General features: G+C 59.8%; 53 protein-coding genes and 2 pseudogenes (2 of these 55 only partly in view). 1 reads left to right on the top strand and 54 read right to left on the bottom strand.

All coding sequences use genetic code 11. The features are described from left to right. Positions 1-356 carry the 3' portion of a DUF6124 family protein gene (locus AACY11_RS15205; protein ID WP_339495114.1) on the top strand. Its footprint begins 4 nt before the window's first position, so 356 of the gene's 360 nt are visible here — the last part of the coding sequence; its start codon lies beyond the left edge, outside the window; it ends in the stop codon at positions 354-356. 166 nt (positions 357-522) lie between these two features. On the opposite strand, the gene AACY11_RS15200 is transcribed toward AACY11_RS15205, so the two are convergent. From AACY11_RS15200 to AACY11_RS14940, 54 genes and pseudogenes are all read right to left on the bottom strand, one after another. After that, positions 523-759 (bottom strand): hypothetical protein, encoded by a 237-nt coding sequence (locus AACY11_RS15200; RefSeq protein WP_242209458.1) that lies wholly within the window; start codon positions 757-759, stop codon positions 523-525. 140 nt (positions 760-899) lie between these two features. Further along, a complete protein-coding gene (flhB, locus tag AACY11_RS15195; RefSeq protein WP_339495112.1) occupies positions 900-2,039 on the bottom strand; it encodes a flagellar biosynthesis protein FlhB in 1,140 nt (379 codons plus the stop codon). 3 nt (positions 2,040-2,042) lie between these two features. After that, complete coding sequence (fliR, locus tag AACY11_RS15190) at positions 2,043-2,828, bottom strand: flagellar biosynthetic protein FliR (protein ID WP_122593412.1); 786 nt, start codon at positions 2,826-2,828, stop codon at positions 2,043-2,045. A 3-nt stretch (positions 2,829-2,831) separates the two neighbouring features. Next, positions 2,832-3,101, bottom strand: coding sequence for a flagellar biosynthesis protein FliQ (gene fliQ, locus AACY11_RS15185; protein WP_339432599.1), 270 nt, complete (start codon positions 3,099-3,101; stop codon positions 2,832-2,834). Further along, positions 3,098-3,856, bottom strand: coding sequence for a flagellar type III secretion system pore protein FliP (gene fliP, locus AACY11_RS15180; RefSeq protein ID WP_339432600.1), 759 nt, complete (start codon positions 3,854-3,856; stop codon positions 3,098-3,100). Before fliP ends, fliQ begins: the two co-directional genes overlap by 4 nt. After that, the gene (gene fliO / locus AACY11_RS15175) at positions 3,856-4,308 is read right to left on the bottom strand and encodes a flagellar biosynthetic protein FliO (RefSeq protein ID WP_339465204.1); all 453 of its coding nucleotides are present in this window, start codon (positions 4,306-4,308) and stop codon (positions 3,856-3,858) included. Before fliO ends, fliP begins: the two co-directional genes overlap by 1 nt. Then, positions 4,309-4,764: a flagellar motor switch protein FliN gene (gene fliN / locus AACY11_RS15170; RefSeq protein ID WP_401138226.1), complete on the bottom strand. Its 456-nt coding sequence runs from the start codon at positions 4,762-4,764 to the stop codon at positions 4,309-4,311. A 56-nt stretch (positions 4,765-4,820) separates the two neighbouring features. Further along, positions 4,821-5,789 (bottom strand): flagellar motor switch protein FliM, encoded by a 969-nt coding sequence (gene fliM / locus AACY11_RS15165; protein ID WP_003222890.1) that lies wholly within the window; start codon positions 5,787-5,789, stop codon positions 4,821-4,823. 9 nt (positions 5,790-5,798) lie between these two features. Further along, a complete protein-coding gene (gene fliL, locus AACY11_RS15160) occupies positions 5,799-6,302 on the bottom strand; it encodes a flagellar basal body-associated protein FliL (protein WP_221731974.1) in 504 nt (167 codons plus the stop codon). Between the two features lie 211 nt (positions 6,303-6,513). Beyond that, entirely contained in the window at positions 6,514-7,872 is a 1,359-nt protein-coding gene (locus AACY11_RS15155; RefSeq protein ID WP_339495111.1) for a flagellar hook-length control protein FliK, read from the bottom strand. Positions 7,873-7,978: 106 nt separating this feature from the next. Next, positions 7,979-8,326 carry an Hpt domain-containing protein gene (locus AACY11_RS15150; RefSeq protein ID WP_339432603.1) on the bottom strand — a complete coding sequence of 116 codons (348 nt, stop codon included), beginning with the start codon at positions 8,324-8,326 and terminating at the stop codon, positions 7,979-7,981. A 31-nt stretch (positions 8,327-8,357) separates the two neighbouring features. Next, positions 8,358-10,061 (bottom strand): ATP-binding SpoIIE family protein phosphatase, encoded by a 1,704-nt coding sequence (locus AACY11_RS15145; RefSeq protein ID WP_339495110.1) that lies wholly within the window; start codon positions 10,059-10,061, stop codon positions 8,358-8,360. 5 nt (positions 10,062-10,066) lie between these two features. After that, a complete protein-coding gene (locus AACY11_RS15140) occupies positions 10,067-10,372 on the bottom strand; it encodes an STAS domain-containing protein (RefSeq protein ID WP_221731977.1) in 306 nt (101 codons plus the stop codon). A 110-nt stretch (positions 10,373-10,482) separates the two neighbouring features. After that, a complete protein-coding gene (gene fliJ / locus AACY11_RS15135; RefSeq protein ID WP_339432606.1) occupies positions 10,483-10,932 on the bottom strand; it encodes a flagellar export protein FliJ in 450 nt (149 codons plus the stop codon). Positions 10,933-10,938: 6 nt separating this feature from the next. Further along, a complete protein-coding gene (gene fliI, locus AACY11_RS15130; protein WP_339432607.1) occupies positions 10,939-12,297 on the bottom strand; it encodes a flagellar protein export ATPase FliI in 1,359 nt (452 codons plus the stop codon). After that, positions 12,287-13,090, bottom strand: a complete 804-nt coding sequence (gene fliH, locus AACY11_RS15125) for a flagellar assembly protein FliH (RefSeq protein WP_339495109.1) — start codon at positions 13,088-13,090, stop codon at positions 12,287-12,289. Before fliH ends, fliI begins: the two co-directional genes overlap by 11 nt. Positions 13,091-13,094: 4 nt before the next feature. Continuing rightward, positions 13,095-14,114: a flagellar motor switch protein FliG gene (gene fliG / locus AACY11_RS15120; protein WP_007920042.1), complete on the bottom strand. Its 1,020-nt coding sequence runs from the start codon at positions 14,112-14,114 to the stop codon at positions 13,095-13,097. After that, complete coding sequence (gene fliF / locus AACY11_RS15115; protein WP_339432609.1) at positions 14,107-15,894, bottom strand: flagellar basal-body MS-ring/collar protein FliF; 1,788 nt, start codon at positions 15,892-15,894, stop codon at positions 14,107-14,109. The genes fliG and fliF overlap by 8 nt, the downstream gene beginning before the upstream one ends. A gap of 15 nt (positions 15,895-15,909) precedes the next feature. Continuing rightward, positions 15,910-16,239, bottom strand: a complete 330-nt coding sequence (gene fliE / locus AACY11_RS15110) for a flagellar hook-basal body complex protein FliE (RefSeq protein ID WP_221731982.1) — start codon at positions 16,237-16,239, stop codon at positions 15,910-15,912. A gap of 128 nt (positions 16,240-16,367) precedes the next feature. Further along, entirely contained in the window at positions 16,368-17,759 is a 1,392-nt protein-coding gene (locus AACY11_RS15105; protein WP_339432670.1) for a sigma-54-dependent transcriptional regulator, read from the bottom strand. Positions 17,760-17,764: 5 nt separating this feature from the next. Continuing rightward, positions 17,765-18,958, bottom strand: coding sequence for a sensor histidine kinase (locus tag AACY11_RS15100; RefSeq protein ID WP_339432671.1), 1,194 nt, complete (start codon positions 18,956-18,958; stop codon positions 17,765-17,767). A gap of 128 nt (positions 18,959-19,086) precedes the next feature. Further along, a complete protein-coding gene (locus tag AACY11_RS15095; protein WP_221731983.1) occupies positions 19,087-20,562 on the bottom strand; it encodes a sigma-54 dependent transcriptional regulator in 1,476 nt (491 codons plus the stop codon). 172 nt (positions 20,563-20,734) lie between these two features. Further along, a complete protein-coding gene (locus tag AACY11_RS15090) occupies positions 20,735-21,031 on the bottom strand; it encodes a flagellar protein FliT (protein WP_339432610.1) in 297 nt (98 codons plus the stop codon). An 11-nt stretch (positions 21,032-21,042) separates the two neighbouring features. Continuing rightward, the gene (gene fliS / locus AACY11_RS15085) at positions 21,043-21,441 is read right to left on the bottom strand and encodes a flagellar export chaperone FliS (protein ID WP_141128979.1); all 399 of its coding nucleotides are present in this window, start codon (positions 21,439-21,441) and stop codon (positions 21,043-21,045) included. A 129-nt stretch (positions 21,442-21,570) separates the two neighbouring features. Continuing rightward, positions 21,571-23,019 (bottom strand): flagellar filament capping protein FliD, encoded by a 1,449-nt coding sequence (gene fliD / locus AACY11_RS15080; protein ID WP_339432611.1) that lies wholly within the window; start codon positions 23,017-23,019, stop codon positions 21,571-21,573. Positions 23,020-23,101: 82 nt separating this feature from the next. After that, positions 23,102-23,458 carry a flagellar protein FlaG gene (locus tag AACY11_RS15075; protein ID WP_339432612.1) on the bottom strand — a complete coding sequence of 119 codons (357 nt, stop codon included), beginning with the start codon at positions 23,456-23,458 and terminating at the stop codon, positions 23,102-23,104. Positions 23,459-23,531: 73 nt separating this feature from the next. After that, positions 23,532-24,392, bottom strand: a complete 861-nt coding sequence (locus AACY11_RS15070) for a flagellin domain-containing protein (protein WP_339432613.1) — start codon at positions 24,390-24,392, stop codon at positions 23,532-23,534. A 242-nt stretch (positions 24,393-24,634) separates the two neighbouring features. Beyond that, a complete protein-coding gene (locus AACY11_RS15065; protein WP_339432614.1) occupies positions 24,635-24,901 on the bottom strand; it encodes a hypothetical protein in 267 nt (88 codons plus the stop codon). Then, entirely contained in the window at positions 24,898-26,187 is a 1,290-nt protein-coding gene (locus tag AACY11_RS15060) for a motility associated factor glycosyltransferase family protein (protein WP_339432615.1), read from the bottom strand. The genes AACY11_RS15065 and AACY11_RS15060 overlap by 4 nt, the downstream gene beginning before the upstream one ends. 87 nt (positions 26,188-26,274) lie before the next feature. Beyond that, positions 26,275-27,201: a ketoacyl-ACP synthase III gene (locus tag AACY11_RS15055; RefSeq protein ID WP_339495108.1), complete on the bottom strand. Its 927-nt coding sequence runs from the start codon at positions 27,199-27,201 to the stop codon at positions 26,275-26,277. A 226-nt stretch (positions 27,202-27,427) separates the two neighbouring features. Further along, a complete protein-coding gene (gene pseI, locus AACY11_RS15050; RefSeq protein WP_339465200.1) occupies positions 27,428-28,480 on the bottom strand; it encodes a pseudaminic acid synthase in 1,053 nt (350 codons plus the stop codon). Continuing rightward, positions 28,473-29,978, bottom strand: coding sequence for a UDP-2,4-diacetamido-2,4,6-trideoxy-beta-L-altropyranose hydrolase (gene pseG, locus AACY11_RS15045; protein ID WP_339465199.1), 1,506 nt, complete (start codon positions 29,976-29,978; stop codon positions 28,473-28,475). The genes pseI and pseG overlap by 8 nt, the downstream gene beginning before the upstream one ends. After that, on the bottom strand, positions 29,975-30,670 hold the full coding sequence (gene pseF, locus AACY11_RS15040; protein WP_339432619.1) for a pseudaminic acid cytidylyltransferase: 696 nt from the start codon (positions 30,668-30,670) through the stop codon (positions 29,975-29,977). Before pseF ends, pseG begins: the two co-directional genes overlap by 4 nt. Continuing rightward, positions 30,667-31,287 (bottom strand): pseudaminic acid biosynthesis-associated methylase, encoded by a 621-nt coding sequence (locus AACY11_RS15035; RefSeq protein ID WP_339432620.1) that lies wholly within the window; start codon positions 31,285-31,287, stop codon positions 30,667-30,669. Before AACY11_RS15035 ends, pseF begins: the two co-directional genes overlap by 4 nt. A 31-nt stretch (positions 31,288-31,318) precedes the next feature. Beyond that, positions 31,319-32,476 carry a UDP-4-amino-4,6-dideoxy-N-acetyl-beta-L-altrosamine transaminase gene (pseC, locus tag AACY11_RS15030; protein ID WP_339432621.1) on the bottom strand — a complete coding sequence of 386 codons (1,158 nt, stop codon included), beginning with the start codon at positions 32,474-32,476 and terminating at the stop codon, positions 31,319-31,321. Beyond that, positions 32,473-33,474 carry a UDP-N-acetylglucosamine 4,6-dehydratase (inverting) gene (pseB, locus tag AACY11_RS15025; RefSeq protein WP_339432622.1) on the bottom strand — a complete coding sequence of 334 codons (1,002 nt, stop codon included), beginning with the start codon at positions 33,472-33,474 and terminating at the stop codon, positions 32,473-32,475. Before pseB ends, pseC begins: the two co-directional genes overlap by 4 nt. 30 nt (positions 33,475-33,504) lie before the next feature. Then, positions 33,505-36,420 carry a TIGR00180 family glycosyltransferase gene (locus AACY11_RS15020; protein ID WP_339465197.1) on the bottom strand — a complete coding sequence of 972 codons (2,916 nt, stop codon included), beginning with the start codon at positions 36,418-36,420 and terminating at the stop codon, positions 33,505-33,507. 55 nt (positions 36,421-36,475) lie between these two features. Then, positions 36,476-37,213 (bottom strand): cephalosporin hydroxylase family protein, encoded by a 738-nt coding sequence (locus tag AACY11_RS15015; protein WP_339432624.1) that lies wholly within the window; start codon positions 37,211-37,213, stop codon positions 36,476-36,478. Between the two features lie 17 nt (positions 37,214-37,230). Then, positions 37,231-38,301: a class I SAM-dependent methyltransferase gene (locus AACY11_RS15010; RefSeq protein WP_339465196.1), complete on the bottom strand. Its 1,071-nt coding sequence runs from the start codon at positions 38,299-38,301 to the stop codon at positions 37,231-37,233. After that, positions 38,298-39,149: an NAD-dependent epimerase/dehydratase family protein gene (locus AACY11_RS15005; protein WP_339495107.1), complete on the bottom strand. Its 852-nt coding sequence runs from the start codon at positions 39,147-39,149 to the stop codon at positions 38,298-38,300. The genes AACY11_RS15010 and AACY11_RS15005 overlap by 4 nt, the downstream gene beginning before the upstream one ends. Beyond that, positions 39,146-40,372, bottom strand: coding sequence for a class I SAM-dependent methyltransferase (locus AACY11_RS15000; protein ID WP_339495106.1), 1,227 nt, complete (start codon positions 40,370-40,372; stop codon positions 39,146-39,148). Before AACY11_RS15000 ends, AACY11_RS15005 begins: the two co-directional genes overlap by 4 nt. After that, positions 40,369-40,929 (bottom strand): dTDP-4-dehydrorhamnose 3,5-epimerase, encoded by a 561-nt coding sequence (gene rfbC, locus AACY11_RS14995; RefSeq protein WP_339465193.1) that lies wholly within the window; start codon positions 40,927-40,929, stop codon positions 40,369-40,371. The genes AACY11_RS15000 and rfbC overlap by 4 nt, the downstream gene beginning before the upstream one ends. Then, positions 40,926-42,008 carry a CDP-glucose 4,6-dehydratase gene (gene rfbG / locus AACY11_RS14990; RefSeq protein WP_339432629.1) on the bottom strand — a complete coding sequence of 361 codons (1,083 nt, stop codon included), beginning with the start codon at positions 42,006-42,008 and terminating at the stop codon, positions 40,926-40,928. The genes rfbC and rfbG overlap by 4 nt, the downstream gene beginning before the upstream one ends. Continuing rightward, a complete protein-coding gene (gene rfbF, locus AACY11_RS14985) occupies positions 41,990-42,763 on the bottom strand; it encodes a glucose-1-phosphate cytidylyltransferase (RefSeq protein ID WP_339432630.1) in 774 nt (257 codons plus the stop codon). Before rfbF ends, rfbG begins: the two co-directional genes overlap by 19 nt. Before the next feature lie 249 nt (positions 42,764-43,012). Continuing rightward, complete coding sequence (locus tag AACY11_RS14980) at positions 43,013-45,001, bottom strand: calcium-binding protein (protein WP_339495104.1); 1,989 nt, start codon at positions 44,999-45,001, stop codon at positions 43,013-43,015. 235 nt (positions 45,002-45,236) lie between these two features. Beyond that, a pseudogene (locus AACY11_RS28425) lies at positions 45,237-47,087 on the bottom strand (glycosyltransferase); the annotation flags it as partial. Between the two features lie 1,221 nt (positions 47,088-48,308). Continuing rightward, positions 48,309-48,830: pseudogene (locus tag AACY11_RS28420) on the bottom strand (glycosyltransferase family 2 protein); the annotation flags it as partial. Positions 48,831-48,937: 107 nt separating this feature from the next. Then, complete coding sequence (locus AACY11_RS14970) at positions 48,938-50,506, bottom strand: flagellar hook-associated protein 3 (protein WP_339495102.1); 1,569 nt, start codon at positions 50,504-50,506, stop codon at positions 48,938-48,940. A gap of 13 nt (positions 50,507-50,519) precedes the next feature. Then, the gene (flgK, locus tag AACY11_RS14965) at positions 50,520-52,565 is read right to left on the bottom strand and encodes a flagellar hook-associated protein FlgK (RefSeq protein ID WP_339432634.1); all 2,046 of its coding nucleotides are present in this window, start codon (positions 52,563-52,565) and stop codon (positions 50,520-50,522) included. 24 nt (positions 52,566-52,589) lie between these two features. Next, the gene (flgJ, locus tag AACY11_RS14960) at positions 52,590-53,885 is read right to left on the bottom strand and encodes a flagellar assembly peptidoglycan hydrolase FlgJ (RefSeq protein ID WP_339495100.1); all 1,296 of its coding nucleotides are present in this window, start codon (positions 53,883-53,885) and stop codon (positions 52,590-52,592) included. A gap of 11 nt (positions 53,886-53,896) precedes the next feature. Continuing rightward, the gene (locus AACY11_RS14955) at positions 53,897-54,985 is read right to left on the bottom strand and encodes a flagellar basal body P-ring protein FlgI (RefSeq protein ID WP_221732045.1); all 1,089 of its coding nucleotides are present in this window, start codon (positions 54,983-54,985) and stop codon (positions 53,897-53,899) included. A 27-nt stretch (positions 54,986-55,012) separates the two neighbouring features. Further along, a complete protein-coding gene (gene flgH / locus AACY11_RS14950; RefSeq protein ID WP_339432636.1) occupies positions 55,013-55,708 on the bottom strand; it encodes a flagellar basal body L-ring protein FlgH in 696 nt (231 codons plus the stop codon). A 52-nt stretch (positions 55,709-55,760) separates the two neighbouring features. Next, a complete protein-coding gene (gene flgG / locus AACY11_RS14945) occupies positions 55,761-56,546 on the bottom strand; it encodes a flagellar basal-body rod protein FlgG (RefSeq protein WP_187677348.1) in 786 nt (261 codons plus the stop codon). Between the two features lie 45 nt (positions 56,547-56,591). Further along, positions 56,592-57,274: the 3' portion of a flagellar basal body rod protein FlgF gene (locus tag AACY11_RS14940; RefSeq protein ID WP_339495099.1), read on the bottom strand. Its footprint extends 58 nt past the window's final position; only the last 683 of its 741 coding nucleotides appear in the window; its start codon lies beyond the right edge, outside the window; the stop codon is at positions 56,592-56,594.

The raw sequence follows: 57,274 nt of genomic DNA, 5'->3' as shown, positions 1-57,274 counted from the left end.
TCAAACCAACACCCAACCCACCCGAAATCGATCTCGCCTCCCCCTACGAATCCCTCGATTCAAAAAAGCTCAACGACGCCGCCGAACGCGCGCTCGATCACTACCTCTGCCCACCCGGCTCCACGCCGCCGCCACGTAAAACCCGCCGGATGTACGCGGTCACTGCGGACTTCAAAAACGAGGAACTACTGGCCGATGCCAGCGAAACCCTCGCATCCGCCAGAACCATCGCCCATGACTTCGCCCATCTCGTACCGGCGTCGCAACGCAGGACGCTGCTGGGTATTGCGCAACTGATCATGCTGGGAGAGCTGGCGGTGAATCGGGTTATGGATAATCTGGAGTTGCCGCAGTAGCGACACGCGATGATCGTTCCCACGCTCCTGCGTGGGAATGCCTCAACGGACGCTCCGCGTTCGGCTTTGGAAGTGACGCGGAGCGTCTCGGGCTGCGTTCCCACGCAGAGCGTGGGAACGATCATAAAAAACCGCCGCCCCGTTCAGCGGCTTTGCAATCGATCGCTCAATACCGAAGGATCTTCACTTTTCCATTTTTGCTTTTGGGCAATTCGAACTCGACCTCGCCGCCCACTTTGACGTTCGCCTGTTGGGCATCGGCCAATCGAATGCTGAATCGGTATTCTTTGGCCGTCAGAAAAAAACCCGTGGCCTCAGCAAAGGAAATACATCGTCCCGAGGGCTTCGGCGTGATGGTGCCCCTTCCGGTTTTTTCGTCATAACTGCTGAAAATACCTTTCATTGTCGTGCTCCCTTGCACTCGCTCGCGTGACCGCGTCAGGTTCGCGGCGCCACCTTGCATCAAACTGCAAAATAGCGGCGAGCGCACCTGTCAGAGTTGACAGTAAAGGGGAGTCTCAGACCAATGGCGGCACAGCAACGTCAGGAATCGCGGCGCAGATCCGGCGGAATCGGCAGGTCGTCCTTGAGCGGATCCGGACGCTTGCCCTTGCCCGCGCGGTACTGGCGGATCTGGTAGACGTAGGCCAGGACTTGGGCCACCGCCAGATACAGCCCACCGGGGATTTCCTGATCGAGTTCGGTGGAGTAGTAGATCGAACGCGCCAGCCCCGGCGATTCGAGGAGCATGACGTTGTTGGCCACGGCGATTTCGCGAATCTTCAGTGCGAGGAAGTCGCTGCCCTTGGCTAACAGTATCGGCGCGCCGCCCTTTTCGGAGTCGTATTTGAGCGCGACGGCGTAGTGGGTCGGGTTGGTGATGACCACGTCGGCGTCGGGAATTGCCGCCATCATCCGCCGCTGGGACATTTCGCGCTGGGTCTGGCGAATGCGCTGCTTGACCTCCGGCCGCCCCTCCTGATCCTTGTGCTCGTCGCGCACTTCCTGCTTGGTCATCAGCAGTTTCTTGTGGGCTTCCCAGAGCTGCACCGGCACGTCGACGGCGGCGATGATGATCAGGCCACAGGCCAGCCACAACGCACTCCAGCCGACCAGCGTGACGCTGTGAATGATGGCCATTTCAAGCGGCTCGTGGGCGATCCGCAAAAAGTCGTCGACGTCCGCCGACAACACCGCCAACGCCACGCCCAAGGTAATCAGAAACTTGGCCAGCGCCTTGAGCAGTTCGACCACCGCCTTGAACGAAAACATCCGCTTCAGGCCCGACGCCGGGTTCATCCGACTGAACTTGGGCGCCATGGAGCCCGCCGCAAACAGCCAGCCCCCGAGGGAAATCGGCCCGATCAGCGCCGCCAGCAGCAGGGTGATCATGATCGGCTGGATCGCCAACAGCGCCATCTGGCCCGACTGCAACAGAAACGCGCCCATGGAGCCCTGATCCATGATTACCTCACGGGACAGCGTGAAGTTCAGGCGCATCAGCTCCATCAAGTCTTCAGCCAACATGCCGCCGAACACCAGCAGCGCGCCGGCACCGGCCATCATCACGGCAAGGGTGTTGAGTTCTTTGGAACGAGCGATCTCACCCTTCTCGCGGGAGTCCTTTTTACGTTTTTCCGTGGGGTCTTCTGTTTTGTCCTGACCACTTTCGCTCTCCGCCATGACTCAGCGCGCCCGTGCCAGTTCGCGTAACAACTGCAAGGCCTCGGTGGCCAGCGGTTGATACTGATTGAGAATATCCGCCAGACCAACCCAGACGATGAACAGCCCGAGCACCAGAGTCAGCGGGAAACCGATGGAGAAAATGTTCAATTGCGGCGCGGCACGGGTCATCACGCCAAACGCGATGTTGACCACCAGCAGCGCAGTGACCGCCGGCAATACCAGCAATAATGCAGCCCCCAGCACCCAGCCGAGTTTGCCGGCCAGCTCCCAGTACTGCGCGGTCATCAAACCGCCGCCGACGGGCAGCGTGGTGAAGCTTTCGGTGAGGACTTCGAACACTACCAGATGGCCGTTCATCGACAGGAACAACAGGGTCACGAGCATGGTAAAGAACTGCCCGATCACCGCCACCGAGACGCCGTTGGCCGGGTCGACCATCGAGGCGAAGCCCATACCCATCTGTATCGCGACGATCTGTCCGGCCACGGCAAACGCCTGAAAGAACAACTGCAGGGAAAACCCCAGAACGGCGCCGACCAGGATCTGCTCGGCAATCAGCAGCAAACCGCTGAGATCCAATGGGCTGACCGCCGGCATCGGCGGCAGGCTCGGCGCAATGCACACGGTGATGGCCACGGCGAAATACAAGCGTATCCGGCGCGACACCAGGGTCGTGCCGAACACTGGCATCACCATGAGCATTGAGGCGACGCGAAACAGCGGCAACATGAACGAGGCCACCCAGGTACTGATCTGGGTATCGGTCAGCTGAAGCAGCGATTGCATGGCTTAGCCGATGACCATCGGTATGTTTTTGTACAACTGGATGATGTATTCCATGAACGTCTGCACGATCCAGGGGCCTGCGACGATCAGGGTCACCAGCATCACCAGCAGACGCGGCAGGAAGCTCAGGGTCTGTTCGTTGATCTGGGTCGCGGCCTGGAACATCGCCACCATCAAACCGACCAACAGGCTCGGCACCACCAGAATCGCAACCATCAATGTAGTCAGCCACAGTGCTTCACGAAAGATATCGACGGCGACTTCTGGCGTCATGGCGAGACACCTCCGAAACTGCTGGCCAGGGTGCCGATGATCAGCGCCCAGCCATCGACCAGCACGAACAGCATGATCTTGAACGGCAGCGAAATGATCAGCGGCGAAAGCATCATCATACCCATCGCCATCAGCACACTGGCCACGACCAGGTCGATGATCAGGAACGGGATGAAGATCATGAAACCGATCTGGAACGCGGTTTTAAGCTCCGAAGTGACAAACGCCGGTACCAGAATCGTCAGCGGCGCCTGATCAGGCGTGGCGATGTCGGTACGTTTGGACAGACGCATGAACAGCTCAAGGTCGCTGGAACGAGTCTGCGCGAGCATGAAGTCCTTGATCGGCACCTGCGCCTTTTCCACCGCTTGCTGAGCGGTGAGTTTTTCCGCCAGATACGGCTGCAAGGCATCGTTGTTCACCCGGTCGAACACTGGCGCCATGATGAACATCGTCAAAAACAGCGCCATACCTGTGAGGATCTGGTTCGACGGTGTCTGTTGCAGGCCAAGGGCCTGACGCAGAATCGAGAAGACGATGATGATCCGGGTGAAACTGGTCATCAGGATGACCGCCGCCGGGATAAAGCTCAGCGCGGTCATGATCAGCAGAATCTGCAGACTGACCGAATACTCCTGCGCGCCGTCGGCGTTGGTGCCCAGCGTGATTGCCGGGATCGACAACGGATCGGCGGCGAACGCCAGTGGCGCGGCCAGCAACAGGGCCAGCGTCAAGACGATGCGTAGCGCACCCATTACTTCGTATCCTTCTGATCCTTGCCGAGAATCTTCAGCAGATGCTGAGCAAATTCAGGGGTCGCTTTTTCACGGGTCGCAGGCACTTCGACCGGTTCCTTGAGCACATGCAGCGCGGTGATGGTGCCGGGGCTGAGCCCAAGCAAAATCTGCTCGTTGCCGACCTGCACCAGCAGCAAGCGGTCACGCGGACCGAGTGCGCGTGAACCGATCAGTTCGATCACTTGCCCCTTGCCGGCAGGTCCGGCCTGCTGGACCCGGCGCAACAGCCAGGCAAGGAAGAAGATCACGCCCAGCACCAGCAACAGGCCAAACACCAGTTGCGTCAACTGCCCGGCCACGCCGCTGTTGACCATTGGCGCGGTGGCGGCAGGCACCGTGGTGGCTGTCGACGGTTCGGCGGCCAGCACGCTCAGCGGCAATGCCAGCAAAGCCCAGAGAAACCGTTTCACTCAGCGCAGCTTCTTGATGCGTTCGCTTGGGCTGATCACGTCGGTCAGGCGGATGCCGAACTTCTCGTTGACCACGACCACTTCACCGTGAGCGATCAGGGTGCCGTTGACCAGCACATCCAGCGGCTCACCCGCCAGACGATCGAGCTCGATCACTGACCCCTGGTTCAGTTGCAGCAGATTGCGAATGTTGATGTCGGTACTGCCCACTTCCATCGAGATGGACACCGGGATATCCAGGATCACGTCCAGGTTCGGACCGTCCAGTGTGACCGGGTCGTTATTCTTCGGCACGCTGCCAAACTCTTCCATCGTCAGACGGTCGGAGCTCGATGCGCCGGCATCAGCGGCCAGCAAGGCGTCGATGTCAGCCTGGCCGTCGCCAGTCTCTTCCAGGGCAGCAGCCCATTCATCGGCCAGTGCCTGATCGTCCTGGGCGTTCATATCGTCGTTCATCATTTGTCCTCGGCGGGCAAAAATTCAGCTAAATGTGTGGGGGTGAGAGCGCCGCTTCAGCGACGCTCGATGGGCTCGATTACCTGCAACGCGAGGTTGCCTTTGTGCGAACCCATCTTGACCTTGAAGGCTGGCACGCCGTTGGCGCGCATGATCATGTCTTCCGGCATTTCAACCGGGATCACATCGCCCGGCTGCATGTGCAGGATGTCGCGCAGCTTCAACTGACGGCGAGCAACGGTGGCGCCGATCGGTACGTCGACATCGAGCACGTCCTGGCGCAGGGCGTTGACCCAGCGTTCGTCCTGATCGTCGAGATCGGACTGGAAACCGGCGTCGAGCATTTCGCGCACCGGCTCGATCATCGAGTACGGCATGGTCACGTGCAGATCGCCGCCACCGCCATCGAGTTCGATGTGGAACGTGGAGACCACAATCGCTTCGCTCGGGCCGACGATGTTGGCCATGGCCGGGTTCACTTCCGAGTTGATGTACTCGAAATTGACTTCCATGATCGCCTGCCAGGCTTCTTTCAGATCGACGAACGCCTGCTCCAGCACCATGCGCACCACGCGCAGTTCGGTCGGGGTGAACTCACGCCCTTCGATCTTGGCGTGACGGCCGTCGCCGCCGAAGAAGTTGTCCACCAGTTTGAACACCAGTTTGGCGTCGAGGATGAACAGCGCGGTGCCGCGTAAAGGTTTGATCTTGACCAGGTTGAGACTGGTCGGCACGTACAGCGAGTGCACGTATTCGCCGAACTTCATCACCTGCACGCCACCGACGGCAACGTCCGCCGAGCGGCGCAGCATGTTGAACATGCTGATACGTGTGTAGCGGGCAAAACGCTCGTTGATCATTTCCAGGGTCGGCATACGCCCGCGGACGATGCGATCCTGACTGGTCAGGTCGTAGCTTTTGACACTGCCGGGTTCGGCAGCGTTATCGGTCTGTACCAGACCATCGTCGACGCCATGCAACAACGCGTCGATTTCATCCTGGGACAGCAGATCCTGCACGGCCATGTCGTGTTCCTACTGCAGTACGAAATTAGTGAAAAGCAACTGTTCGATCACCACTTTGCCCAGCTCTTTCTGCGCCACTTCCTGGACGCTGGCTGTGGCCTTCTGGCGCAACATCTCTTGCCCGACCGGGGTCGCCAGAGTGGCAAAATCCTGACCGGAGAAGAGCATCACCAGGTTATTGCGGATCACCGGCATGTGCACTTTGAGCGCTTCCAGATCGGCCTGATTACGCGCCAGCATGGTGATACTCACCTGCATGTAGCGCTGACGGCCGTTCTGGTTGTAGTTGGCGACGAATGCCGGCGCCATCGGCTCGAAAATCGCCGGTTGCTTACCAACCGGAACAGTCTCGGCCGCCTCGGCAGATTTGCTCTGGGCACTGTGCATGAAGAACCAGGTCGCCCCCACAGACGCGCCGATGGCCAGCAGCAATGCCAGCACGATCACAATGATCAGCTTGAGTTTGCCTTTGGTTGCAGGGTCTTTTACTGCTGCTGTTTCGCTCTTCGCCATGCCAATAATCCGTCACTATTCGGGTTTTCACAGTCGCACGGCAAGGCAAGAGCAAGTGTTATGCCAGAAGTGTCGGAGCAAATTGGGAGAACACACAAAACCAATGTGGGAGCGGGCTTGCTCGCGAATGCAGTGTGTCAGCCAACATTAATGTTGAATGTCATTGCGCATTCGCGAGCAAGCCCGCTCCCACAGAGGGTACTGGGTTGTGTCAGGCGTAGTAGTCGACGGCGCTGGAGCCAATCACGCTGGTGGTCTGCGCGGCAGCTTCGGCCACGCTGACAGGCGCCAATTCTTCATCCGCCGAGTCCAGTCGACCACCGGCAGCACTGGTGCGACCGCTTTGGCCCTGCTGCGCCTGATCCTGACCTTGCTGCCCCTGCCAGCCACGGTTCTGGTCAGACACATTGACGTCGACCTGCCCCATACCTTGCTGGGCGAACATCTCGCGCAGACGATGCATCTGCCCGTCCAGCGCCTCACGCACACTCGGGTGTGCACTCATGAACGTCACCTGAGTCTGCTGGTCCGGAACCATATTGACCCGGATATCCAGACGCCCCAGTTCAGCCGGCTGCAACTGAATATCCGCCGCCTTCAGATTGGCGCTCGACAGATACATGACGCGGTTGACCACTTCTTCAGTCCAGCCGCTTTGATGCATGGCGATTGGCTGACTGACCGGCACGACGTTGGCGGTCTTAGGCGTGGCTGCCTGGGTCAGTGCCGCCAGACGGTTGGCGAAGTCGTCGACCCGAGTGTCACTGGTGGCGGATTTGAGGTCTTTGAGCCCGTCGTCGATCAGGCCGCTGAAAGCCTTCTCCCCACCCTGACTGGTACTGTCCTTGTCGGCCTGCACATCGAGCATGCTGGCCATGCCCGCGGCGAAGTTCTGCGCCGAGGTCAATTCACCGTCGGCCTGAGCCTGTGCGGGCGCAGCTTTGGGTTGCGCCTGACTGGCAGAGGAAATGTGTCCGCCCTGCTCCATCGCCATGCGCACCACCGGGAGCGAGTCGAGGGGATCGGCTGCCGGGTCGAAATCACTGTCGGCGGTGGCCGAAGGGTCCTTGACCGCACTGGGCTGCAAGGCTACTGCCGGGGTATCGGTTTTGGTGGAAGGTGTCGCTTCGACAACCGGGGCCGGCCCCACAGGAGCCGTGACGACCGGTTGCACGCTTTCTGCCAGTGCCGGATCGACCGGTGTAGCGTCCGCCACTGGGGCCTGAGCGGTGTCCGGGCTGTCGTCGCTGTTGTTTGTCTTGTCGTCGGCTGCCGGTGTTTTGTCGGCAGGCAAGTCATTGCCGCTATCGGCAACCGTCGGTTGTGCGGCGGCAGCCGAATCCTTGCCAACGTCCGTTTTACCGCTGTTGTCAGCAACCTTGTCACGCGCCGGTTTAATCGCCATGTCGGGGGTTGCGGCAGATTTTCTCGGGCCTTGATCGGCAAACACTTCAGCGAAGCTTGAGGCCTTGCCCCCGGCGTCCAGGGCCATTGCCGACGACTTGGCAGAGGCAGCTTGAGCCTTCGCCTGAGCGGCGCTCTGAAGAAGAATGTTGGGGGTCGCAGGCATAAAACGGTCTCCGCTGCACTGGGATCGTAGGTACAGTTGACCGAGATATCTGCAAGTGCCGGGCCAGTTTTGTCCGGCGCCGAAGAAAAGCGCCGGACGGTGGGAGTCAGTGAGTCAGCGCTTGCTGTCGCTCTTTTTCGTAGACAGCGCTTATAAACTCAAACTCGCCAATGATATCGGCGATCAGTTGGGCAATTTGCGTCGCACTCTTGTCCTTGGCTTCGGCTTCCAGTTCACGACACAGTTCAGCCAATCGAATGGCTCCCATGTTACTGGCACTGCCCTTGAAACTATGGGCAACGTCCGACAGCGCTTTGGCGTCGACGGTGACTTGAAGATCGTCCAGACGCAGCCTGGAGTCGGCCAGAAAGGTATCCAGCAGTTCCGGGTAACCTTCCTCCATGACTTCGCGCAGGACGCTCAGCGTTTCGTGATCCACATGTTCGTCAGTCACTTGCTCACTCCTTGATCAAGAATTGCGCGGATTATGCACCAACCCCCCAGGAAAATTCCACGCGGGCACTACGGCCCTGGTCCGACCAGCTCGCGTTGCGCCCCAATTGGCGGATCAAGCTGACACCACGCCCCGACAGACGGACATCTTCGATTGGCCGATCCATCACCCGGGCAACATCAAACCCCTTGCCACTGTCTTCAACCCGAATGACCAGACAGCCACCTGAACCTTGCGGCTGCACCTGTAGATGTACGCGGACATAACCGTCCTGCAATGCTTCCAGACGCGCATTGCGCTGTTCATAGTAGCGGGCGAATCCGGCAGCATCGCGTTTGAGACTGGAATCCAGCCCCAACACTCCGTGCTCCAGTGCATTGGAATACAACTCGGCGAGCACGCTGTACAACGCGCCGCTTTGCGCTCGCAACCCATGCACTTCGAGCAGCAACTGCAACAGGTATGGCAATGGATTGAAACGCTTGAGCGTAGCGCCGCGAAACTCGAAGCTCACCGACCAGTCCAGCGGGCACGACTGGCCGCTGTCCGAATACATCGGCTGCGAAGGATTGGCCTGCACTGGCTCCAGCAGGCTGATCTCGACCATGCTCACGTCATCACGCGCCTCACCACGAAAATCGCACAGCGCCCGCTCGATATCCTCGAACAACCGATCAGGCTCGCGATTGGCAGCAAACACCTGCTGCAAACGCTCGACACCGAACAGTTGATCATGGGCATTGCTGGTGTCGATCACCCCGTCGGACAACAGGAAAACCCGATCACCGACAGCCATCGGATAGACTTGCGTACTGTCATCGAACGCTTGCGGACTCAGAACGCCCAGCGGCAGATGCTGCGCGGCCAACGGAATACGCTCGCCGCTGGCAATCCGGTGCAGATAGCCGTCAGGCATGCCGCCGTTCCAGACCTCCACCGAACGCCTCTGGAAACTCAGGCACAGCAGCGTTGCGCAGCAAAACATGTCCACCGGCAAAATACGCTTGAGCTTGGCATTCATCTCTCGCAGGGTTTCGGCCAGGCCGTAGCCCTTGGCCGTCATGCCGTAAAACACTTCGGCCAACGGCATGGCACCCACCGCGGCCGGCAAACCGTGGCCGGTAAAATCGCCTAACAGCAAATACATGTCGCCCGCGGGGGTGTGCGCCGCCAGCAGCAGGTCACCATTGAACAGCGCATAGGGCGATTGCAAATAGCGGATATTCGGCGCACTCAGACAACCGGAATGCGCGACCTTATCAAACACCGCTTTGGCGACACGTTGCTCGTTGAGCAAATAATGGTGATGTTTGGCAATCAGGTCACGCTGTTGCAGCACAGTGGCCTGCAAACGGCGCAACCGATCCATCGCCTTGATTTTGGCGGCGAGGATGACCTGGTTGTAGGGCTTCGCCAGAAAGTCGTCACCCCCAGCCTCAAGGCAACGCGCCAGGGCTTCACTTTCGATCAGCGACGTGAGGAAGATGATCGGCACCAGGGTTTCCCCTGCCAGCGCCTTGATCTGTCGCGCGGCCTCGAAACCGTCCATCACCGGCATCATCGCGTCCATCAGGACAAGACTGGGTTGCTGACGGCGGAAAATATCGACGGCTTCGGCACCGTTGGCCGCCGTGAGCACTTCATGGCCCTGACGACGAACGATGGTCGACAGCAGCAACCGGTCAGCGGCGCTGTCTTCGGCGATCAGGATCGTCAGCGGCTCTTGCGCCTGCATGGTCGTCAACTGATGTCGAAGAGCTTGTCAAAATTGGAGATGGCGAAGATCTTGCGCACATCGCAACTACTGTTAACCACCCGCACATCCGAGTGATCGCCGCCCGCGTGATCACGCAGCAGGAGCAGCATGCCTAGTGCAGAGCTGTCGAGATAGGTGGCGTCTTTGAGGTCGACCACAATGGACTCAGGCTTAGGGCTGAGCGTCTCATAAGAATCGCGAAAATCCTTATGACGATCGAAATCGAACCGCCCCTTAATCCAGATCGTCAGTTTTTGACCATCAGGAGATACTTCTCTAACGACTGACATTGACTGGCTTCCTTGTCATTGCGAACGTGTACAAGGTTTAGCACTTGGCATGCGCAGGAGCAAGGCGCAATACACGATCAAATACATGTACGAGCTTGAGGTACTTATTTTTAGTAAGGATCATGTCGGGGTAGACGTTGGGACAACTCGTCGAGCAACTTCTGCTCGCGTTTGTCTTCAAGGCGCTGCGCCTCCTCGCGATAGCGCTGCACCAGTTTGCGCAGGCCTTCAACTTTGGCGAAGGCCTGCTGCCAAGCCTCACGCGCCTTGTCCAAATTATTCTGATGCCAGACCAGGCTCTGGCGCTGCTGATCAACGGCGGTGTCGAGTTGCGCCAGAAACCCCTGAAACCCTAGCAGCCATTGCCCGCTAACACCGGTGCTGCCGCGCACAATCCATTGCTGCGAGTAATCCAGGCGAAAGGCATGCAGGTCGGCGAGCTTGCTTTCGGCTACCTTCACTTGCCCCTGGAAATAGCCCAAACGCTGCACGGCGGTTTTCTCGGCTTGCTCGGCCATGTCCACTACCGGCGCCAGGCGCGCTGCTCGGCTGACAGCCATGGCCGGTTATCCGCCCGCCGCTGGCGCGAAGAGGGTTTCAAGATAGGCTTGGCTCTCCCCCATGTTGATGCTGTCGTTCAGCCCCTGACGCTGATACCTGACCAATTGTGGTTGCAGGGAAATCGCCAGATCGGTCTCGCGGTCACCACCTGCAACATAAGCGCCGACGCTGATCAGATCGCGACTCTGCTGATAACGCGACCATAGCTGTTTGAAATACTGCGCGCGCTGCATGTGTTCCGACGACACCACCGCTGGCATTACCCGACTGATCGACGCTTCGATATCGATGGCCGGGTAGTGTCCTTCCTCGGCCAGGCGCCGGGACAGCACGATGTGGCCGTCAAGTACGCCTCGGGCCGAGTCGGCAATCGGGTCCTGCTGGTCATCGCCTTCGGACAACACGGTATAGAACGCGGTAATCGATCCCCCGCCCTTCTCCGCATTACCGGCGCGCTCCACCAACTTGGGCAACTTGGCAAACACCGACGGCGGATACCCCTTGGTCGCGGGCGGCTCGCCGATGGCCAGGGCGATTTCCCGCTGGGCCTGGGCAAAACGGGTCAACGAATCCATCAGCAACAGAACGTTCTTGCCCTTGTCGCGAAAATACTCGGCGATCCGCGTGCAGTACATGGCTGCGCGCAGACGCATCAACGGCGCATCGTCCGCTGGCGAGGCCACCACCACCGAACGCTTGAGGCCTTCTTCACCGAGAATGTGCTCGATGAACTCCTTGACTTCACGACCCCGCTCACCGATCAGACCCACGACGATAATGTCGGCCTCAGTGAAGCGAGTCATCATGCCCAGCAATACGGATTTACCGACACCGGTACCGGCGAACAGGCCCAGTCGCTGCCCCCGACCGACCGTCAACAAACCGTTGATGCAACGAATGCCCACATCCAGTGGAACACTGATCGGGTCACGGTTGAGCGGGTTGATCGTCGGGCCGTCCATCGGCACCCAGTCTTCGGCTTTCATGCCGCCCTTGCCGTCCAGCGCGCGACCGGCGCCGTCGAGCACACGACCGAGCATGCTCATGCCCATCGGCAAGCGACCGGTATCGGCCAGCGGTACCACACGGGCGCCCGGGGCGATACCGGCGACGCTGCCGACCGGCATCAAAAAGACTTTGCTACCGGAGAAGCCCATGACTTCCGCTTCAACCTGCGAAGGGTGATAGCTGTCGTCGTTGATCACCAGGCAGCGCGTGCCCATGGCTGCGCGCAGGCCTTCGGCTTCCAGCGTGAGGCCGACCATCCGCAGCAGGCGACCTTCGAGAATGGGCGCACCGGCCATTTCAGTGGCCTCGGCATAAGTGCTCAGGCGCTTGGCGAAACTGGTGCGTTCAAGGCGCATCGGTGGCGTCCGCGAGCGACTCGTCTGGGGCCGCCACCGGTTTGGCGTCCTCAGGGATATCCAGACTCAAGTCCGGCGCGGCCGGGTGCAGAGCCTGTTCGTGCAACTGATCGAACAGCTTGTCCATGACCTGAGTGACGCGGGTTTCAATGCTCGCGTCGATTCGGCTTTGCTCGGTTTCAACGCGGCACCCACCCGGCATCAAGGATTCGTCCTCGACGATGCGCCAGGTTTCCTCATGACGCTCGCGCAGGGCTTTGGCCTGTTCGAAGTCCTGAGGGTTGATGTACAAGCGCACATTATCGACGCCCAGCGGCAGCAGCTTGAGGGCGTCGCGCATGACGTGTTCGATCTGGCTCGAGTCGATGGCCAACTCGCGCTTGATCACCTGTTTGGTGATGTGCTGTACGAGGTCGACCAACGACTTTTCGATCTGCGTGTCTTGTTCGGCGATGGGCTCGAACAGATGCCCCATCAATTGCTCAAGGCTGACAAGTTTAGCCTCCAAGGCCACTTCGGCCTCTTGACGCACCTTGAGCGTGGCACTGTGAAAACCCTCTTTTTCGCCGATGGCGAAACCCTCGTTGTAGGCCTCCTGACGGATGCTTTCGAGTTCTTCCAGGGTCAGTGGCTGGACTTCTTCCAGCGGCACTTCTTCCATTTCCGGCGGTTCGAGCTCCGGCTCCGGCTCGGGTTCCGGTTTCGGCGGATCGAAACTGGGCAGTGCCCAGGACTCGAAACTGCGAACATCCCGGGCACGGATCAGATCCGTCACATCGTCATGCTTGTCCATGGGCTTAGATCATTTCCTCGCCGCCCTTGCCACCGAGCACAATCTCGCCGGCTTCGGCCATTCGACGGGCAATGGTGAGGATTTCTTTCTGTGCCGTTTCCACGTCGCTGACACGCACCGGGCCTTTGGCCTCGAGGTCGTCGCGCAACAGTTCGGCCGCACGTTTGGACATGTTCTTGAAGATCTTCTCTTTGACGCCTTCGTCCGAACCCTTGAGGGCCAGCACCAGCACGTCGGAAGACACTTCGCGCAGCAGCGCCTGAATGCCGCGGTCGTCGACATCGGCCAGGTTGTTGAACACGAACATGAGGTCTTCGATCTGACCGGACAGGTCTTCGTCGACTTCGCGGATCGAGTCCATGAGCTGCCCTTCGATCGAGCTGTCGAGGAAGTTCATGATGTCCGCCGCACGCTTGATGCCACCCAGGGTGGTGCGCGAGGCGTTCGAGTTGCCGGAGAACTGCTTCTCGAGAATCTGGTTCAGTTCTTTCAGTGCCGCTGGCTGCACGGTGTTCAACGACGAGACGCGCAGGATGATGTCCAGACGCACCTTGTGATCGAAGTTGCCGAGCACCTCACCGGCCTGATCCGGATCGAGGTACGCGACCACGATGGCCTGGATCTGCGGGTGCTCGTAACGAATGACGTCGGCAACGGCACGCGGCTCCATCCATTTCAGGCTGTCCAGGCCGCTGGTGTTGCCACCGAGCAGGATGCGGTCGATCAGGCCGTTGGCCTTGTCTTCACCCAGGGCCTGGGTGAGCATTTTGCGCACATAGTCGTCGGAACCGACGCCCAGGCTGGTCTGGTCGCCGACGATGTCGACGAACTCGCTCATGACCTGCTCGACCTGCTCGCGATGGACGTTACCCATCTGCGCCATGGCCACACCCACACGCTGAACCTCTTTGGGCCCCATGTGGCGCAGCACTTGCGCAGCATCGGTCGAGCCAAGGGACAGCAGCAGAATCGCGGCTTTGTCGACCTTGTTCAGTTTGACGGTAGCGGCTCGGTTATCACTCATCTGCGTTAATCCACTCTTTCACGACCTGAGCCACGCGACCCGGGTCTTCAGCCACCAGACTCTTGATTGCATTTAGCTGCGCGTCATAACCCTCGCTCGGGCTCGGCAACAGAATGCTCTGCGGACCACCGAGGCTTACGCGGTCGTTGGAAAGTTCGCCGTCCAGGCCGCCCATGCCACCGAGTTCCACGTCGCTGCCCAAACCGGCCAGCTCCTTGCCTTTGCCGCCGCCGGTGATGTTGTTGAGCACCGGACGCAGCACACCAAACACCAGCACCAGGATGAACAACACACCCAGCACCTGTTTGACGATGTCCCAGAACCATGGCTGGGAGTAGAACGGAATATCGGCAATCACTTCGCCGCGCTCGGCGGAGAACGGCATGTTGATCACGCTGACGCTGTCGCCACGGCTGGCGTCGAAACCGACGGCGTCCTGCACCAGACGGGTGAAGCGCGCCAATTCATCGGCGCTCCACGGCGCGCGGGTGATTTCCCCGTTGGCCGCATTGACCTTGACCTGATCGTCGACCACCACCGACACCGACAGCCGATTCAGGCGACCCTGCTGCTGCTTGGTGTGGCTGATGGAGCGATCGAGTTCGAAGTTCTTGGTGGATTGTTGACGCTTGTCAGCCGGGTACGGCGCGAGCATCGGCTGGCCGGTGGCCGGGTCCATGATCTGCTGACCGTTGGCATCAACCAATGGTTGACCTGGCTGGATCATGCCAGCCGCAGTGGCAGCACCACCGGTGGTTTGCGGCGCCGAAGCTGGCGACGGCGGCTGGTTGCTCAGCGCCCCTGGCACACCTTGCGGGCCGTTGCTGGCGGTACGCTGCTCGTTGACCGACTGCTCGCTGCGCAACGCCGGTTGATCCGGGTTGAACTGTTCGGCAGTGGATTCGACGGCGTTGAAATCGATATCGGCCGAGACTTCGGCCTTGTAGCGGTCGTTGCCCAGTACCGGTTGCAGAATGTTGTGCACGCGCTGGGTGAGCATGCTTTCCATGCGGCGGCTGTAATCGAACTGCTTGCCGGCCATGGTCATTTCGGAGTTTTCCGCCTGATCAGAGAGCAGGTTGCCCTTCTGGTCAACGACAGTGATCTGCGATTTGCTCAGCTCGGGAACGGAAGTCGCCACCAGGTTGATGATCGCCACCACCTGACCTGGCTCCAGCGAACGACCGGAGTACAGTTCAACCAGAACCGAGGCACTCGGCTTGCGCTCATCACGCACGAACACCGAACTCTTCGGAATCGCCAGGTGCACACGAGCACCCTTGACGTTGTTCAGGCTGGAAATGGTGCGCGCCAGTTCACCTTCCAGGCCACGACGATAACGGGTCGCTTCCATGAACTGGCTGGTGCCCAGCCCCTGTTCCTTGTCGAGGATCTCGAAACCGATATTGCCGTCGCTGGGAGTGACACCAGCGGCAGCGAGTTTCATCCGCGCACGGGACAGGTCATCGGCCTTGACCAGCAAGGCGCCGGAATTCGGCTCGACGGTATAAGGGATGTCGGCGGAGGCCAGGGTGTCCATGACCTGTTTGGCGTCCATGCCGGCAAGGCTGCCGTACAACGGACGGTAATCCGGCTGCTGCGACCACAACACCACGGCAAAGCCAATCGCCACACTCGCAGCCAGGCCGACCAACAGGCCTACCTGACGCAGCATGGTCATCTCGGAGAGGTTTTCCAGGAAGGACAGACCGAACAGCGGCGGTTTGCCGTCTATCGGGGTGGCCTTGGCCGGAACATTATCGGCGACTGCTTCTGCCATGACTCAATCTCGTCCTTAAACCGGCATCTGCATGATGTCTTGATATGCCTGAACCAGTTTGTTGCGTACCTGGGTCAGAGCCTGGAACGACACGCTGGCTTTTTGCGAAGCGATCATCACGTCCGTCAGATCGACGCCGCTTTTACCGATTTCAAAAGCGTTAGCCAACTGATTCGACGCCTGCTGGGTATCGCTGACTTTGTTGATCGCCTGACCGAGCATGTCGGAAAAGCTGCTGCCAGCCAGTTCAGGGACAGCGGCTGTCGATTTCGGCGCAGACATGGCATCCATTTTCATGGCCTTCATGTCCATCATCAACCGATTAAATTCAATACCTTGGCTCATGGTCTACTCTCTTTGGCGGCCCGCAATTTTTTGACACTCACTCGGCGGGTACACAGGTGTTAGCAACAAGGGTGCCAGCTCAGGGGCAGCCTTTTGAGAAAAGCGTTTTCAAAGCGTTGCGGTTCAGATCAAGTGGCGAACAGATAGCCTTCGACATCCATCCCCGCATCGCGCATTTGCGCCAGCTTGTAACGCAAGGTGCGCGGACTGATGCCGAGTTTTTCCGCCGCTTCCTTGCGTCGCCCACGCTCAGTGCGCAGGGTATCGATGATCATCTGAAACTCCCGGCGACGCAGGTCATCGCCCAAGGCGCCGGCCGAATCCGCGTCGATTTCAACTTCACGAATCATTTGTGGCGCTGGCGCTGCCACCGGCAAAGCGGCGAACGTCACGGCACCGGCCAGGCAGAAATCCTGCGGTTGAATCAAACCGCCCTGCTGCAAAATAAGTGCACGCTGAATGGCGTTATCCAGTTCACGCACGTTGCCCGGCCATGGATATCCGGTCAGGCATGCTTGCGCCTCGGGCGAGAGTTTCGCCGCGGCATGCTTCATTTTATTGACGTGCTTGGCCAGCAACCGCTCAGCCAGCGGCAAGATATCGGCAGTGCGCTCGCGAAGTGGACGCCAGGCCAGGGGGAAAACCGACAGGCGGTAGAAAAGATCCTCACGGAATCGCCCCGCCGCCACCTCACCTGCCAGATCGCGGTTAGTGGTGGCCACCACCCGGATATCCAGGCTGATCGGCTTGCGCGCACCGACTCGCTCGACTTCGCGCTCTTGCAGCACACGCAACAGCTTGGCCTGCAGACCGAGGGGCATCTCGGAGATTTCGTCGAGCAGGATCGTGCCGCCGTCGGCCTGTTCGAATTTGCCAGCCTGCGCCGCAATTGCCCCCGTGAATGAGCCCTTCTCGTGACCGAACAACGTTGCTTCAAGCATGTTGTCGGGAATCGCGGCGCAATTGATCGCAATAAACGGTTGATTGGCGCGGTGGGATTGCTGATGAATGTAGCGTGCCAGCACCTCTTTGCCAGTGCCGGACTCGCCGGAGATCAACACGGTTGAATCGCTGCGCGCGACCCGCGCGGCCAATTCGAGCAACTGCGCGCTGGCCGGTTCGACAGCAATCGGGCCTTCGACGTCGCCGGTAACGAGGCTGCCCAGCGCATGGCGCGACACCAGATCGAGTAACGCTTTAGGCTCAAACGGCTTGACCAGATAATCAGCGGCGCCTTGGCGCATCGCATCGACGGCACGCTCCACGGCGCCATGCGCCGTCATCAGCAACACCGGCAATTGCGGCTGGCGGGCGCGCAGCAGCGAAAGCAATTGATGACCGTCCATGCCTGGCATGTTGACGTCACTGACCACCAGACTGAACGCTTCGCGCGCCACCGCCGTCAACGCCTCTTCAGCACTGCCGACTGCGTGGTAATCATGACCGGCCAACAGCAGTGTATCGGCCAGCGCCTCACGCAACGAACGGTCATCCTCGACCAGCAGAACCTTGATACCCATGATGCTCACTCAGCTCCCTGTACAGCGGAAAACAGCGGCAGGATCACCTGCGCGCACGTGCCGCGCCCGACACGCGAACGCAGCTGCAATTCTCCCTGATGCGCCCGGGCCACAGCCTTGACCACGGTCAGACCGAGGCCTGTGCCGGTGACTTTGGTGGTAAAAAACGGTTCACCGAGGCGCTCCAGCACCGACGGCTCGATCCCGCTGCCGCTGTCGCTGATGCACAACCGCAGCGTGTTGTCGCGGGTGTAGCAATGCACTTTCAAGCGCACAACGGCGGCGCTGGCCTGAATCGCGTTTTCGATCAGATTCAAAAGGGCCCCGACCAGCGTGTCGCGATTGCACAGCAACTCGCCGACATGACTGTCGCACTGCCAGCGAATGGGCAAATCCTGCACATGGGTCAACGCGGCCGCTTGCAACGATTGCATCAAGGCATTGGGCGTAAGGCGATCAGTCAGCGGCAATTCACCACGAGCGAACACCAGCATGTCGCGCACCTGATGCTCCAGCTCATGCAGACGCTCTTTCAGGCGCCCGGCAAAACGCTGCTGGGTGGCGACCGGCAGCTCCTGCTCGGTCAAATGACTGGCATAGAGCAATGCAGCCGACAGCGGCGTGCGGATCTGGTGAGCCAGCGAGGCCACCATGCGCCCCAGCGAAGACAAGCGCTCATGGCGCGCCAGTTGATCCTGCAGGTGACGGGTTTCGGTCAGGTCGTTGAGCAGCACCAATTGCCCCGGCTCGGCATCCAGCGAGCGCGTGGCAATCGACAGGCGCCGACCGTTTTTCAGAGAGATTTCGTGACCGTCGTCTTCACGCGGGGCGAAGCAACGCGCGATGACATGGCGCCACAGTTCGCCCTCCAGTGGCAAACCGAGCAACTCGATGGCCGCCGGGTTGGCTTCGACCACAATGCCGTGGCCATCGATCACGATGACGCCGCCGGGCAACAGATCCAGGAGGTTTTGCAGACGATTGGCCAGACGCTCTTTTTCCGCCAGCTCCTGCATGCGCTGAGCGCTGACCACGGCCAGCTCACCCTTGAGCTCGGTAACCCGCGCTTCAAGCATGCTGTAGGAGTCAGTCAACTGACTGGACATCTGACTGAACAGCGCGAAGGCCTGCTCAAGACCCTGCCGGCTTGCCTGCTCTACGGAGGACGGTTGCCCCTCGGGACTGGAGGCAGAAGACATCTGGGCGGCTTGGGGCATTGTGATCTCTCGCTTTGCTGACCGTCAGTGAAACGGAACGTTGCGAGGGATGTAGCAATACCCGTGCCTAAAAAAAACTGCTTATAAATGAAGAGGTTGAAAAACAGGCGTCAATCATCCGCCTGTTCGTCTCCATCGCGCCGGCTCATACCGTATTTGCGCATCTTTTCCACCAGCGTGGTACGCCGAATGCGCAGGCGCTCGGCAGCCCGCGCCACGATGCCGTTGGCGTCGTCGAGCGCCTGCTGGATCAGGCCCTGCTCGAGACCACCAAGGTAGTCCTTCAGGTCCAGGCCTTCTGGCGGCAGCATGGCGTTCGCGGTGAAGTCTGGCGTATGGCCGTTGATTGCCACGCGCTCTTCGAGATCGCTGCGCAAGCTGTCGACCATTTGCTCGTCTTCATCATCGACGTAGCGGAATTTTTTCGGCAATTCGACCACACCAATCACCCCGTACGGATGCATGATCGCCATGCGCTCCACCAGGTTGGCCAGCTCACGGACGTTGCCCGGCCAGGCGTGACGGCACAGCGACATGATCGCCGCCGAGTTGAAACGGATCGAACCGCGTTTTTCGTGCTCCATGCGCGAAATCAGTTCGTTCATCAGCAGCGGAATGTCTTCGACGCGCTCGCGCAACGGCGCCATCTCGATCGGGAACACGTTCAGGCGATAGTAGAGGTCTTCGCGGAAAGTACCGATCTCGATCATGCTTTCGAGGTTCTTGTGGGTCGCGGCGATGATGCGCACGTCAACGCTCTGGGTCTTGTTGCTGCCCACGCGCTCAAACGTACGCTCTTGCAACACGCGCAGCAGCTTGACCTGCATCGGCAGCGGCATGTCGCCGATTTCGTCGAGGAAGAGCGTGCCGCCATTGGCCAGTTCGAAACGGCCGGCTCGGCTGGTGATGGCACCTGTGAAGGCGCCCTTCTCGTGACCGAACAGTTCGCTTTCCAGCAACTCTGCCGGGATCGCCCCGCAGTTGACCGGTACGAACGGCGCGTCACGACGTTTGGAATGGTAATGCAGGTTACGCGCGACCACTTCCTTGCCGGTGCCGGACTCGCCGAGGATCAGCACGCTGGCGTCGGTGTCGGCCACTTGCTGCATCATCTGACGCACGTGCTGGATCGCACGGCTGGTGCCGACGAGACTGCGGAACAGATTGGGTTCTCGATGACGACCGCGCTCGCGGGCCTGGTCATACATTTCGCGATAGACCTGGGCGCGGTGCAGCGAGTCAAGCAACTTGCTGTAGCTCGGCGGCATTTCGAGGGTCGAAAGCACGCGGCGACGCTGGTCTTCAGGCAAGTCGACGGAAGAATTATCGCCCATCAGCAAAACCGGAAGGAACTCATCCCAGGTTGCGAGTGTCTTTAGCAAGCCAAAAAGCGCACCAGGAGCATTGACCGTCCCGATCAGTACGCAAATGACCTCACGACTAGACGACAAAGAGCCGACCGCCTGCTGCCAGTCATGGCTGCCGCAGGGTAAATTTTCTTCGCCGAGAAAATTCAAGATCACCGCCAGGTCGCGGCGGCGGACGCTATCGTCATCGATCAGCAGAATTTTGGTTTCACGCCACATGCAATAGCAACTTCCCTAGTCAACTCAATGCCCAAAATAAGGGGCAAGCGAGACGCTTGCAGGACACCATGTGCCTGTAGACGCCTGAAATCTGAAAACAGCCACTAGTTAAGTCAAAAAACCGTGCACAGTCAAATTTATGGCGCACATGCCTGGATTAACTGGGGGTTAATTAACCAAACAGATGGTAAACCTTTGCCGCCTTTTGCGCTTGGGTGATCTGCGACATTTCGCTGGCTATCGCCTGCCGCTCACCCATCGCCGCCTCAAGAAGCGCCTTGTAGACATGGAGCAACTCCTCAAGATTGTTGCGCAACGCGTCTTCATCCAGAGCAGCTTCAGCCATGACGTCTTCCATGCAGGAACGGCACGCCAGATCCAGCTCGCCAATGGCTTCCCAGTTGCGTTCGGCCAGCGCAGTGACCAACGCTTCACGGGTATCGGCGATTCGCTGCAATACTAGACTCATGACGATCTCCTTCAGAACTGCGGTGCCGGCACAGGAGCAATGGCATCCCAGCCTTCTTTCACCGTACCCAGCAAGCCTGCAACCTCATCGAGAATGCGCGGATCGCTGCTGATGTTCGCCTCGGCGAGGCGCTTCATCATGTAGATATACAGCCCATCCAGATCAGCCAGGGTGTCTGCGCTATTCTCCAGATCGAGGCCTTCGCGCAGGCCGCTGACAATGCCAATCGCCTTGCTGATCGAAGTGCACTTGCCAGGAATGTCCTTGCGCTCGATGGCGCCTTTGGCCTGAGCGATACGGGCCAGTCCACCTTCCATCAACATTTGCACCAGACGGTGCGGGCTCGCTTCGGATGTCTGAGCGTGTGCGCCGACTTTCTGGTACTGCCGAAGGGCTAACATCGGATTCATGTTCTACCTCATTGCCACAATGACTCGTATAACCAGTTTATCGCCAACGAATCACAGAACTTTAGATCAAAAGACAAAAACCCGGCGCACGCCGATAAAGCGTAGCCGGGTTTTTGTCGTTACCGCCTGTTACTTCGCGGACTGCTGAGCGTTCAGGGAGCTGAAGAACGACGTGATATTACTTGCCGTTGCTTTCATCTGCCCGACCAGCAGGTCCATTGCGTTGTACTTGGCCGTCAACGTCTTCGTCAGGTTATCGACGCGCAAGTCCAGGGCCGTCTGCTGCTTTTGCAGGGCAGTGGTGAGGTTCGTCAGGTTGGAACTGCGCTGATCGAGCAGGCCACCGGTCTTGACGTACGGATCAACCGCCGCGTTCATGCGTGCCAACAGACCGTTTTTGGCGTCGGTACCACTGAACAGCTGTTGAACCTGACCGGCCATGCCCGGGAGTTCCATACGCTTGTTGAACACCGCCGTGTCGAGCGCCAGCAAACCGGTTTTGCTGTCAGTCAGAACACCCATCTGCGACAGTACGGACAATTGCCCCTGACCACCAGCCCCCGGATCAGTCAGCTGAGCACGCACATCTGCCATCAACGAGCGCGGCAACGCGTCACCGGTGAAAGCCGATGAAACGGTCAGCTTGCCATCGGCGTCCGGCGTCGCCTTGGACAGCGTGTCGACGGTTTTCCTCAGGGTGTTATAGGCATCGATGAACGTCTGCAGCGACGCCTGGATACCGGCGGTATTGGTCGCAACCGAAACCGTCGCCGGGGTTGCCGTGCCGTTGACGACAGGGCTCGCAGCAACCAGATTCAGCGTCATACCGCTGATTGCGCCCGTCACCGTGTTGGTCTTGCTGCTGACCGCCAGCCCGTCAATGGTGAGGTTGGCATCTTTGGCCACCTTACCAACCGCCCCGGAAGCGCCTGCCGCCGGATTGTCACCCATTTCCTGGGTGCCATCGATCTCAAGACCAGCGATACCGCTGACCTGCAGGTCCATGCCGGCGCCAGTCTTGTTCGAGCTCAGCACCAGGCGCGAAGAACCGCTACTATCGGTCACTATGTTGGCGGAAATACCGTTGCTGGCCTGCGCCGTGTTGATCGCGTCCCGCGTGGACTGCAAGGTGGCATTGGCCGGAACCGCAACATTGTAATCAATGCCATTCTGACTGATTTTCAGAGTACCACTCGGAATGGCACTGGCGGCACCGCCGGCAAATGCGGCACTGGCCACTTTCGAGCCGGTGGCCAGGTTCTTCACAACAACGCTGTAAGTACCCGGTACAGCCGTTTTGTCCGATGTCGCACCAACAATCGTTGGTGTGTCCGACGTTGCGGTAAAACCGGCAAATGCCGGGCTCGACGCTTTATTAAGGTCGGTCATCGCCTTTTGATACGCCGCCAGTGCGCTTTTCAGCGAACCGACACCGGAAATCTTCAGCGAGTTAGTTTTCGTCTGAGTGTCGATCTGCGTCTGCTTGGCAGACTTGTCGGCGTTGACCAGCGCGGTCACGATCGCGCCGATGTCCAGGCCGGAACCCAGTCCGGAACCCGGTAGAATTGGACTTGCCATGTGCATCTCCCTTCAGATTGTTGCCATTCTTTTGACCGTTACACGCGTCCTGAGAACGTACAAACATTATTCATGCCAGCTATCAGACTTTGGCATCGAACAGAACGTGGCTCGCATTGGCAAGACTGTCTGCCAGCTTGAGGGCTTCTGCGGAGGGAATCTGTCGAACGACCTCACCCGTCTCGCTTGCGATCACCTTGACGATGACCTTTCCGGAGTGTTCATCGATGGAAAACTCCAGATTGCGCTTGATCGACTGTACAAACTTTTCGATCTCCTGCACCGCCAGTTTCAACTTGGCGTCGTCCGAACCCTGACTCTTCGCAACGACCGGCGCTTCAGTCTTGGCAACTTCAGGCGTCTCTGACGGTTTGTCAGCGACCGGCGTTACTGGCTTGGGAACCGGATAAGACACGTTAAGCTTTAAGCTCATGTCCATACCCATCACCTCTTGACGTAAAAAGGCGAGAGAGCACGACCAGCGCACCCCCCCGCCCAAACTCTATCCGAAATTACTGAAGCAGCTTCAGTACAGCGGAAGGCAGTTGGTTGGCTTGAGCCAGAACAGAGGTCGAAGCCTGTTGCAGGGTTTGCTGCTTGGTCAGGTTAGCAGTCTCTGCGGCGAAGTCGGTATCTTGTACGCGACCTTGTGCAGCAGTGGTGTTCTCGGTGATGTTCTGCAAGTTCTGGATGGTGCTGGTCAGACGGTTTTGCGAAGCACCCAGGCTGGCACGAGTTGCACCGATTGCAGCGATAGCGGCGTCGATTGCAGTGATCGCGTTATCGATGTTGTCCGAAGCAGAACCAGCACCAGTACCCGAAGTACCGGTCAGAACTACAGTACCGCTACCTACGGACAGGCTGACGGCGTCGAACTTGGAGCTCAGTACCAGGTCGATGTGGTTAGCCGAACCGGTGTTTGCACCCACTTGCAGGGTCACAGTACCAGCCGAACCGTCCAGCAGGTTTTTGCCGTTCAGGTTGGTAGCAGCGGAGATACGGGTGATTTCGTCAGACATCTGAGCGAATTCAGCGTTGGTAGCGGTCTGGTCAGCAGTGCCGTTGGTACCGTTACGTGCTTTAACAGCCAGTTCACGCATACGCTGCAGAATGTCGGTCGAAGCTTGCAGAGCGCCTTCAGCGGTCTGAGCAACGGAGATACCGTCGTTGGCGTTCTGGATAGCTTGGGTGTTACCACGGATCTGCGAAGACATACGGTTCGAGATCTGCAGGCCAGCAGCGTCGTCTTTAGCGCTGTTGATTTTCAGGCCGGAAGACAGGCGCTGCATCGAAGTCGACAGAGCGTCGGAAGCGCGGTTCAGGTTTTTCTGAACGTTCAACGATGTGGTGTTGGTGTTTACTGTTAAAGCCATGACGAATTCCTCGTTGGTTGGGTACTGCGGCTTCCGGCCCTGGCAACCGCCGGGTATGGCCTAGAGAACCTTCGTAATAGTTATCGTCGGGATTGCAGGTTGCTTGAGGGCTTTTTGAAAAAAATTTGCCATCACCCTGCCACCCCCGAGAAAACAAAGACTTAGCAGTAATTGAGCCGCGAAAAAATGACGTCATAAAACCGACTTCGGCGCAAACCTGCGGGCCAGCGCAGTCGCCGGGCTCAGACCAGGACACTTTCCAGCAAGTCGAGCAGTTCGTACTCCATATAGTCGGCCAGTCCCAACCAGTCCTGGCGCTCCTGACAATCGAGCATTTGCGTGAGCACCTGCGCCCACATTTGCTGGACATCGGCAGGCGCCGAGAGCAGCAACTGCTGCGCACCTTCGAAGACATCGACCATGCTCAACCCCGCCTCGACATCCCGCCCCAGCCGAAACAGACCAGCACACTGACGGCATTCGCCGATACACTTTTGCATCGCCGTCATTGCACGAACTCCTGATTGAATTGCGTTCCGGCGATCAGCGCACCCGCCCTGCTGCTATTGAAAAACTCAACGTGCGGATGCGCAGCGATGTAACGCTCCAGCACGCACAGGTAACCGCGGAAGTTGAGCTGGGTGCTGACTCGCTGGCCATACCCGTCGCGCACCCAGTGCCGCGCCTGACTGACCCCAGGCCCCAGATCGCCATCGCTCCAGCCAGCGTGGGTCTTGTTCATCGGAAAGGCGAAATCGGCGCCAAATAGCGTGAGACGAGACGCGCCCATTTTCACCGCCAGATCAACGGCCGGGTGAATCACGCTTCCACCGACATGCAGCAATGCCCGCGGATGCTGCTCCCGCAACCCGGCATACACCGGGCTGGCCGAGTAACTGCCATAGCGCTTACCCTTCCAGGCCCGCAAAACCTCGGGGTCGCTCATGGGCAAATACACCAGCGCGATACCGTCGGACGCCTCGAACGGCAAATGACGCAAGCTGATCCGCTGATCAATGGTCACCACCAGATCCGGCACGATCCCGCGCTCAATCAACGGCCGATAAGCCGTGTCGACACAAATGAACAGCGGGCGCTGAGCCTGAGCCCGCAGCGCAGCCAATCGTTCAAAGTGCCCTTCCAGGGTCGGTCCGGTGCCGATCACGTAGATCTCGCGATCGGTGCAGGTACCGAATAACTGCGCCACATCGTCATCACCCAGCAGCACTGGCAGGCAATCCTGCAGACGCTGTTGAATGAACGGCGACTGCGCGTCGAACTCGCGATTGTTGAACCTCAGATGGACTTCGTTCACCAACCGATCGCGGATCTTGGCGTTGTAATCATCGGCCAGCAGCATCTCGGCAGGCAGCGCGAAGAACGGCGTGAAAAAGTCCAGATGATCAGCGGCGTAAAATAACTCGACGCGTGGATCTTCCAGCCATCCGCGCTGATCGAGCAATTGCACCACCAGTGCGAACAACGCTCCATTGAGGATATGCACGTACAAACGTTGCAATCGGTCACGCTCAAGCAGCACAGCAGGTAAATCACCGAGACCGGTGCCGTAGACGTGTAATTGCGCCTTGTCCGGCAGACTGGCCGCCTGAGTATGCGCCTCCTGGAGGCGATCGTGACGGCTAGTGAGTTGAACGCCATTAATGCTGAGCGTCGAGCCCAGCCCCTCAATCAACTGAGCTGCAAGGGCCGCACTGTCTTCAGCCAGCAGTCGCTCGAACAGCGCCGGCCAGCGCCGCTGCAACACCTCGGCATTGGCTTGAAAAAACTCCTTCATGGCGCCTCGCGCTCCCTTTCAGGCAAAAAAATAGCGTTCAAGGGTAACCTTGAACGCTATTTTTGTATCCGCCGTTTTTTGCTTGGCTCATGGACGATAGATGATCGCCGACCCCCACGACAGACCGACCCCGAAACCGCTCAGCGCAACGCGCTGCCACTGCGAGTCGAGGGAATGTTTTTCCAGCAGCAACGGAATGCTCGACGACACGGTGTTGCCGGTCTCGACCATGTCCTTGATGAACTTCTCAGGCTCACCTTCGAAACGCCGGGCCACCGCATCGACAATCGCCGCACTGCCCTGGTGAATGCAGAAGGCGTCGATGTCGTCCGCCTTGAGGCCGGAATCGTCGAGCAGTTCATGCAAGTGCGCCGGGACTTTGAGCAGCGCGAAGTTGAACACCTGACGCCCGTTCATGAAGAACACGCCATCGGTCACTTTCAGGTGCGGCGCACCGGAACCGTCGGTGCCGAACTTCGCCTTGCCCAGCGCCCAGGCAGGGTCTTCGCCCATCCAGGTAGCGGTGGCGGCATCGCCGAACAGCATGGTGGTGTTGCGGTCTTCCGGGTCGACGATTTTCGAATACGGGTCAGCGGTGATCAGCAGGCCGTTCTTCAGGCCGGCGGCTTCCATGAAGCCCTTGATCGCATAGATGCCGTAGACGTAACCGGAGCAGCCCAGGGAAATATCGAACGCCGCGACATTAGTCGGCAGACCGAGTTTGTCCTGGACGATTGCAGCAGTATGCGGCAGGCCTTCTTCGTCACCGTTCTGAGTGACGACGATCAGTGCGTCGATCGATTCACGCTTCAGTTCAGGGTTGCTGGCAAACAGCGCATTGGCCGCTTCCACACACAGATCGGAGGTTTCCTGTTCAGCATCTTTGCGCGGCAGGAAGGCCGAACCGATTTTACCGAGGATGAATTCTTCATCCTTCTCGAATTTTGCACCTTGTGCGTAATTGTCCACGCCGGCTACAGGAACGTAGCTCGCAATGCTTTTTATGCCAATCATTACGGCTTCCCAATATAAAACAGCCCAAAACCACCGCTCGCAAGGATTCGAGGGGCGCCGACAAACAGAAAATGGCTGCCACAACGGGCAGCCACGGGGAGCGCATAGGGCTGTCACTGAAACCGATACACGGCCAGGCGCCATCTCCCCGCTCAATACAATACAGTGAAGATGCGCGTTATGACTCGCAGGTCACGCTATTTTGCCGAATCGGATGCAGATTGGGTTATTCGACCAACGACCAATCCAGCGGCGTACCACGCTTGATCGGTGCGCGAGCGCGACGCCCGAGGACAGCATCGGCGTGCTTGGGCGCCAGGCCAAGGCCGGGCCGAATGGCGCGCAGATTGTCACCGGAAAAGGCTTCGCCGGCAGCCATGTCGGCAGTCACATATAGAGAGCGCCGATAGACCAGTGACTTGCGTTCGACTTCGGTGACGCCGTAATGCACCTGCCCCATGGCCTGCCAGGCACGCTCGGTTTCGATGACCAGACTGGCCAGCTCTGCGGGCTCCAGCGAGAAACTGGCATCCACACCACCTGCCGAACGGTCGAGGGTGAAGTGCTTTTCCACCACTGTCGCCCCGAGTGCCACGGCGGCCACCGATACGCCCAACCCCATGGAGTGATCGGAAAGCCCCACTTCACAATCAAACAATTCCCGCAGATGCGGGATCGTACGCACATTGCTGTTGAGCGGGGTCGCCGGGTAAGTGCTGGTGCATTTGAGCAGCACCAGATCCTTGCACCCGGCCTCGCGGGCGGCGCGCACGGTTTCATCCAGCTCAGCGATGCTGGCCATGCCGGTGGAGATGATCAGCGGTTTGCCGGTCGCAGCCACACGGCGGATCAACGGCAGATCGGTGTTTTCGAAACTGGCGATCTTGTACGCCGGCACATCGAGGCTTTCGAGAAAGTCCACCGCCGTGGCATCGAACGGCGTCGAGAACGCGAGCATGCCCAACTCTTTGGCCCGGGCAAAAATCGGCGCGTGCCACTCCCACGGGGTGTGGGCCTTCTCGTACAGATCGTACAGCGAAGTACCGGCCCACAAGCTGTTTGGTTCCTTGATGAAAAACTCACCCTCGGCCAGATCCAGAGTCATGGTCTGCGCCGTGTAGGTCTGTAACTTCAAGGCATGGGCGCCTGCCTTGGCGGCGGCCTCGACAATCTGCAGAGCCACCGCCAGCGACTGGTTATGGTTGCCGCTCATTTCGGCAATGATGAATGGCGGCGCATCGGCACCGATCAGACGCTCGCCAATTTTGAAACTACTCATCGCGGTGATCCTTCAAAACCTTGGTGAACGCGCAGGCACTTTGGGTGAATCCGGCGTCACTAAACACATTCAAAGAGGGACGATTGTCCGGCAGGACCTGCGCCGTAATGGCTCTCAACTGCGGCCAGTGTGCATGGACGAACACCTCACCTCGCGCCAGCAGCGCCCTGCCCCAGCCAAGACCGAACCGTCCCTCCAGCAGGTAGAGCGAAACTTCGGCCTCAAAGCCACGCAGGTCATAACGCAAGACGCCGACCGGACCGTCATCGGCCTCGGCGATCAATAGCAAGCGATGCGGATTGCGCAGGCTCCCATTCAGCCAGTGCAAATGCTGCGGCCACGCGATCGCGCCGCTGTCCAGCGACCAGCACTGCACAGTCTCGGCATTGCGCCCGTCGAACAGCAAGTGCGCATCATCGAGCGTCGCCGTGCGCAGCTTGAGCACCGCACCGGCCAACGCCGCCGCCACCCGCAACGCACCGCGCCCATCCACCAGTTGCCGCGAACGTTCCGACAAGCTCTGGCGCAGATAAAAATTGTCGACGACAAAACCGATGGCGTCGCGCAGTTGTTCGACGCTGACCTGCTCACGGGCGCCCATGAACACATGCGCCCCCGCCGCCGCCATCACTTCGCCGTTGGCCTGCTGATTGTTCGACACTGCGATGCACAGGGTTGGCAGGCCCAGGGCCGCGCGCTCCCAACTGGTGCCGCCACCGGCGCCGATGAACAGATCGGCGCCGATCATGCGCTGCTGGAAATCGCTGACGAAACTGTGCAGGCGCCAGTGCGGCCGTGTTTCGGCCAGTGCCTGCATTTGCTCCCAGGCCGGATTGTCTGCACCGGCGACGAAATCCACTTCCAGATCAGTGAAATCCTGCAGCGCGAGCATCGCGTGATGAGTCTGCATCGCTACATCGAAACCACCAAAATTCACCAGCACCCGACGGGCCTTGGGTTTGATCTCGATGGCCGGACACACGAACTCTTCACGCAACATGGCGTAGCGTGGACCGAGCAAAATGCGGCAATCGGCGGGCAGCCGCGGCGCGTAGTTCTCGGTGACTCCGGACAGATTCTGATTGAGCAGCAGATCGACGCTGTAATGACGGGTGGCGAGATCGTCCACCGCCGCGATCCGTGGCGCCCAGCGACGGGCCGCGGTTTGCCAGTGATGATCGAGGCCGTAATGGTCGGCGATGATCCAGTCGAACCCGGTATGCCCCTCCAGCAACGATGCCAATGCATCGATATCGGCCTGCCACGGCAGCATCGATTCGATGGCCTGCTGGGGGTCTTCGTCGGGGTAAAAGTCCGGTAACGCGAAGGTTTCAAAACCCTCATCGCTCAGCGAATTGAGCCGATGCCCCGACAACCGCCGGCAGGCAAACGCGACATGACTACCCTGCTTGCGCAGCACCCGCGCCAGCGTCAGACAACGGGCAATATGGCCACTGCCGATGGTCGGCGAGGCGTCAGCGCGGATCAGCACTCTCATTGAAGTTCTCCGCCGGCCTTGAGCGCGGCGTAGAGGTATTCGGCGCGTTTCCAGTCTTCCAGCGTATCGATGTCCTGCACCAGATGCCGCGGCACAATAACCGGCAGGCTCGCGGGGGAATACAGCACCTCACCGCGCAGCCAAGCCTCGCTAAGGCCCCAGTAGAACTGGCCGGCGTCCTGAAACGCTTCGGGCAGATCCTGCGAGCGGGTATCGCGAAATTCCGGGTACAACGCAGTGAGCGCACCCTGCCCGTCCACCGTCAGCGCCCGCTGCACGGGGAAACCAAAGCTGCACACGGAAAACGCAAACGACTTCTGCGGATGCTGCTGCAGCAACCCTAAGCCCTGACGCAGAAAGCGCGCCTGCAACAAGGGCGCGGTGGCGTACACGCAGCAGGCGTAATCGAAGGCCGGGAGCTGCTGCAAGGCATGCGTGATCACCGCAGCGGTGCCGGTGAAATCATTCGCCAGTTCAGCCGGACGCAAGAACGGCACTTGCGCGCCATGGGCCAGCGCCAGTTCGGCAATTTCGGCGTCGTCGGTACTGACCACGACCTGTTCGAACAGGCCACTGTCGAGCGCCGTACGGATCGAACGGACAATCATCGGCACGCCGTCGAACGGCAACAGGTTCTTGCGCGGGATGCGTTTGCTGCCCCCGCGCGCCGGGATGATTGCGACGTTGCTCAAGGGCGTTTTTCCAGCAGGAACCAGGTGACATCGTCCGCCGGGAACTGCGGATCGCGGTGGTAGACGAAACCGTAATCGAGCAGTTGCAGATCCGGATAGCGATCAAGTATTTCCCCGGCGAAATCGCGCTTGAACAGTTTGCCGCTGTTGCCGCGATAAGACACTTCCACCGGCGCCGGGTTGTAGTACTCGGCGATCAGAATGTAGCGCTGACTCAACGCGTACAGCTGCGCATAGGCAGTCGGCAGCAACTCCGGCGCCAGATGGATCAACACGCCTTTGCTCAGGGTCAGGTCGTAACTGCGCTCGCGGGGAAAGTCGAACAGCGAGCCGTGCCAGATCTGCGCGATACCCAGTGCCCGCGCCTGAGCGCAGGCGCTTTCGTTGATCTCGACCCCGAACAGTTCACTTTGCGGCAGCAGTTGATGCAGCGCCTGCAGGTTGTTGCCGGCATTGGTGCCCAGTTCCACCACGCTGTCGATGCGCCCTGCGCGGCTCAGGGCCTTGGCGAACAACGCCAGGTTGGCCGCTACCAGCGGCTGACCGACGTTGCGATCGACGTACTGATTGCCGAAATCGCCCTGCCAGAATTTTTCCTGCTCACTCAGATCACGCATTACACAGTCTCACTCGCCGCCGTAGCGGGATTTATTCGGTCAGCCGGCGCAATTGCTCGACCACATGATCCTGCTGCTCATCACTGAGCAACGGATACAGCGGCAGGCTGATCGCCTCGGCGTAATAACGCTCGGCTTCGGGGAAGTCACCTTCGGCAAAACCCAGGTCGCGATAGTACGGCTGCAAATGCACAGGAATATAGTGCAGGTTCACGCCGATGCCGGCGGCACGCAAGCCTTCGAACACCTGACGGTGGGGCAGACCGATGCGCTCGGTCTGCAAGCGCACCACGTACAGGTGCCACGCCGACTCCGCCTCCGGCTGCGCGCTAGGCAAGGTCAGCGGCAGATACGCCAGCAAACGGTCGTAGCGCGCCGCCAGTTCGCGGCGACGGGCGATGAACCCATTCAGCCTGTTCAGTTGCGACAGGCCCAGCGCCGCCTGCAAATCGGTGATCCGGTAATTGAAGCCCAGCTCGATCTGCTGGTAATACCACGGGCCGTGACTGGGTTCGCTCATCTGTTGCGGGTCACGGGTCATGCCGTGGCTGCGCAGGCGTTGCAAGCGCTCGGCCAGTTGCGGACGATTGGTCAGCACCATGCCGCCTTCGCCACTGGTGATGATCTTCACCGGGTGGAAACTGAATACGGTCATCGCCGCAAACTCCCCGCAACCCACCGGACGCCCGGCATAGCGGGCGCCCACGGCGTGCGAGGCATCTTCGATCACGGTGAAGTTATAGCGCTCGGCCAGTTCTGCAATCTTGCGCATATCGCAGCTCTGCCCGGAAAACGCTACCGCCACCAGCACTTTGGGCAACGTGCCGTCCTGCTCGGCCTGATCGAGCTTCGCTTCGAGGGCGAAGGCATCGAGGTTCCACGTCAGCGGATCGATATCGACGAAATCCACGTCGGCGCCGCAATAGCGCCCGCAGTTGGCCGAGGCCAGAAAGGTGTTCGGCGTGGTCCACAAGCGATCGCCCGGACCAAGGCCGGCAGCGAGGCAGGCGATGTGCAGCGCCGCCGTGGCGTTACTCACCGCTACCGCGAAGTCGGCTTGGCAACGTTCGGCCATCGCCTGCTCGAAGCGCTCGATGCTCGGACCCTGGGTCAGCCAGTCCGATTGCAGCACCTCGACCACCGCATCGATGTCCGCCTGATCAACGCTCTGGCGACCGTAGGGAATCATGCCGACAACTTCGCGTGCAGCTCGGCGATTTGCCCGACCGAGAGGTAGTGCGGATTGGTGTCGGAGCGGTATTCGAAATCTTCACTCACTGGCCGGCCACGTTCGCCGAGCTTGTCGATGGAGAAATCGACATCGACGCTGGTAAAGCGGATCGACGGCTGGATGGTGTAGTGGTCTTCGAACTCCAGGGTCATCCGCGCATCGTCCAGCGGCACCATCAACTCATGGAGCTTTTCGCCGGGGCGAATGCCGACGTTCTTGTGCGGCAAGTGTTCAGCCATGCCCCGCGCCAGATCGACGATGCGAATCGACGGGATCTTTGGCACGAACACCTCACCGCCGTGCATGCGCGCAAAGCTATCGAGGACAAACTGCACGCCGTGGTCGAGAGTAATCCAGAACCGCGTCATGCGTTCGTCGGTAATCGGCAACTGCTGCGCACCGTCGGCAATCAGCTTGCTGAAGAACGGCACCACCGACCCCCGCGAGCCCGCCACGTTGCCGTAGCGCACCACGGCAAAACGGGTTTGTTGTTCGCCGGCAATGTTGTTGGCGGCGACGAACAGCTTGTCCGAGAGCAACTTGGTCGCACCGTACAGGTTGATCGGGCTGGCGGCCTTGTCGGTGGACAGCGCCACAACCCTTTTCACGCCGTTGTCGATGGCGGCGGCGATGATGTTCTCCGCGCCATTGACGTTAGTGCGGATGCATTCGGTCGGATTGTACTCCGCCGCCGGCACCTGCTTGAGCGCCGCCGCGTGCACCACGTAGTCGATGCCGCGCATGGCCTGACGCAGGCGGTCGGCGTCGCGCACGTCACCGAGAAAGTAACGCATGCATGGTGCGTTGAACGTCTGCTGCATTTCGTATTGCTTCAACTCGTCACGGGAGAACACCACCACGCGCTTGGGCTGGTATTGCTCAAGCAGACGGGCGATGAATTTGCGCCCGAACGAGCCGGTGCCGCCGGAGATGAAGATCGATTTTCCGTTGAACATGTATTGATTCCTCTTCCCTGTCCGGCAGGCTTAAGCGAGCAACTGTGCCCAATCCAGCGCAGGGCTGTCAGTGAGCACGTAACCTTTGCCGTGCAGGCTCAGGTTGGCGTTGTAGGCCTGATCCTGGGCGAAAGCGGCTGCCCATTTTTCCATCAGAGCCGCGAGCGCTTTCGGTGCCTGCGGCAACTCGCCCTGATGGATGACCTGCACCGCGGGTGTCCAGACGGTCAGATAACCGGCCTGCCCCGCGCTCAGGCACAGATCGACATCGCTGAAACCATCAACAAAGGTGCTGTCGTCCAGCCCCCCCAAAGCGTCGAACAGTTCTTTGCGGACCATCAGGCACACGCTCGATACCGCCGAATAGTTCTGTTCCACCGTCAGGCGATGCAGGTACCCGTCAGCGTCGTGTTTCTCACCGACGAAAGCCGAACCGACGCCACCGTTCATGCCGAGGATCAGGCCGGCCTGACTGATCTTGCGATCACGGTCGATCAGTTTCGGACCGACCACGCCGACCTCCGGACGCAGGGCGTGGTTGAGCAGTGAGTCGAGCCAGTTCGGGTTGACCACTTCTGCATCAGCAGCCAGCAACACCAGATACTCGCCCCGCGCCTGACGACTGGCCGCGTTGAACAACGCCGCTTCGCTGAACGCCCGATCGGTGCGCAGCACCTGGACTTTGGAGTGCTGATAGGTGCCGAGCCAGTCATTGAGCTCTGCCGTTTGATCCGCCGCGGCGGCGATCAGCACTTCATATTGGTGATAACGGGTGCGCAACAACACGCCTTCGAGGCAACGTTGCAGCACCGCCAGATTGTTACCGGCCGGAATAATGATCGACACCAGCGGGCGATCACTGTGGTGGTAGTCGATCTGGTAAACCCCGGGTACCGCAGAAGTGACCTTGGCCTTGTAGCCGCGATTGCCCAAATGACGCAGCAACGCCAGACGCTCGTCAGGATTCTCTGCCAGTTCTGGGGCTTGGGTAATCAGCAGCGGCTCATCAAGGTGCGCCAGGCTGTTGAGGCCATGCTCTTCGATCAGGCGCAACAGCACATCAAGCTCCAGCGCCTTGCTGAAGTCGGCGCGGTAACCTCCGATTTCCACCAGCGCATCGCGGCGGACCAACCAGTGCCGCGCCATCAGGGTTGGCAGGCTCAGCAACAGGTCGAGGTTGAAACCTGGTCGGAACACGTCCACCAGTACACCGTTTTCCTGGCGCTGGATTTCGTCCGTGGACACTGCACGGCAATCGCCGGCGTTCATCAGTTCCAGACTGGCACGCAGCAGACCACTGGCGGTGAACTCATCACCAGCCTCTGCCAGCAGCAACCAGTCGCACGGCGACTGACGCGCACTCTGATTGAGCTTGTCGACCAGATTGCCCGGTGTCACCCGGACAAAGTGCAGGGTGTTCTGTGAGGTGGTTGCGGCCGGTGCTTCGCCGGTGGTGAACACGACAATCCGGAAGGCCTTGCACTGCCCTTCCAGCAAGCTGTCGAGAGAGACCTGAATCTTGTCAATGTCGCCATCCAGATCCAGCAGAAAAATGCCGAACTGCGGGCCACCGCCATTCTCCGCCAGATGTTGGCTGATTGCCGCGACCTGCTGCTCGTCTGGTGCGCGTGCGGCCAGCCATTTGAGCAGGCGACCGGACTGCATCTTTTCCATGACTGCATGATGATCTTCGATGGTCAAAGCTTCGAGGCGCTCGATCCATGCCTGCATATCCCGGGCTTCTTCTGCTTCGCCCATCGACACCAGTTGCGTCGCCAGACGCTTGACCACGGTACGGTTGAACGCATTCAGGTCATGGGCCTGCCAGAGACGGTCGAGCACACTCTCCGGCGTGTCGTTGTTGCGTGCTTGCAGCAAGTGCGCCTGACGGGTCCAGACGCCCTCAAGCCCTTCCAGTTGGATGCGCCCCGCCGGCATGGCGTGCAGCATGAATTCGAACTGCGCCAGGCGGTCGAAGAACGCCTCGTTGTAGAACGGCATTTCGACGTACTGCAATGGCCCGAACCGGCGATCCGGCTGCTTGAGTTCCTGATTCCAGGTGGACTGGATGATCAGTTCCGCCGTCAGTGCCCGGCCCGATTGCAGGCTGTCGACCATCGCTTCGAAACTTCGCAGGGCGAACGCCTTGCCCTGCTCGGCGTCGAGATTCTTGACGTCGGTCGGCAGCGCGGCGAGGAACTCGGCAAACGCTTCACGCTCGGCTACCGACTTGGCATCGACGTAGGTCAGCGAGTGATACACCTCGGTACTGTGTTCGGACGCACCATAGTTGATCTCCCGTACCACATAAGGCATTGGCAGAATCCGCGCCTTGGCACTGGCCAGCAGGTAGTAGACATGGCCGATTTCCTGCCATTGAAAACTGGTGCCCGGCGGTAGCGCCGAGTGCCATTTCTTCATCAGGTCAGTACGGGTCACCGCGTAGAACGGCGGGATGTACTGACGCATGTAATCGATGACCCGATCCTCAGCCTTTTCAGCGCAGTAGTCTTCCTGGACCTTCTTGTCGCGGCGGTAGTAGCTGACGCCACCGGCCAACGTCAGGTACATCAGGCAATAGCCGTGGCACATGCCGTAATCCGGATTGGCATGCAGGAAGCCAACGGACTCAGCCAGGGAGTCGTGCAGGATGAAGTCATCGTCAGCCGCCAGCACCATGTAAGGCGTGGTCAGTTGCTCCACACCATAAGCCAGTTTGGCCTGCATGCCCCAGTAGGCAAATTGCGGCACATGATGGTAATCGACAGCGGAAAAATCCCCTTCCGGCCGCTCGGGTGTGGAGTCCAGCACCATGATCCGGCAGGGCAAGCTGCTGTAATACTTCACCGCCCGGCGCAGAAACGCCGGCCGATTGTGAGTAATCAGCACCACGGTCAACAGCTCGTTGAGCGGTAGCGCCAGTTCAGAACTGTACTTGCCTTGCATAACTTCTCTCCACAACCGGCGACTCGCCGAGATAACGCTTTGGTGATGTTGCGAATTAACGAACGCGACGCAGATAGCCGTCCGGCGCCACGGTGATCAACAGTTTGTTTTGCAACTGCTGGTCGATCTCGAAATCCTTGTTCTCTTCCAGGTATTTCCATACCGCGGTTTTCGGATTGTCGCCCGGACCCCATGGACGATCCGGGAAGAAATCGGCGGGCATGTCTTCGACCACGGTGTCCATGACCACGCAGTAGCTGTCGACCGACACCAGCGGTGCGTACAGGCGCAGCTCTTCGAGGACGTGATCGTGGGTGTGGTTGGAGTCCAGTACCAGAATGACCTTCTTGCCTTTGGCGGCGGCTTGCACCTGGGCAGCGATGGCCGCGTCGATGCTCGAGCCTTCGATCATTTTGATGCGCTTGGCCATCGGGTGGCTTTCAATCGCTTCACGGTTGTGTGGGCGAATGTCGAGATCGATACCCAGTACTTCGCCGTGACCCTGCAGCTCCAGCAATGAGGCGTAGTAGATGATCGAACCGCCGTGGGCGATGCCGCATTCGATGACCAGATCCGGCTTGACCTGCCAAATGATCTCCTGCATTGCCATCATGTCCTGAGGCAACTGGATGATCGGGCGGCCCATCCACGAGAAGTGGTAGCTGTACTTGTGTTTAGCCGATTCGTTGAAGAAATCACGGGCCAGGCCAGTGAGTTTCTGGTCGTCACCCTGCTGGGCGATCTGCTCACGGCATTCGGCTTCGAAGGCTTGATTGATGCTGTTGTCGGTCATGTTCAAAGTCTCAATGGTCACTGGAACGAAGCGCTGTCAACGGCGTGATAGACGTAGCGTCCACCGGTCATCCGCTTGATCTCTTCGAGGTAATTGGAGTTCATCACAAACAGGTTGGCGCCTTCGGGCAAGGCGTCCATGGCTTCTTGCGGCGAGGACACACGGGCGCCGCTAAGCGGCAGATAACGACCCTGCTTGGCCGGGTTGATATCCACCACACGATCCACCGCCACACCGGCGCGCTGCAGGAAGAGCGAATAGATCACGCCTTTGGACGAGGCGCCCCAGATCGCCGAGCCCTGCTCGGGGGCGGACTGGATGATCTGCACCGCGCGTTCAAGGCTCGCGGTGAAATCGTCCGGCAACATCAGGCGTGGCACCGGTTGCTGCGGAGTCAGGCGCAACGTCGAAAGGTCGGCGACGATGTACAGGTATTGGCCGCCAAACAGGTGGCCGGCCTCGTGCACCGTGTCGAACATCCGGCGCAGGTCATCGAGGCGGAAATAATTGACGTGTTCGTAGAACAGGTCGAACCAGGCCTTGTGCTCGAGGATCCAGTCGAAGCACGGCACCTCGATGTAGATCTGCCCGCCCTGATTGGCTTGGGCGATCACCGACAGAAAGCTCACCGGGTCTTCGATGTGTTCAAGCACATGGCGCAGCACGATGGCGTCCGCCGCCAGACCGAGGCCACGGGTGAACGGCGCCTTGATCACGTCGGCATTCTCGCCTTCGTAGGCCGGATCGATCCCGGTGATCGAATAACCGAGGCCCTTGAGCAGCTCAAGGAAGTAGCCCTTGCCGCAGCCGACTTCGATCAGTTCCTGGCCCTTGAAGTGCCTGGCGATGATGCTTTCGACGTCGCTCAGGTGCTTCTGAAACTGGCCGGAATGCGCCTGCTCGTTCTGGTAGTCGGCGTCATAGCTGAGCTTGTCGGCATCGAACGCCGCGTTGAAGATCAGACCGCTGCGCTCATCCTGTACCAACAGCATGTCGGCACTGGCCGAGGCTTTCGCCGACTCCGGGTCAGCGAAGGTGCGGTTCTGCAGCACCGGCAAATCGGTGACCCGATACAACTCGTGCCTCATTGCGACTCTCCCAGTAGCTGTTGCAAACGCTCGGTCACGGCCCAGAACGCCATCGGCTCATGGCTCGGATAAGGGTAATGGCCCAGGTTCAGATTCAGTCGCGCACCGCGCTCGCGCAGACGTTGTTCAACCAGTGCACGCACCGATACCGGTTGGCCGCTGGCGCAATTGATCACGCCGTTGAAATCGCGCTGATGCACGATCGTGGCGAGGTAATAGGCGGCGCTGGCGATCGGCAAAAAGTCACGCAGTTGCTCGCCACCAGACATGTTGAACGACGCGTCCCCGGCACCGATCGCCCGGTCCAGCGCCGCCAGCAGACTGTTGGCGTTCTGCCCTTCGCCATGCAGGTAAAACAGCCGCGCCCACTGCAAGGTGAATGGCTGTTCCTGCTGCAGGTTTTGCAAAAACAGGTGCAACGTGTGCTTGGCCAGCCCGTAGGGATTGCTCGGCTGTGGCTCGGTGGTTTCGCTGAGCGGGCCGCTTTGCATGCCGTATTCGAAGCAGGTGCCGGTGACCAGCACTTGTTTCACGCCCGCCTCGACCGCACCTTTGATAAAGCGGTAGTCGGCCATCAGGTTGTGCTCGAAATGGAACAGTGCGCGATAGTTCGGCAAGCCCGGCCAGGCCAGATGCGCCAGCGCATCGACACCTTCGGTCAACGCGATTACGTCGAGATCGGCGGCGTGAATATCCGCGCTCACGAACTCGACGCCGTTGATCCACGGCATCCCCTGCGCGGTTTCTGCGTTGCGTGCCACTGCACGAACGGTGCAACCACGCGCCAGCAATGCCGAGACCAAATGTCGGCCAACGAAACCGGTAGCGCCTGTTACGAGGACTTTCACAGCACTTTCAACTCAGGCACGGCAATCACGAAGTGGCCATCCCACTGGCGCACTTGCGCCAGTTGCTGGCTGACTTCGTGCAGCAGGTTCCATGGCAGCACCAGCACGTAGTCCGGTTTCTCGATGTCGATCTGCGCCGGCGCGACAATCGGGATGCGGCTGCCCGGCAGAAACTTGCCCTGCTTGTGCGGATTGGCATCGGCCACCCACGCCAGCAAGTCAGGTTTGACTCCGGCGTAGTTGAGCAGTGTGTTGCCCTTCGCTGCGGCGCCATAGCCGACCACGCGTTTACCGTCAGCCTTGGCCTGCAACAAAAAGCGCAGCAGTTCATGCTTGATGCGTTCGGCGGCAGGCGCCAGGGTCGCGTAGTACTCGGCGGTTTTCACGCCCGCATCCAGTTCAGCCTGCAGTTGTTGCTGCACCGCCGGTTGTACTGCGCGACGCTCGCCGTCCTTGCACTGGACGAAGACGCGCAGCGATCCGCCGTGGGTGGTCAATTGGCTGACGTCGAAGACTTCCAGACCGTTGCGCTCGCACAGAGTCTGCACGGCAGTCAGCGACAGATAGGAATAGTGCTCGTGATACAGCGTGTCGAACTGCGCGCCGGCCATCAGCGTCAGCAGTTGCGGGAATTCGAACGTGGCCACGCCAGTCGGTTTGAGCAGCGTGGCGAAGCCACCGAGGAAATCGTTGATATCCGGCACATGCGCAAGCACGTTGTTGGCGGCCATCAGGTCGGCGCCCCAGCCTTCGCTTTTCAACTGCGCGGCAGTGTCGCGACCGAAGAACAGCTCACGAATCTCCAGGCCTTTTTCCCGCGCCGCTTGTGCGGTGCTGCGGGTTGGCTCGACGCCCAGGCACGGAATGCCGCGACCCGCGACGTATTGCAGCAGGTAGCCGTCATTGGCGGCGACTTCAACCACGCGGCTGTCAGCCGTCAGGCCAAAGCGCTCGACCATCTCGGCGACATAGCGCTCGGCATGCGCTAGCCAGGTGCTGGAAAACGAACTGAAGTAGGCGTATTCAGCGTCGAAAAGGCTGTCGGCACTGGTGTAATCCTCGGTCTGCACCAGCCAGCATTGCTGGCACACGGCGACCTTCAATGGCACCCATTGCTCGGCCTGCTCCAGGCGATCGGCGTGCACGTATGCATTGGACGGTGGCGAGGTGCCGAGGTCGATCAGCGGCAGGCTCAGCGGTGCGGCGCACCCACGGCAGTTCATAGACGCACTCCAGCAAAGTGTTGATCGAGCGCGGGATGGCTGGAATCACGCGCTGACAAATTATTGACAGGCAACGGCCAGGCAATCGCTAGCCGTGGATCGTTCACCGACAAGCCGCCCTCATGCTCCGGCGCGTAATCGGCGCTGTGCAGGTAAAGCAGCTCGGCGTCCTCGGTCAGGGTCTGAAAGCCGTGAGCGAAGCCGGCCGGAATCAGCAGGCTGCGACCGTCGCCAGCCTTCAGATGCTCGGCATGCCAGTGCAGAAAAGTCTCGGAGTCCGGGCGCAGATCCACCGCCACGTCCCACACCTCACCGCGCAGGCAGGTGATCAGCTTGGCTTCCGGGGCGTTGGCATTCTGGTAATGCAGACCGCGCACACTGCCCTTCTCGCGGGTGCAGGAATGGTTGATCTGACGGATATGAAACTCGCTGCCAAACGCACTCAGGCTGCCCTCGCAGAACAGTCGGGCGAAGTGTCCGCGCTGATCTTCGAAACGCTTGTGCTCGACGCTGAACAATCCGGCCAGCGGCAACGCCTTCAAGGAAAACTCGCTCACAGCGCGCCTCGGTACAGGTTCAGTTGGCCGAGGGTCACGGCGCGCATGTCATCGCCGCTCTGCCACGCCAGGTGCCAGTCGAGGGTCTGAGCCAAACATTGCTGCAAGGTCCAACGCGGTTGCCAGCCCAACACCTGACGGGCGCGACTGCTGTCCAGGCGCAACAGACCGGCCTCGTGCAATTCGCTTTTTTCGATGCGCAGACCGCGTGCCTGTGGCCAGCGGCTGGCGAGCAATTCGACCACTTCGCCGACGCTGCACATGTCCGCTTCGCTCGGGCCGAAGTTCCACGCTCCGGCATACTCCGGGCCTTGTTCGTAAAGGCCGGCGGCCAGTTGCAGGTAACCGGCCAGCGGCTCCAGCGCGTGCTGCCAGGGGCGTACGGCTTGCGGGTAACGCAGGGTCACCGGCTCGTCTGCCGTCCAGGCTTTGAGCACATCGGGAATCAGTCGCTCTGGGGCGAAATCACCGCCGCCCAACACATTGCCGGCACGCGCCGTGGCCAGGGCCAGACCGTGCTCGGCGTACTTGTCTGCCGCAAAGAAAGAGGCGGCGTAAGACTGCGCCAACAATTCACAGCAAGCCTTGCTGCTGCTGTAAGGATCATGTCCGCCGAGGGCTTCGTCTTCGCGGTACGGCCACAGCCATTCCTTGTTGGCGTAGACCTTGTCGGTGGTCACCAGTACGCAGGCGCGCACGCAACCGACCTGACGAATCGCTTCGAGCAGATTGAGCGTGCCCATCACGTTGCTGGAATAAGTGCCCAGCGGATCGCGATAGCCTTCGCGCACCAGCGGTTGAGCCGCCAGATGCAAGACGATTTCCGGCTCGGTGTCGGCGATGATTTCGAGCAAGGCGCCGAGATCACGCAGATCGCCGCGCTGATCGTTGATGCCTTCGTGGACTCGCGCCAGTTCGAACAGGCTCGGCTCAGTCGAAGGATCGAGGGAAAAACCGCTGACTTGCGCGCCGAGGCTTTGTAGCCACAGGGTCAGCCAACTGCCCTTGAAACCGGTATGCCCGGTAACCAGCACACGCTTGCCACGCCAGAAGTCTGCACTCAGGCCCATTGCTTCCATGGGGCCTCCCCGCTCTGCCACAGCGCTTCGAGGTGGTTCTTGTCGCGCAGGGTGTCCATCGGATGCCAGAAGCCTTCGTGTTCGAAGGCGTTCAGCTGTTCATCCTCTGCCAGACGCGCCAGCGGTTCGGCTTCCCAGGTGGTTTCATCGCCAGCGATATAGGACAGGACTTTGGGCGACAACACGAAGAAGCCGCCGTTGATCCAGCCACCGTCGCCACGAGGTTTTTCGGTGAAACCGAGCACCTGATCGCCTTGACGCTCAAGGGCACCGTAGCGGCCGGGTGGCTGCACGGCGGTGACGGTCGCCAGACGACCGTGGGCTTTGTGGTAATCGACGAGCTGAGCAATGTTGATGTCGGAAACGCCGTCGCCGTAAGTGAAGCAGAACGCCTCTTCATCTTGCAGATAACGCGCGGCACGCAGCAGACGACCACCGGTCATGGTTTCCTCGCCGGTGTCGATCAGGGTGACGCTCCACGGCTCGCTGTAGTTCTGGTGCACGTCCATGCGGTTCTCGCGCATGTTGAAGGTGACGTCGGAGGTGTGCAGGAAGTAGTTGGCGAAGAAGTCCTTGATCGCATAGCCCTTGTAGCCCAGGCAGATCACGAAGTCGTGAATTCCGTGGGCGGAATACTGCTTCATGATGTGCCAGAGAATTGGCTTGCCGCCGATCTCGATCATGGGCTTGGGCTTGAGGTGCGACTCTTCACTGATGCGCGTGCCGAGGCCACCCGCCAAAATAACTGCCTTCATCGTCTCCCCTCTTGTTCTTCACCGGGCTGCGCATGGCTTCGTTGAGCGATGCGGGCCATCTGGCTAACCCTTTTGCCGCCTGCGGCGCCGCTGCGATGACCGCGAGCGCTCGTTTTATGGCGATTTGAGGAGGACTTGCAGGAAACGCGCCAGCTCCGCTGCGTCAGGTGCGCCGCGAGGCATGAAAAAAGGGATGAATCCAGCAGCGGATTCATCCCTTTCATTGCGCTGCATCAACAGATTGAGCGATCAGCCAAACAGGGCGAAGCCATCGACAGTCGCCGGCAGGTCGTAGAGTTGGCCGTCGGCAGTCTGCAGGTGCTCGATGTTGTTGAACCCGGCATACCACCCCGCCAGTTTCACGCCGTTGTCCGGCACACTGGTGCTGCCGTCGTTGCCGCTGTGCAGGTAGGCGTCGTCACCGATACGGGTGACGTTCAACTGGCTGGCGTTGGTGATGGTGTAGAGGATGAGCGTGTCGTTGATGTCCAGCCCGTAATCCTGAATCGTCACCAGGCCGCTGGTGTTGACCACGTAGGTGTCATCACCCTGGCCACCGTAGGCGCTGCCGCCGGAATTCGACTGGCCGGCCAGGTTGAGAATCAGCAGATCATTCCCGCCGTCGCCATTGAGCACATAGTTGCTGCCCGTAGCCGTCAGCACATCGTTGCCTTCACCGCCAAAGGCCATGCCCCGACCCAGCGTGATGGTGTCGTTGCCGTCATCGCCACTGGCCCAAGTGAACAGACCATTGCGGGCACCGACGATGACATCATCCCCCGCGCCACCCGACAGAGCGTCGGACTGCCCGGCCTTGTCCAGACCGGACGCCAGGCCGCCATAGATATGGTCATTGCCATCGCCACCGGTAATCTGGTCGTCGCCGGCCCCGCCCTCGAGGATGTTGTCGTCCGAATTGCCTTGCAGCGAATCGTTGTACTGGCTGCCGCGCAGGCCTTCGATATCGATGTAGATATCGTAGAGCGCAATTCCGCTCTGCGGCCCCCAGTTCAGAGAGGCGCTCAGGCCTTCAGCGCTGTCGTCGTAACTGACGATGTCGATACCGGCGCCGCCTTCAAAACGGTCGCCACCTGCACCGCCCAGCAACACGTCATTGCCGGCACCGGAGATGATGGTGTTGGCTTCGTCGTTACCGTAGCCGGTGAAGTCTGCAGTGCCGGTGTACGTCAGGTTTTCAATGAAGGGGTCCATGTGCATCGATGACAGGCTGGTGTACAGCTGATCGGTACCGCCCATGTAGCCCTCGATTTCCTTGATGGACACACCGACGCTGTTGATGGTGTACACATCGTCACCCGAACCACCTTCCAGCGTCACGCCGCCGACATTGGCGGTGAAATGATCAGCGAACGAAGAGCCGATAACGTGCTCCACATTCAGCAGCGTGACACCCGGCGCCCCGACACGCGGGCCGATGTCGATACTGACGCCATCCAAGGAGTGGCGATAGCTCACAGTGTCGTAGCCGTCGGCGCCATCAACGGTCATCGTGTTATCGAGCAGATACACCACGTCATCGAAGTTCGAACCCTGGATCGCTTCGATGCCGGTAAAGGTGTCTCCATCTGCAATGGTCAAGCCATCATAGTTGGTGAAGTCCTGGACGCGCACACCTTCAAGGCTGTCGGTGTAGCTGACGGTATCGTAACCATCGCCACCGACAAAGTGGTCGGCACCGGCGGCGCCCCACAGCCAGTCATTGCCCGCACCGCCGATGATCTCGTTGTCACTGGCGTTGCCGTAACCCTTGAAATCGCCGTTGCCGGTAAAGGTCAGTTTCTCGATGAACGGGTCCATCTTGATCGTGTTGAGGCTGGTGCGCAGCTCGTCGTAGCCACCGTTGTTTTCTTCAATGAGGGTCACGCCTTCGGCGTCGACGGTGTACAGATCATCACCGCCATTGCCGTCAAGCGTCACGCCACCCACGGAAGCGGTAAAGGTGTCGTTGTAGAAACTGCCAACCACCTTCTCCACCGAAACCAGCGTGTCGACCTTGCCATCAGCCCCTATGACCGTAACAACGCCAGCGCCAACCTCGACACCGACTCCCGTACTCATTCCATAATAGGTCGCCGCATCAAACCCTTCACCGCCGTCCAGCAAGTCCGATCCTGCGCTGGCCAACAGTTGATCATCCGACTCCATTCCATAGAGTTCGTCATTGCCGTGGGTGCCAATCAGGACATCCGCTTCACTCGTTCCATTTACTACTGTCATTTGCTTCTTCCTTGCGTTGTTGTCGAATACGGAAATCTGTCACCTCAGATACCGGCCGGACAGGTCTTCACTGGCTGTGCCAATTGAGCACATGGAAAGGTATCGACAGAAAAATCCCGATGCTTGAGCCCGCTGCCAAAAAAGTATCCGACTTGATACAAAAACCTTTTTGCCACGCAAAAAAAACAGGCGACTCGAAAGTCGCCTGTTTCTCATAGGGCCGTACGCGATTCGATCAATCCGCCAGCCAGCCACTCTCCCAGTAACGCAAGTTGTCGCCACGCAACACGTAGTCTCGCAGCACCACCTCACGCAACTCGTCCCCCATGCGGTAGCTGGCATCCGGGTCGGCCAGGTGCATGCGGATAGCCTGCAACCATTCATCGGTGCTGTTGGTCTTGACCCGGGTGCATGGCAGGTAACCGCGATAGGCCTCGGTGTCGGTGCAGATCACCGGGTAGCCGCAGGCGCCGTACTCCAGCAGACGCAGGTTGCTCTTGCAGTCGTTGAAGATGTGGAATTCCAGTGGCGCCAACGCCAGATCGAGATTCAGGCTTGCCAGTTTGGCCGGGTACACTTCCAACGGGATTACCCCGTGGAATTCATGCATGTACGGACGCAGATCATCCGGGCACATGCCGAAAAACACCCAGTCGACTTCGTTGGCCAGCTCACGCACGACATCGGCGATCACCGCCAGGTCGCCGTGGTGACTGGTGCCACCGCCCCAGCCGACCCGCGGTTTTTTCGAAGTGCGGCGCTGGCTGCGCAGGCCGGTCCAGAGATTCTGGGCAAGCATGTTGGGAACAACGCGAATGTCGTGGTGCATGTCCGACAGCGCATTGGCCAATGGCTGGGTCGATACCACCACGCGATCGCACAAGCCGATTGCCTGGCGCACCATGCGTTCCATCTCCTGCTTGTTGGGCATGTTGCGGATATGGGCATTGCGATGGGGAACGTCGATCACATAGTCATCGAGTTCAAAAATCCGCCGGGCATGGCAGAACTTCTTCAACGGCGGGATTTCATCGATCGCACCTTGCGAGTAGCGCCCTTGCAGAACGATGACGTCCGGTGACTGACGCTCGATTTCAATGATCGACGGCAAGCCGTAGCGAATGCAGCCTTCAGCGCGGTTGGCCGCTTCCAGCTCGATCAGCGGCTGACTCATGCGGTAGTGACCAATGGCAGATGCATTGATCGGCACGGCGAGTACGTTGGGCAATTGCGGTCGCGAAAAAGCCGTCCAGCCGGTGCGCAAACCCGGCTCAAGACTGAAACTCGTCGCACCGACACCCTGCAATGACAGGTTGACGTTGAAGGCTGGATCACGGGCAATACGCGACAACCAGCGCGTGTAGAAGGTCTCCTTCTCATGCATGTGCTGCTGGCCTTCTTCGGCTGTCGCATCGACAGTTGGCCGCACCCCCTGGGCCAGTAAGGCATATGGCGTCCACACCACCAGATAACCTTCCTGGCCAATGCGCAGACACAGGTCGACGACATTGAGCGCCTGCTTAAAATCCTGCTCATCGAGCCCTGCGACAGACTCGAAAACGGCCTTGCGCACCATCACGCAATCACCGCCGACGGCACTCAGGTCATGGGTCGCCTGCAGCCGGAACATGTAGCCGTCGGACTGCAGCGACTGCCCATAAAATGGCAACCCGACGGCTCCTTGCAGGCCGAGGATCATGCCGGCATGCAATACGTAACCGTCCGGGTTGAACAACTTGGCGCCGACCACGCCGACTTCCGGGCGTTGCGCCTGATTGAGCAGTTCGTCCAGCCAGTCAGTGTGGGTGATCACCGAGAAGGTATTGAGCAGCAGCACGTACTCGCCACGGGCCTGCGTCACCGCACAGTTATGCAGGGCCGCCATGTTGTCATGCTGCGGGTAGCTCAGGACGCGAATCCGCTCGCCCCCCAGCTGCGCCATGCCGTCCAGCCATGCCAGCGCCTCGGCGCTTTCACTGCCGTTGTCGACCAGCAACAACTCGTACTCGGAGTAAGCGGTTTTCTCCAGCACGGTCTCGACACAGCGCTGCAAGGCAGCGGTCTGATCGCGCGTGATGATGATGATCGACACACGCGGACGCCGGGCGTGCTGATAGTCGACTCGATTGAGCAACTCGCAACTGCCACGACGAATGCCGTGAGCAATCCCCATACGCTGCAGATGCGCTTCGAGCACCCGTGGATTCTGTTCGATCACCGCCGGCTCAGCCAGCCACCCAGACAGATCGAAAGGCGATTCAAGCAGGACTTCGGCAACGTGCCCGACCACCTGCGGACCTTCGCTCTCGACCATTCGCCACAGCATGTCGTGAGGCGCCAGCTCGGCGAACGTCGTATCGAATCCACCGAGCGCCAGGAAACGTTCGCGCTTGAACACCAAGGCACGCCCGACATACGGATAACTGCGCATGAGGTCGAGGTTGAAATCCGGTTTGAACGCGGGCTCTGCCGATTCGCCATCGCGCAGGCTGCCTTCATCGCTGTACATGCAGCTCAGCCATGGCGAATGCGCAATGCGGTCAGCCATGACCAGCAAGGCCGGCATTACCAGACGGTCCCCAGCCTGTAACAGGTAAAACCAGTCGGCACCTTCGAGTTGCGGCAACAGTGCGTTGATCTGCCCCAACCCGTCATCCTGCAACGGCATACGGAACACTCGCCCATCCAGCATGGGAACGGAGCAGGAGGCGGACAACAGCAGAATCAGCTCCGGCGGATAGTCCTGGGCTGCGAGTGCTTCCAGCGTCCGTTCGACGCCATCGCGACTGCCCTGGGCATCCATGATGATCGGCACAATTCGCGGCTGCTGCGGCCAGGCGGCCAGAGTTTCCGGGAGCAACTTGCGCTGCCCTTCGGTCAGACTGCGGCATTGCAGCCAGTGCGCATAAAGTTCGGCGAAGCTCCAGCTATCGATACCGACACACCACTCCTGGCGACTCTGTTTGGTGCCTAGCGTTCGGCTCAGCGGCAGCTCTTCCCAGACACGCGGTGATTCGTCAGCCTTGGTCAGCTGGATATAACGAACCCAGCCCGGGGCAGGTGCAGATTCACCGCTGCGAGCCTTGAGCATTTGCAGAATCCACTCGCGCTCGACCTCAACCGCGTCTTTCATCGGTTGCTGCGCACTCAGACGTTCCGGGTAGAGCCGTTCGGCGCTGAGCACATTATTGGACACCGCCAGATTGCCGCGCCGCAGCAGGCAAACGTACAGGGCGAAATCCAGGGTCGCGACAAAGCAGTGGCCCTCTTGAGTCAGCACCGGCAACAGCTCGACGAGATCCGCACGTCGAAACAAGGCATTGGTGAAACCGCCCAGCACATTGACCGGGAATTTTTCAAAAATGCCCAGCAGGTCGTCACCCTTGAACAGACCGCTGTGGGGTGACAAAGAAGTGTTTTCCAAGCGCGCCGGCAGGATGATGTCGTTGGCGTCCCAGAACAGACGCTGAGCCAGCACCAGGCTGACTTCCTCGCGCAACATCTCGTGCGCCTGCTGCTCGATGCAGGCAGCATAGAGATGGTCATCGTCACAGAGGAACTTGACGAATTCGCCCTGCGCCTGATCGAGGCACGCCTTGAGGTTGCCGACCATGCCCAGGGTGCGCGGGTTGCGCACATAACGCACGGCAACACCGGACTGCTCAGCCACGACGGTGACAATCCCTTCGATCTGCTGGCCCCGACTGTCGTCGCAGACAATGATCTCAAGGTGCGCGTATGTCTGGCTGACAGCACTGTTCAATGCCCGCTCGAAGAAACGCGGATTGAAGGCGGGAATAACGAGGCTGACAAGAGGAAGTGAATTCACGGCGGGCTCACAGGCGGTACGAGCCCGCTCGGAAAAGCGAGCCCTTGATACCGCTAAAAAACAAAACTGAGGGACAAGGCAACCGGGCGCTTACGCGCCCGTTGGCGTCAGATCTTGTTGAACAGACCCAACTGACTGATCTTGCTGAACGCCAGTTGTGCAGCCTGCAGCATGGTTTGTTGCAAGGTCAGGCGCGTCATCACTTCAGCCGGATCCGAATCGCGGATCGAACCTTGAGTGGTGGTGTTCGCGGTACTCAAGCTGTCGTTCGTGGAGGCTTGCATATCCAGCGCCTGGCCGCGAGCACCAATTTCGGTGACCGCGGTGCCGATTTGATTGCTGGCCGCATCGATGTTGCCGATACCTGCCTCCATCGCGCCCTGGAATTGTTGCTTGGCCACCGGATCACCATCGATCGGTGTGTTCAGTGCGGTGATCATCTGACCCAGGGTATCAAGCACGTTCTGGGTCTGGTGATCGTTCGATCTGATCGAAAACTGATCGCCGGCGGCCGGCGCAGCGCCCAGCGCGAAAGTGACGCCCGCAGCAGTAGCATTGCTACCCACGACAGTCCCCGAGGACACGGGTTTGCTGTCGGCAGTGACCGGCGCTGCGTACAGATCGAAAGCGGTGGCGCTGGTGAACTTGAGGACTGCGCCACCCTGCGGGAAGGCTGCCGTGTACGCTGCCTCGTCGGTGATGCTGGACCCCGAGATCACCGCAGTCGACGAGTTGCCAGGGCTGCGCGTGGTGGAAAACGAATCCGGCGCAGTCGACAGCTGGAAGCTGTGGCCGGCAATGACCGCGTCCGGGTTGGTGTCACCGGTCTTCAGGTTGATGTTCAGCTTCATGTCGACGCCACGGAAGCTGACCGTCTGGTTGGCACCGCTACTGTTACTGACCAAGCCGTTCTGGCTTGCTTCAGCAGTCACATCGTTGCCCAAGGCATCAGTGATTTTCAGTTGGGTGCTGCTGAGGAAGCTGACGGTGTAAGGCTGGCCAGCGGTGAACTTGGAGTCATAGGTGGCGGCTGTGCCGACTGTACCGTTGGACAGCACGACGCGCCCGTCATCCACGGCTGGCGCGGTCATGGTGACGTTGGTACGCGCGGTATTGATGGTCTGCTGGAAAGCAGCCCAACCAGTGGTGTTGGTGCCGACCGTCATGCCATCACCGATGCCCAGGTTGATCGTGGTCTGATCACCGTTGTAGGAATAGGTGCCGTCAGCATTCTGCGAGTACGGCGCAGTATCAGTTTTCGAACCGGAGAACAGGTAGTTGCCGCCAGCATCCTTGGCGTTCATCAGGCCCAGCACTTGTTGCTGGATCTGGCCCAGTTCCGAAGCGTAAGCCTGGCGATCCTTGTCGGTGGCCGTGCCGTTGTTGGCGGCGAGAGCGAGTTCCTTGGCGCGCGCCAACGCGGTGGTGATTGAATCCAGCGTGGACTCTTGCACGTTCAATGCACTTTTGGTGGTGTCGACGTTGGTCTTGTACTGATCCAGCATTGCGGCCTGTTGACCCAGCTGCAGCAAGCGCCCGGCACCGACCGGATCATCGGCCGCGGTGTTGATGCGCTGCAGGCTGCTCGCCTCGCTGGCGGTGGCAACGGCCTTGTTGAAATTACGCTGATAGTCCGACGCTTGCGTGCCGTAATACTGGGCGGTGGAAATGCGCATGAATTACGACTCCTTAAAGGCTGTTAATCAGTGTGGCGAAAGTTTCCTGCGCAGCTTTGATGATCTGCGAAGACGCTGTGTAGTACTGCTGGTATTTGACCAGGTTGCCGGTTTCTTCGTCCAGGTTGACCCCGGACAACGAGTCGCGAGCACCTTTGGCGTTATCCAGAATCGCCGTGGTGGCCGCGCTGTCGGACTTGCCTTGGGCGGTCTTGGTACCGACGTTGGTGACCAGCTTGTTGTAGGCGTCTGTCAGGCTGATGCCCTTGCTCGCCGAACCGGTGTCGACGGTCTGTTGCGTTTGCAGGCCAACCAGGGCCTGCGCATTGCGATTGTCCGAGGACGCCGCACCGGTCAGGTTCATGGTGAAGGTTTCGCCGGACTTCGGCGTGCCGCCGACGGTAGTCTGCACCGTGAAGGTCTTCTGTACGTTCGGCGTGACGGTTGTGTCCATCACCGGGTTGCCGCTGGCATCGACGACGCCGACTTGCAGGTTCAGCGTGTTCGATTGGCCGGGAACGATCGTGCCGGTGCCAATGGTTGCCCCCTTGGCATCCACCAGGTTGTACGACTGGCTGCCACCGCTCGCCGCGCCGAACACCAGCTTGACCGGCGTCGAGTTCTTCAAAGCCGCCTGCATATCAGCCTGGGCAGTCGGGTTGTAGATATCAATCTTGTCGCTGAGCGTCGGCTGAGTGTAAGTCCCCAGGCCGGCAGCGCTGGCCACGCCGGTCAACGGACCTGCCGCAGCAATTTTCTTCGGATCGGTGAGCACCGTCTGGATGCTTGTGGCCGCATTACGGGTCGGAGTCACTTTAAAGGTGTCACCGGCGCTCAACGCACCACCATTGAGTGCGAGGGTGAAACCGTCGATCACTGGCGGCGGATTGGTCGTAGTGCTGAAGGCGCCCAGGTCGGTACCGTCAGAACGCTTGACGGTGTAGTCAGTGGCGCTGGTGAACGTTACCTGATAATCGCTGGTGGTCAGCTTGCCGGTGTCCTTGATGGTGACATCGAGGTTGCCCGAACCTGCACTGTTACCCGACTGCGCGATGCTGCGCTGACTGATCAGTGCGGCACTGTTGATGTTGTTGAAAATCGCCGCGCCGAAGTCACCGTTCTTGTCGATGCCTTGGGCTTGCTGGCTGTTGACTTGATCAGCGATCACCAGCGCCACTCGGCCCAACTCGTTGAGTGACGGGTCAAGGACTTCTTTGCGGTAAGTGAGCAGGCCGCCAATTTCGCCACCGCTCATCGCCGAAGTGATGTCGATGGTGCTCGAACCGCGATCCATCTGGATGGCCATGCGCGACGGATCGGTTTTGCTCGCGACCATGCTCAGCGTGTTGGTGGTGTTGCCGATCACCAGCGGCTGACCGCTGCCAATGTAGACGTCGAAACTGGTGCCACGCTCAACAACCTGTGCGCCCGTCAGTTCGGAGAGCTGGCGAACGGCTTCGTTACGGCTGTCCAGCAGATCGTTCGGCGCGCCCCCGCTGGTGGAGATCTCACCGATCTTCTGGTTCAGATTGGCAATCGAAGTGGCCAGTTTGTTCACCTGGCCCGTCATGTCGCCAAGGCTGCCGTTGATGGTGGTGTTCTGATCGTTGAGCTGTTTGGCGATGGTATTGAAACGACTGGTCAGCGCCTGAGCCCCCGTCAGCACCGATTGACGCGAGGTATCATCGGTCGCCGACGTCGAAACGCCCTGCATCGTCGTGAAGAATTTTTGCAGCACACCGGTCAGGCCGGTGTTGGTGTCCGACAGCATGGAGTCCAGCGGCGTAGCCTGGGCCAGAAAAGAGGCCGACTCGCTGTCGAGCGAGGTTGCTGTGTGCAGTTGGCTTTCCAGATATGAGTTATACACCCGGCGCACGTCAGCCAGGGTCGTGCCCGTACCAATGAAAACAGTGCCGAACTGCTGCGAGGATTTGGTGCCCTGCACGGTTTGCTGACGTGAATAACCGGCGGTGTCGACGTTGGCAATGTTGTTGCCTGTCGTAGCCAAAGAGGACTGGCTGGCCGACAGTCCCGACATCCCGATATTGAGCAAACTCATGGTTCAGACCTTATACCTTGTGCCTTATAAAGGCGTGGTGGATACACCCGCCGCAGCGTAGTTTTGGAAACTGTTCATCTGCTTGGCAATCTGCGAAATCTTGTTTGCGTAGTTCGGGTCGGTGGCGTAACCGGCCTTTTGCAACTCGCGTACAAACTGTTCTGGGTTATCGGCCGACTTCAGCACATCTTGATAGCGATTATTGCTCTGCAGCAAAGTCACCAGATCATGGAAGCTGTCCTTGTACGAGGCGTAGGAACGGAACTCGGCCGTCTCCTTGACCATCGCGCCATTACGGAACTCGCTGGTGATTGCCCGGGCCGAATCACCCTTCCAGTTACTGCTGGCCTTGATGCCGAACAGGTTGTGGCTGCTACTGCCATCCTGTGCGCGCATGACCGATTTGCCCCAACCGGTTTCCAGTGCCGCTTGCGCCACCAGATAACGTGGATCGACACCGATACGGTCAGCCGCTTCCTTGGCCATGGGCAGCATGGTGTTGACGAATTCGTCGGCGGAGCTGAAGGCTTTCTTCGCCGGGGCCAGCGGAATCTGTGCCACCGCACGGCCGTAAACCTGCATCTGCCCGCCGGAAGCCTTATCGGCCTCGGCGCGTGCCAGCCAGTCGCCGTTGTACAACGGACCTGCGCCAGTGGTGGCGGCCGTCGTAGCGCGCTGTGGCAATTGTGTCGCGGCGTTCGTCGCAGTGGCCGACGGCACCAGACCCGCGAGCAGGCGATCAGCCAGTTTCGGTGGCAAAGCCAAACGCCGCTGATTGATCAATGCCATGTCGTTGCGATGGTCCAGTTGCGTGTTCGGCGCATTGACTGAACGCGAGGCCCACAATGGACGTTCGCCATTGAGTCGCGACAACGGGCCATGGGTGGCGACCGTGCCAGCGGCAATCGGCGTTGCCACGGCAGCAGCCTTGGCTTTGGCTTCTTCCTGCTTGGCGGCGGACGCGGCCGCCGCCAAGCCGGACGCCAGGGGCTTGTTCTTCGACATCTGGCGCATCAGCACGTCGGCCAGACCGATACCACCGCCCTCGCGGGACAGCGACACGGCCAGTTGCTGGTCGTACATTTTCTGATACTGCTTGGCCGCCGGCGTGTTGAGCGGATTGTCCTGCCCCAGCGCCTCGGTGGCCGAACGCATCGACTTGAGCATCTCGCCGAGAAACAGCGACTCGAACTCCTGCGCCACTTTGCGCATGTTCGCATCGCTGTCCTTGTCGCCAACCTTGAGCTGGTTCAGGCGATTGAGGTCAGAGTAAGAACCCGAATCGCTGCTACTGACCAGCCCGCTCTTGCGCATGTCCATGGTCGTCGTCCTCAGATCACGATCAGGTCGGCTTGCAACGCGCCGGCCTGCTTCAGTGCTTCAAGGATCGCCATCAAGTCACCCGGCGCCGCGCCGACCTGGTTCACCGCCCGGACGATCTCGTCGAGGGTGGTGCCCGGGCCGAACTTGAACATTGGCTTGGCTTCTTGCTGGGCATTGACCCGCGAGCGCGGCACAACGGCAGTCTGGCCGTTGGACAACGGGCCCGGCTGGCTGACGATCGGGTCTTCGGTGATGGTCACGGTCAGGCTGCCGTGGGTGACGGCGGCTGGCGAGACTTTCACGTTCTGACCGATGACGATGGTGCCGGTACGCGAGTTGATGATGACTTTGGCCACCGCCTGACCGGGGTCGACTTCAAGGTTTTCCAGAATCGACAGATAGTCGACACGCTGGCTCGGGTCGAGCGGTGCGGTGACGCGAACCGATCCACCATCAACGGCCTGCGCCACACCAGGGCCGAGCATGTCGTTGATCTTGTCGACGATGCGCTTGGCAGTGGTGAAGTCAGAACGATTGAGGTTCAGCGTCAGGCTGTTGCCCTGATTGAAACCACTCGGCACCGAACGTTCCACCGACGCACCGCCAGGAATACGACCGGCCGACGGAACGTTGACAGTGATCTTCGAACCGTCGCGACCTTCGGCATCAAAACCGCCCACCACCAGGTTGCCCTGAGCGATGGCGTAGACATTACCGTCGATACCCTTGAGCGGCGTCAGCAGCAACGTGCCGCCGCGCAGGCTCTTGGAGTTACCGATGGACGAAACGGTGATGTCGACTTGTTGACCCGGTTTGGCAAACGCAGGCAGATCGGCACTCACCGACACCGCCGCGACGTTTTTCAACTGCACGTTGCCCGACCCTGCCGGCACCTTGATGCCGAACTGCGAGAGCATGTTGTTGAAGGTCTGCAGGGTGAACGGCGTTTGCGTCGTCTGGTCACCGGTGCCATTCAGCCCGACCACCAGGCCATAGCCGATCAACTGGTTGGAACGCACGCCGGAAATGCTGGCGATGTCCTTCAACCGTTCGGCTTGTGCATTGAAGGCCGCCGACAACAAAAACGCGGCCACCATAAGGCTTCTGAAATTCAACGTAGCCACCTAGAAAGGGAACAGCGGGCTGAGGAAGAAACGGTCGAACCAGCCTGGCTGACTCGCATCGGCAAACGAGCCGGTGCCCGAGTAGGTGATGCGCGCATCGGCGACACGGGTCGACGACACGGTGTTGTCAGTGGCGATGTCATCGGCACGTACCAGACCGGCGATCCGCACCAGCTCATCGCCGGTATTGAGGGTCATCCACTTCTCGCCGCGCACAGCGATGATGCCATTGGGCAGCACGTCGGCCACGGTCACGGTAATCGAACCGGTCAGGCTGTTGCTCTGGCCGGACTTGCTGTCGCCCTTGGTTGCGCGGTCGCCGCTGTAGCCGACGTCCAGGCTCAGATCAGTACTGCCCAACGGGTTGTTGAGGGTACCGCTGCCGCCAAACAACGAAGTCAGGCCGATGCCGGTCTTGCTGTTCTTGGCCACTTGCGAGTTGGCGTTTTTGCTCGCCTGGGTTCTCTCGTTCAGGGTGATGGTGATGATGTCACCGACCCGGAACGCCTTGCGGTCGCTGTACAGGTTCTGCTCGAAGCCGGCCTGATAGATCGAGCCGTTGTTGGCTGCCGCCGGCAACGGCGTGCGCGGCAACACCGGAGCGTAGTAAGGGTCATTGGGCTTGGGCGTCGGAGCGACGCAGCCCGCGAGCGAGACGACTCCACTCAATGCCAGAACAGATACGAAGCGATTCATGACCCTACCTCACGGTGTTGCAGGCGACCTCATGGCCGCCTCATAGACTTGATTACAGATTCTGCGTTACGAACGAGAGCATCTGGTCGGCGGTGGAGATCACCTTGGAGTTCATCTCGTAAGCGCGCTGAGTGGTGATCATGTTGACCATCTCTTCAACGGTGCTGACGTTGGAGGTTTCCAGGGTGTTCTGCAGTGTGGTGCCGAAACCGTTCAGGCCCGGCGTACCGACTTGCGGCGCACCCGACGCAGCGGTTTCCAGGAACAGGTTGTTACCCACCGCTTGCAGACCGGCCGGGTTGATGAAGTCGGCGGTTTGCAGGTTGCCGATCACCTGGGATGCCGGGTTACCGGCAACGGTGATCGAGACGGTGCCATCACGACCCACAGTGAAGGTCTGCGCATCGTTCGGGATGACGATGGCGGGTTCCAGGGCGAAACCGCTGGCATTGACGACCTGGCCATTGGAATCGAGGTGAAAAGTACCGTCACGGGTGTAGGACGTGGTGCCGTCCGGCTGCAGAATCTGGAAGAAACCGCGACCATCAACGGCCAGATCCAGCGGCTGCTCGGTGGTTTGCAGGCTACCGGCGGTGAAGTTTTTCTGCGTACCGACGATGCGCACACCCGTACCCACTTGCAGACCCGACGGCAGCTCGCTGTCCTGAGTCGACTGGGCGCCTGGCTGACGCTTGATCTGATACAGCAAGTCCTGGAATTCGGCGCGATCACGTTTGAAACCCGTAGTCGAGACGTTCGCCAGGTTGTTGGAAATGGTCGTCAGGTTGGTGTCCTGGGCGGACAGACCTGTTTTGGCAACCCATAGAGCCGGAAGCATTCGATTCTCCTCGTGCGCCTGTTTTACGGCGCGACGTTCTGATAATTAGCTGATCTGCAAGACCCGAGCCATGGCCTGGTCGTCGTCTTTGGCGGTGTTCATCATCTTGACGTGCAACTCGAACTGCTTGGCCAGGGCCAGCACCGATGTCATCTCTTCCACGGCATTGACGTTGCTCGACTCCAGGAAACCCGACACCAGTTTGACATTGGCATCGGCCGGCGCAGGCTTGCCGTCCTTGGTGTAAATCGAGCCATCGAGGCCCTTATTCATGTTCTTGATGTCCGGGTTGACCAGTTTGATCCGGTCCACCTCTGCCATGACGCGCGGGCCTTCGCCCATCGCACGAATACTGATGGTGCCGTCTTCACCGACTTCGATCTGCTGCTCGGGCGGCACGGCGATCGGACCGCCATTGCCCATCACCGGCATGCCGTTGCCGGCGCGCAGTACGCCGAGGGCGTCGACATTCAGGCTGCCGGTACGCACGTAGCTTTCGCCACCGTTCGGGTTCTGCACGGCGATCCAACCATTGCCGGCCACGGCGACGTCGAGGTCACGGCCGGTCTGCACCAGCGAGCCTGGGGTGAAATCAGTGGCGGGACGTTCGCTCATGGCATACGCACGCGCCGGAAAGCTGTCACCGAACACCGGCATCGAACGCGCCTGCTCCAGGTCGCGCTGAAAACCATTGGTGGAGATGTTCGCCAGGTTGTTGGCATGCGCCT

The organism is Pseudomonas sp. RA_105y_Pfl2_P56, assembly GCF_963970845.1.
GTDB classification, from domain to species: Bacteria; Pseudomonadota; Gammaproteobacteria; order Pseudomonadales; family Pseudomonadaceae; genus Aquipseudomonas; species Aquipseudomonas baetica_A.
The sequence above is the reverse complement of the archived record's forward strand: the minus strand, read 5'-3'. Positions and strand labels throughout refer to the sequence as shown.

What these genes read in the sequence shown, in the direction of transcription:
- AACY11_RS15200 (WP_242209458.1), bottom strand. Translation starts at nt 759, where the DNA reads ATGAAAGGTATTTTCAGCAGTTATGACGAAAAAACCGGAAGGGGCACC.
- flhB (WP_339495112.1), bottom strand. Translation starts at nt 2,039, where the DNA reads ATGGCGGAGAGCGAAAGTGGTCAGGACAAAACAGAAGACCCCACGGAA.
- fliR (WP_122593412.1), bottom strand. Translation starts at nt 2,828, where the DNA reads ATGCAATCGCTGCTTCAGCTGACCGATACCCAGATCAGTACCTGGGTG.
- fliQ (WP_339432599.1), bottom strand. Translation starts at nt 3,101, where the DNA reads ATGACGCCAGAAGTCGCCGTCGATATCTTTCGTGAAGCACTGTGGCTG.
- fliP (WP_339432600.1), bottom strand. Translation starts at nt 3,856, where the DNA reads ATGGGTGCGCTACGCATCGTCTTGACGCTGGCCCTGTTGCTGGCCGCG.
- fliN (WP_401138226.1), bottom strand. Translation starts at nt 4,764, where the DNA reads ATGAACGACGATATGAACGCCCAGGACGATCAGGCACTGGCCGATGAA.
- fliM (WP_003222890.1), bottom strand. Translation starts at nt 5,789, where the DNA reads ATGGCCGTGCAGGATCTGCTGTCCCAGGATGAAATCGACGCGTTGTTG.
- fliL (WP_221731974.1), bottom strand. Translation starts at nt 6,302, where the DNA reads ATGGCGAAGAGCGAAACAGCAGCAGTAAAAGACCCTGCAACCAAAGGC.
- AACY11_RS15155 (WP_339495111.1), bottom strand. Translation starts at nt 7,872, where the DNA reads ATGCCTGCGACCCCCAACATTCTTCTTCAGAGCGCCGCTCAGGCGAAG.
- AACY11_RS15145 (WP_339495110.1), bottom strand. Translation starts at nt 10,061, where the DNA reads ATGCAGGCGCAAGAGCCGCTGACGATCCTGATCGCCGAAGACAGCGCC.
- AACY11_RS15140 (WP_221731977.1), bottom strand. Translation starts at nt 10,372, where the DNA reads ATGTCAGTCGTTAGAGAAGTATCTCCTGATGGTCAAAAACTGACGATC.
- fliJ (WP_339432606.1), bottom strand. Translation starts at nt 10,932, where the DNA reads ATGGCTGTCAGCCGAGCAGCGCGCCTGGCGCCGGTAGTGGACATGGCC.
- fliI (WP_339432607.1), bottom strand. Translation starts at nt 12,297, where the DNA reads ATGCGCCTTGAACGCACCAGTTTCGCCAAGCGCCTGAGCACTTATGCC.
- fliH (WP_339495109.1), bottom strand. Translation starts at nt 13,090, where the DNA reads ATGGACAAGCATGACGATGTGACGGATCTGATCCGTGCCCGGGATGTT.
- fliG (WP_007920042.1), bottom strand. Translation starts at nt 14,114, where the DNA reads ATGAGTGATAACCGAGCCGCTACCGTCAAACTGAACAAGGTCGACAAA.
- fliF (WP_339432609.1), bottom strand. Translation starts at nt 15,894, where the DNA reads ATGGCAGAAGCAGTCGCCGATAATGTTCCGGCCAAGGCCACCCCGATA.
- fliE (WP_221731982.1), bottom strand. Translation starts at nt 16,239, where the DNA reads ATGAGCCAAGGTATTGAATTTAATCGGTTGATGATGGACATGAAGGCC.
- AACY11_RS15105 (WP_339432670.1), bottom strand. Translation starts at nt 17,759, where the DNA reads ATGGGTATCAAGGTTCTGCTGGTCGAGGATGACCGTTCGTTGCGTGAG.
- AACY11_RS15100 (WP_339432671.1), bottom strand. Translation starts at nt 18,958, where the DNA reads ATGTCTTCTGCCTCCAGTCCCGAGGGGCAACCGTCCTCCGTAGAGCAG.
- AACY11_RS15095 (WP_221731983.1), bottom strand. Translation starts at nt 20,562, where the DNA reads ATGTGGCGTGAAACCAAAATTCTGCTGATCGATGACGATAGCGTCCGC.
- AACY11_RS15090 (WP_339432610.1), bottom strand. Translation starts at nt 21,031, where the DNA reads ATGAGTCTAGTATTGCAGCGAATCGCCGATACCCGTGAAGCGTTGGTC.
- fliS (WP_141128979.1), bottom strand. Translation starts at nt 21,441, where the DNA reads ATGAATCCGATGTTAGCCCTTCGGCAGTACCAGAAAGTCGGCGCACAC.
- fliD (WP_339432611.1), bottom strand. Translation starts at nt 23,019, where the DNA reads ATGGCAAGTCCAATTCTACCGGGTTCCGGACTGGGTTCCGGCCTGGAC.
- AACY11_RS15075 (WP_339432612.1), bottom strand. Translation starts at nt 23,458, where the DNA reads ATGGACATGAGCTTAAAGCTTAACGTGTCTTATCCGGTTCCCAAGCCA.
- AACY11_RS15070 (WP_339432613.1), bottom strand. Translation starts at nt 24,392, where the DNA reads ATGGCTTTAACAGTAAACACCAACACCACATCGTTGAACGTTCAGAAA.
- AACY11_RS15065 (WP_339432614.1), bottom strand. Translation starts at nt 24,901, where the DNA reads ATGACGGCGATGCAAAAGTGTATCGGCGAATGCCGTCAGTGTGCTGGT.
- AACY11_RS15060 (WP_339432615.1), bottom strand. Translation starts at nt 26,187, where the DNA reads ATGAAGGAGTTTTTTCAAGCCAATGCCGAGGTGTTGCAGCGGCGCTGG.
- AACY11_RS15055 (WP_339495108.1), bottom strand. Translation starts at nt 27,201, where the DNA reads ATGATTGGCATAAAAAGCATTGCGAGCTACGTTCCTGTAGCCGGCGTG.
- pseI (WP_339465200.1), bottom strand. Translation starts at nt 28,480, where the DNA reads ATGAGTAGTTTCAAAATTGGCGAGCGTCTGATCGGTGCCGATGCGCCG.
- pseG (WP_339465199.1), bottom strand. Translation starts at nt 29,978, where the DNA reads ATGAGAGTGCTGATCCGCGCTGACGCCTCGCCGACCATCGGCAGTGGC.
- AACY11_RS15035 (WP_339432620.1), bottom strand. Translation starts at nt 31,287, where the DNA reads ATGCGTGATCTGAGTGAGCAGGAAAAATTCTGGCAGGGCGATTTCGGC.
- pseC (WP_339432621.1), bottom strand. Translation starts at nt 32,476, where the DNA reads ATGATTCCCTACGGTCGCCAGAGCGTTGATCAGGCGGACATCGATGCG.
- pseB (WP_339432622.1), bottom strand. Translation starts at nt 33,474, where the DNA reads ATGTTCAACGGAAAATCGATCTTCATCTCCGGCGGCACCGGCTCGTTC.
- AACY11_RS15020 (WP_339465197.1), bottom strand. Translation starts at nt 36,420, where the DNA reads ATGCAAGGCAAGTACAGTTCTGAACTGGCGCTACCGCTCAACGAGCTG.
- AACY11_RS15015 (WP_339432624.1), bottom strand. Translation starts at nt 37,213, where the DNA reads ATGACCGACAACAGCATCAATCAAGCCTTCGAAGCCGAATGCCGTGAG.
- AACY11_RS15010 (WP_339465196.1), bottom strand. Translation starts at nt 38,301, where the DNA reads ATGAGGCACGAGTTGTATCGGGTCACCGATTTGCCGGTGCTGCAGAAC.
- AACY11_RS15000 (WP_339495106.1), bottom strand. Translation starts at nt 40,372, where the DNA reads ATGAACTGCCGTGGGTGCGCCGCACCGCTGAGCCTGCCGCTGATCGAC.
- rfbG (WP_339432629.1), bottom strand. Translation starts at nt 42,008, where the DNA reads ATGGAAGCAATGGGCCTGAGTGCAGACTTCTGGCGTGGCAAGCGTGTG.
- rfbF (WP_339432630.1), bottom strand. Translation starts at nt 42,763, where the DNA reads ATGAAGGCAGTTATTTTGGCGGGTGGCCTCGGCACGCGCATCAGTGAA.
- AACY11_RS14980 (WP_339495104.1), bottom strand. Translation starts at nt 45,001, where the DNA reads ATGACAGTAGTAAATGGAACGAGTGAAGCGGATGTCCTGATTGGCACC.
- AACY11_RS14970 (WP_339495102.1), bottom strand. Translation starts at nt 50,506, where the DNA reads ATGCGCATTTCCACCGCCCAGTATTACGGCACGCAAGCGTCGGACTAT.
- flgK (WP_339432634.1), bottom strand. Translation starts at nt 52,565, where the DNA reads ATGAGTTTGCTCAATATCGGGATGTCGGGACTGTCGGCCAGCCAGTCC.
- flgJ (WP_339495100.1), bottom strand. Translation starts at nt 53,885, where the DNA reads ATGGACATGCGCAAGAGCGGGCTGGTCAGTAGCAGCGATTCGGGTTCT.
- AACY11_RS14955 (WP_221732045.1), bottom strand. Translation starts at nt 54,985, where the DNA reads ATGGTGGCCGCGTTTTTGTTGTCGGCGGCCTTCAATGCACAAGCCGAA.
- flgH (WP_339432636.1), bottom strand. Translation starts at nt 55,708, where the DNA reads ATGAATCGCTTCGTATCTGTTCTGGCATTGAGTGGAGTCGTCTCGCTC.
- flgG (WP_187677348.1), bottom strand. Translation starts at nt 56,546, where the DNA reads ATGCTTCCGGCTCTATGGGTTGCCAAAACAGGTCTGTCCGCCCAGGAC.